This is a genomic window from Mesorhizobium xinjiangense, from assembly GCF_009749525.1.
Lineage (GTDB): Bacteria > Pseudomonadota > Alphaproteobacteria > Rhizobiales > Rhizobiaceae > Mangrovimarina > Mangrovimarina xinjiangensis.
In genome coordinates, this window is sequence record NZ_WOAC01000008.1 from 57,672 (window position 1) to 113,495 (window position 55,824).

Consider the following 55,824-nt stretch of genomic DNA (forward strand, 5'->3'; position numbering starts at 1 on the left):
CGCCGCCCGCCGCGCCAGGCGAATCTTGCCCGCTGCCGCCAAATAGCCATTCCATGCCCCTAGATCAGCTTGCCGCTTCACGGTATCGGTTCGCCGATCCAACCCTTTGATTTGACGCACTTCCGGACGGAGAACCGGTTCTCGATTCTCCTGGATTGCTCTAAAGCCCAATTCGTGCCGCCTGCACGAGACTTTAGCAATCAGTAAACCTGTTCGGTTAATGGAGGGTTGAACGGATGGCGCGGGCGGCGCAGCGATGTGGGTGGACAGCGTAACGGGCAGAGGATAGACGGGCGCATGCACGCGAAACCATTGATGAAGGCGTTCGATCGGGCGGCTGCGGTCGCTTCGGCGGTCCGTACGGTCGGCACCGAGCAGGCCGGCCTGACAGCTCTCGCCGCGGCCCTGGACAACGGGCTGTCCGAGCCGTTCGCACGCGCGGTCGAAACGATCTCGCACATTTCGGGGCGCGTCATCGTCACGGGCGTCGGCAAGAGCGGCCATATCGGCTCGAAGATGGCCGCGACTTTCGCGTCCACCGGTACGCCGGCCTTTTTCGTCCATCCGGCCGAGGCCAATCATGGTGATCTCGGCATGATCGCCAAGGACGACGCGATCATCGCCATGTCATGGTCCGGGGAAACGCAGGAACTCAAGGGGATCGTCGCCTATTCGCGCCGCTTCGCCATTCCGCTGATCGCAATCACTTCGGGCGAAGCGTCCGCCCTGGCGCGGGCCTCCGATATCGTCATCGTCCTGCCGCGCGTGGCCGAGGCGTGCCCGCATGGGCTCGCGCCGACCACCTCGACGCTGATGCAGCTTGTCATCGGCGATGCCCTGGCCATCGCGCTTCTGGAAGCGCGCGGTTTCACGGCAGAACATTTCCGCACCTTCCATCCCGGCGGACAGCTCGGCGCCAAGCTCACCAAGCTGGGCGAGATCATGCACACCGGCGAACGGCTTCCGCTCGTTCCGTCGGGAAGCCGCATGGGCGACGCCATCATCGAGATTTCGCGCAAGGGTTTTGGTTGCGTCGGCGTCATCGGCGAGGAGGGTGCCCTCAAGGGCATCATTACCGACGGCGATCTCAGGCGGCATATCGACGCCGATCTCCTGGCCATGCCGGTCGACGACGTCATGACGTGCGCGCCCAAGACGGCGTCACCCGACACGCTGGTAGCCTCGGCGCTGCAGATCATCAACGCCTCCTCGATCACAACGCTGATGGTGGTCGATAAGGGCCGCCCGGTCGGCATCGTCCATATGCACGACCTGTTGCGCATCGGCGCGGCCTGATCACCGTCACACCCAGCCGGAAAGTTCCCGGCGCACCATTGCCTCGATGACGGCCATGCCCTCTTCGCTGTCGTTGAGGCAGGGAATATGGGTGAAGTTCTCGCCGCCATGCTCGCGGAAGATCTCACTTGCTTCGCCGGCGATCTCCTCGAGCGTTTCCAGACAGTCGGCGACGAAGCCCGGATTGAGGATTGCGATCGACTTCACCCCTTCGCGGGCCAGCCGCTCCACTGTCTTGTCGGTATAGGGCTGCAGCCATTCTTCCGGCCCGAAGCGCGACTGGAAGCAGGTCATGAGCCTGTTCTCGTCCCAGCCGAGGCGCTGGCGCAGCAGGCGCGACGTTTCAAGGCACTGGTCATGATAAGGGTCGCCGCGGCGCGAATAGCTCTGCGGTATGCCGTGATAGGAGGCGATGACGACATCCGGCTCGACGTCGAGCGTGGCCAGACGCGTCTCGATCGAGCGGGCGAGCGCCTCGATATAGGCCGGTTCGTCATGATAGCTTGGAACAGTGCGCGAGGCAGGCATGGCGCGCATTGCCATCAGCGCCTCGAAGAACTTGTCGTTCACGGTCGCTGTCGTGGTGGCGGAATATTGCGGGTAGAGCGGGAACATGACGACGCGCTCGCACCCCTCGGCGACCATGCGCTGAAGCACCGTCTCCATCGACGGATTGCCGTAGCGCATCGCCCAGTCGACCATGACGGCAGGCTCATTGGCGAGTGAGGCGGCCAGTTTCTCGGCCTGGGAGCGGGTATAGGTGCGCAGCGGCGATTCATTGCGCTCCTTGTTCCAGATCTTGGCATAGGCGGCGCCGGACTTCTTCGGCCGCGTGCTAAGCACGATGCCCTGGAGGATCGGGTACCACAGGGCACGCGGCCATTCGATGACGCGCCGATCGGAGAGGAACTCGCTCAGATAGCGGCGCATCGGCCAGTAGTCGGTGCCTTCGGGCGTGCCCAGATTGACCAGCAGCACGCCGACCTTTCGTGGCTTGACCGGAGAACGGTCCGCGGGAAGCGGCCCGCGCTCTTTTGCCCCTTTCCGGGCGAGTGTCGGTTCGAGTGTCATCTTTGCCCTGATCCCTGCTGCGCCAGATCAATATGCTGGAGCATGTACCTTTCGCTCAAACGATTCCGTTTGAGCGGGACATGCTCTAAAGCCGCACGGTGCCGTTTCAAGCGAGAGCTATCCTATTCGCACTGCCGGAAAAGCAAAAACCCGCCCTGCGGCGCAAGGCGGGTCGATTGGTCGCAATTCCCGGGGGCGGGAAGGGGCCGGCCTCAGTTGGCCGGCGGTACGGTCAGCGTTGCGCCGATCGGCAGAGCCTCGGCCCGGTAGTCCGGATTGGCTTCCTCGAGCGTCTTCCACATGAAGGGATCGCCGTAGAACTTCTCGGCCAGTTTCCAGTAATTGTCTCCGGCCATGATGGTGTAGGCGTCTTGTGCCATGGCGTCCTCGGCCGGCTCTGCCGCCGCCACGGTCGGCTCGACATCGACGCTCGGCGGCTCGCTCGTCAGCGTCGACGACATGGCAGGAAGGTCGGGCATTGCGACCGCGCCGTCCGTTGCCGCGGCTTCGGATTGCGCGGCGGCCGCGTCGTCGCCGGACGCCTCTTCCTCCGCCGGCATGGGGACCGCGCTGATGCGGCCTTCGAGCATCGGCGTATAGGGCCCGGTTTCGGCCAGATAGTCCGCCAGCACCTGCTCCAGCCCAGGCCCGAAGTCATAGGCGTTCTGACCGTTCGACTTGAACAGCGCGTAGCCGTCGCCGCCATTGCGCATGAAGTTGTTGGTGACGACGCCATAGGTCTTTGCCTCGTCGATCGGCGCCCATTCGCCGTTCTCGCGCACCTCGACCGCGGTGATGCGGCCTTCCTCCGGGCCGACCGAGGCGTCGAACGTATAGCGAAGCCCGGCGACCTGCGGGAAGCGCCCGGCGCCTTCCTCGATCCGGCTGACGCCGCCTTCGAGTGAGGCGACGACGTCCTTGCCGGTCAGCTGGAACGTGGCCAGCGTGTTCTGGAACGGCAGGACCGAAAGCACTTCGCCCATCGTCACCTGGCCTTCGTCGATCGACGAGCGCAAGCCGCCGCCATTCTGAACGGCGATCTGGATACCCTGGTCGGCAACGCGGTCGAGCATGGCGTCGGCGACCAGATTGCCCATCTCGCATTCGCGCGCACGGCAGCTTTCGCGGCTGCCGTCGATCGGCGCGGTCGTCTCGCCGATGATCTGGGCCTTCAGATCCTCGATCGGCGCGGCAAGTTCCTTCACGCGCGCCAGAACGGTCTCGTCCGGCGTCACCGAGGCGTCGAGCAGGAGCGGCTCTCCGGCCGCCTCGGTCACCACGCCGGAATCGTCGAAGACCAGCTTGAGATCGCCCAGATATTTGGAATAGGACCCGGCCTGGACGACGGGCACTGCATGGCCGTCGGGATTGTCGACCATGGTCGGGTAGGGGCCTTCGGCGCCTTCCGCCGTGCTCGACAGGAAGGTGTGGGAGTGTCCGCCGACGACAACGTCGACGCCGGGGATCTTGGCGATCGCTTCCAGGTCGCGCGGATAGCCGACATGGGTGAGCGCGATGATCTTGTCGACGCCCTCGGCCTCGACCGCCTCGACGGCCTTGGTGATCGTGGCGACATCCTCTTCGATCATGACGTGCTCGCCGGGCGAGGAAAGCTCGGCCGTGTCGTTGGCAACGGCACCGACAATGCCGATCCGTTCACCGCCGACCTCCAGCACGACATAGGGCTTCACCCGGTCTCCGAGCGCCGAAGCGGCACCCGCCTTCACATTGGCGCTCAGCACGGGAAACTCGGCCGCGTCGAGGAAGGTCGCAAGACCGTCCTCGCCGTCGTCGAACTCGTGGTTGCCGACGGCCATGGCGTCGGTTGCCATCTGGTTGAGGAATTCGGCTTCCGCCGCGCCCTTGTAGGTGGTGTAGAACAGCGATCCCTGAAAATTGTCGCCGGCGTTCAGGAACAGGACGTTCTGCCCCTCCAGCGCGGCGCGGCGCTCGCGCACGGCGCTGACCAGGCGTGCCGCGCCGCCGAAGCACTTGCCTTCCGTCTCGTCCTCGGCGGAGCAGGTCGAATCGTATTTGTTGATCGATTCAATGCGGCTGTGCCAGTCGTTGATGTGAAGAATGTTGAGCGTGTAGTCGGCAAAGGACGTGGCTGTCGAAAGCGCCAGGCCGGATGCCGAGAGTGCCGCAATGGCTGCGAGTTTCTTCATCGTTGTTGTCTCCCATTCAGCGGCGGCACGACCGGCAACCCCTGGCGATCGCGCATGTCGCACGGCTATTTTCTGCATGTTCACACCAAGCCAATCGCCTATGCAAGCGCTTTTGGCACAATGCACAGGTGCTATTTGGAATAGTCGCGTTCGTCGGCCACAACCTTTCCGTCATTGGGCAGAGAGCCGGCTGCGGCCGCTACGATCGTGCCGGCGAGTTTGGTCACTTCGCGCAGCGAGGCGGCGAGCGCGTTCGCGTCGAGCTCGCGCCCGTTTGCCGGCTCGGCATGCAAGGCCATGCGATCGGTATCTCCGGCGCGGCTGACGACCAACCGGGCGCGCGCGACCTCCGGATGCCGGCGAACGATCTCTGCCACCTGCTTGGGGTCGACGAACATGCCCTTGACCTTGGTGCGCTGGTCCGCCCGCCCCATCCAGCCCTGGATGCGCCGGCCCGTGCGGCCGCAGGGCGAGCGCCCCGGCATGATGGCCGACAGGTCGCCGGTGCCGAAGCGAAGCAAGGGATAGGTCGGGTTGAAGGAGGTGACGACGATCTCGCCGACCTCGCCTTCTTCCACCGGGGCGTCGGTGCCCGGTCGCACGATCTCGACGATAAGATCCTCGTTGAGGATCATTCCCGGCAGCGGCGCGCCGTCTTCGCCAGCCGCCTCATAGGCGATGACGCCGAACTCGGCCGTCGCGTAGCACTGGAAGACCGAAATGCCACGCGCCCGGTATTCCTCGCGCAGGGTTGGAAACAGCGCCCCGCCGGAGACCAGCGCCCGGCGGAAGGCGGAAAGATCGTGTCCGGCTTCGGCCGCCTTGTCGAGCATGATCTTGAGGAAATCGGGTGTGCCGCAATAGACGGTGGGCTTGAGCGCGGCGGCCGCCTCCACCTGCATTTCGGTGTTGCCGACGCCGGCGGGAAAGACGGTGCAGCCGAGGGCGCGCGCGCCTTCATCGAGGATGAAACCGCCCGGCGTCAGGTGATAGGCGAAGGCGTTGTGGACGATATCGCCTGGCCGGATGCCGGCGGCGAAGAAGGCGCGGGCGGCGAGGCCGGGATCGGCGCCGGGTCCCTGCGGCTCCCAGACCGGTCCGGGCGAAAGGAACACGCGCCGTCCCGCCAGGGCGGAAACATCGGCAAAGCCGCCGAAGGGCGGCTCCTTGGCCTGGAGCTCCATCAGTTCGGCCTTGCGCAGAACCGGCAGCCGCGCCAGCGCCTGCGGCGAGGCGATGTCACCCGGCGAAACATGCTCGAGCCTGCGCGCCAGACCCGGCACCCGCGCGGCCGCTTCGGAAAGGAATGCAGGCAAGCGCCTGAAAAGCTCAGCCTCGCGCTGCGCCTGATCCCGTGTTTCGAGATCGTCGTAATATTCGCCCATTGCCTGAACTCCTCCCTTTGTGCCCGTTATCGCAGGAGCCTGGCCCAGCGCGCAAGGTTGACCAGCGACATCAGGGCGCCCGCGACATAGGTCAGCGCGGCTGCCCTCAGGACGCTGCGCGCCGCCGGCATGTCGGACGCCTTCAGGTAGCGGCCGTCGTCCAGAATGGGCAGTGCCTTGCCGAAACTGGCGTCGATCTCGACGGGCAGGGTGAGGAGGCTGACGAGCACCCGCACGCCGAGCAGAGCGACGCCGGCGGCGACGATGGCGACAAACGCCATGGGCGTGCGGGCGATGATGGCAAGCACGGGCGCCGCGACGAAGAAGATGCCGGCCAGTCGGTCGCTGGCAAGCGCGATCCTTGCCAGGCTCTGCCTTGCGGCAAGCAGCCTTTCGCCGCGTGCGTGCTGGACAGCGTGGGAGACCTCGTGTGCGGCGATCGCGGCGGCGGAGATCGAACGTCCGTCGTGGTGGGCCGGCAGGAGCCGCACGGCCCGGGCATCGGGGTCGTAGTGATCGCCATTCTGGCTGGTTTCGACCGCGACATGGTCGAGCCCGAAGCGGTCGAGCAGGTGGCGGGCGAGCTCACCGCCGCTGCCCGGAAGATCAGGCCGGTCGCGGCCGTGACGCGCTATCGTGTGGCTCACCCAGAGCTGCGGCAGGATCACCGCAGCCAGGAGCGCCGCAATTCCAAGGACCACCAGCATCGCCCACTCCATGTCGTCGCGAGGGGCAGGCTGCCGGCACGCTGCGCGATCTCTTCAGCGCGCGCGCCGGCGATGTGTCACGATACGCCTTGGCCGCGTACGAGTACAAACTGATTTCCGGCCGCGTTGGTGCAGTTGAGCTGGGTCGGCGTGACCTGCGCGCAGGCGACACGCTGCGTCGTCTGGCGGATGAGCGACTTCATGAGGATGTCGACGGTCTGGGCGTCACGATATTCATAGGTGCCCTCGGACAGCCGGTTGCCGGTGTCGGTGGCCACCGTCTCGAACGTGCCGCCGGGACTGAAACGTGAAAGCGACGTTCCGTCCGTGCTCATCCAGTCACCTTCCACGCCGGAAGGCGCACGTGCGACCGGGCCACCAATCGGGCCGCCGGTCTGACAGCCGGCCAGAATTGCCAAAGCGGCTGCGGCCGTAAATAGACGGGTCATCTTCATCGTGGCGCTCCCTCTCCTCGGTACGCTTGCCATCTACATGCCGGGACACAAAGTCAAAAGCAAGCCGTTGGCCCCCTGTACGAAGGACTTACCGCACCAGGATGTTGCGGAACTGCCACGGGTCCCTCCTGAAGGACCATTGGCGGCCAAAACACATAACGGGTTCGAATAAAGCGGAAACGGTGCGGCGGCCGGTCTGCGGTCGGGCCGGGAATTTATCGGGCCAGCGGGTTCCGGCCGGCCGAAATCGGCGTTATGTAGGCGCTCCGGACCAATCGGCCGGACGCCGGCAAGAACGAAGACGACAGGATACGCACGATGCCGCAATACCGCTCCCGCACGACAACCCATGGCCGCAACATGGCCGGCGCCCGCGGCCTGTGGCGGGCAACGGGCATGAAGGATGGCGATTTCGGCAAGCCGATCATCGCCGTCGTCAACTCCTTTACCCAGTTCGTGCCGGGGCACGTGCATCTGAAGGATCTGGGCCAACTCGTGGCGCGCGAGATCGAGAGCGCGGGCGGGGTGGCCAAGGAATTCAACACGATCGCCGTCGATGACGGCATCGCCATGGGCCATGACGGCATGCTCTATTCGCTGCCCTCGCGCGAGATCATCGCCGACTCGGTGGAGTACATGGTCAATGCGCATTGCGCCGACGCGATGGTGTGCATCTCCAATTGCGACAAGATCACGCCCGGCATGCTGATGGCCGCGCTCAGGCTCAACATCCCGGTCGTCTTCGTGTCCGGCGGTCCGATGGAGGCCGGCAAGGTCACGCTCAAGGGCAAGCAGGTCGCGCTCGACCTGGTCGACGCCATGGTGGCGGCGGCCGACGACAAGGTGTCGGAGGAAGACGTGCAGACCATCGAGCGCTCGGCCTGTCCGACCTGCGGCTCGTGCTCGGGCATGTTCACCGCCAATTCGATGAACTGCCTGACCGAGGCGCTCGGCCTGTCGCTGCCGGGCAACGGCTCGACGCTGGCCACCCATGCCGACCGCAAGCGGTTGTTCGTCGAGGCCGGTCACCTGATCGTCGACCTGGCGCGGCGCTGCTACGAGCAGGACGACGAGACGGCGCTGCCGCGCAACATCGCCGCCAAGGGCGCGTTCGAAAACGCCATGACACTCGACATCGCCATGGGCGGCTCGACCAACACGGTGTTGCACATCCTCGCCGCGGCCAGCGAGGGCGGCATCGATTTCGACATGGACGATATCGACGCCCTGTCGCGCCACGTGCCAGTCCTGTGCAAGGTGGCGCCGGCCAAGTCGGACGTGCACATGGAGGACGTCCATCGCGCCGGCGGCATCATGGCGATCCTCGGCGAGCTTGACCGGGCGGGGCTGATCAAGCGCGAGATGCCGACCGTGCATGCGGCGACGCTTGGCGATGCGATCGATCGCTGGGATATCGCACAGACCGACAGCGCGTCGGTGCGCCGCTTCTATCAGGCCGCACCCGGTGGCGTGCCGACCCAGGTGGCGTTTTCCCAGGAGGCGCGCTGGAACGAGGTCGATCTGGACCGCGAAAACGGTGTGATCCGCTCCGCCGACCACCCGTTTTCGAAGGATGGCGGGCTGGCGGTGCTGAAAGGCAACATCGCGCCCGATGGCTGCGTGGTGAAGACGGCCGGCGTCGACGAATCGATCCTGAAATTCACCGGCCCGGCGGTCGTCTTCGAGAGCCAGGACGCGGCGGTAAAGGGCATTCTCGGCAACGAGGTGAAGGCCGGCGACGTGGTCGTCATCCGCTATGAAGGCCCGAAAGGCGGGCCTGGCATGCAGGAAATGCTTTATCCGACCAGCTATCTGAAGTCGAAGGGGCTCGGCAAGGCCTGCGCGCTGATCACCGACGGGCGCTTTTCGGGCGGCACCTCGGGCCTGTCGATCGGCCATGTCTCGCCGGAGGCCGCCGGCGGCGGGGCGATCGGCCTGGTCAGACCAGGCGACACGATCGAGATCGACATTCCGAACCGCACGATCAATCTCATGGTTGCGGACGAGGAACTCGAGCGCCGCCGCAAAGAGCAGAACGAACTCGGCTGGAAGCCGCAGGAGCCGCGCAAGCGCAACGTGACCAAGGCGCTCAAGGCCTATGCCGCCTTTGCCTCCAGTGCCGACAAGGGCGCGGTGCGGGTGTTGCCGGAGTAGGATTGCGGCTTCGTCAACTGCATTGCCGGCCGCGCCTGCTCGTTCTAACCTGTCTTCCAGGAGGATCGCCATGGACGAGACGACAGGTTGGCGGCACATGAACCTGGCGCCGCGCGACGGGAGCCGTATTCTCGCGACGGTGGGTGCGTCGGAGCAGGGGCCGGCCGAGGTCGATGTGGTTCACTGGGCGCGGGCCGATCAGTTCGGCCCGGAAGGGTGGCGATCGGCCGATTCGCATCCCGGCCAGATCGTCGGCTATGCCGAGCCCGAGTTGAAATGCTGGATGCCGCTGCCGAAGGCCGGCGCCGAGCCGCATCCGAGCCCGTGGGAAGAAGGTCAGGAACTCTTCGGTTCGGGCATCTGAGATCCGGGCTCAGCCCTGCGCCATCGCCTCCAATACCGTGGCGATCCGGTCTCGATCGGCTATCAGACCCTTGTAGTCGAGTTGATCCGTGTCGAGCGCGCGCAGTTGCGCGGCGAAGGACGCGGCCATCCTGGCACGGTCGGGATGCGCTTGCAGCATGCGCATCGGTCGAGATGAATGCGGATGGTGAACAGGATATCGCCGGATGCCGGCAGCCGGCGCAGGGTCTGGCGTTCGACACGGATGAAGGCGCCGGCCGAGGGATCGTCGCAAGCAAAGCGCGCCGGCCGTGCGGCCGCCCTTTCGTTGCGCTGAAACGAGGACATCGGCTTGTGAAGCGCGTCGTCCGCCTGCAATGACCAGTTCATCCGCTCGACCGGCTGCCCGGGCTTGAGATTGTCGAAGATACGGTTGATGAGCAGCGCCGTTCGTGTGCCGCGGCCGAAGCCGGGGACGGGGGTGTGGATGTCCTCGATCGGATGGCCGAACTTTTCCGCCAGGCTCCACGAAGAAGGGAAACACAGCGACGCAGCAGCCAGCCGCCATCCACGCTCGCCGCGGCGCATGAGGACGAGATCTTCCTGGACCAGCCGCGAGGCGGTCTTCAATGGCGGTTCGGCGCTGTCGAGTGCAACATGGCGGTGAGCGCCGATGGTCACGGCTGCGGTGTCGATCGCATGGCTATCGGCATGGTGCGCGGCCAGATGCGAAACAAGCAGTTCAAGCGCTTCCTGCTGGGCATCGCGGGTTTGCGCCTCCTCGGCAAAGACCAGCGCCGGGCGCTCGGCGAAGTGACGCTCCTTCTCGGCGAGATAGGCTTCGAGATGATCGTCGATCTCGATCCAGGTGGCGGGATCGAGCGGTTTCAGCCCGATGGTGAAGGGCTTGGCCGAGCCGTCATAGGGGGTGTGGGCGGGGCTATTCACCCAAGACCTTGCGCCAGTTTCGATGTCCTTCGGTGACAACCATGACGACAACGTCCTCCTTGTGCTCGTCGACCCTGTAGATCGCGACGTAATTGTCGAGGACCATGTATCGATAGGCGCCGATTTCGGGACCAGAAGGGGAAATGTGGCAAGCTTGGCACGGATCCGCGTTTGCAGCCCGTCTACAAATGCCAGCGCTTTCGCTTCATTGTCCTTTGCAATGAATTCGACAATCGAGAGCAGATCATTGGCTGCGTTGTCCGAGAAAACAACCCGGAACGCCATCAGGAGCCTTTTGCCCTAGCCTGTATGATCCGCTCACGGAGGCGATCAAAGAATGCATCGTCGGCGACGGCAAATTCACCGCGCTCGTATTGCTGCTCCGATTCCTCGATGCGTGACAGGATGCGGTCCGCCGCCTCGTTCTCGATCTTCTCGCGCAGCGCCTCGTCGATCGCATCTGCTTCCGATGCATATCGGCCGGAACTGACTTGCCTGGCAACCCAGTCCTTGACGTCTTGCTTGAGCGGGAGGTTCATACCTTCACTCCGTTGTCAGGCCTGAAGAATATCACAAAGGGGTTGGCCATCCAGCCCCGTATCAATCATCCAGCGCTTCCAACTCGTCGATCAGGCCTTCGATCACCGCCAGACCCTTGCCCCAGAATTTCGGATCGGAAGCGTCGAGACCGAAGGGCGCCAGGAGCTCGGAATGGTGCTTGGTGCCGCCGGCGCGCAGCATGTCGAAATATTTCTCCTGAAAGCCATCCTCGGCATTCTGGTAGACCGCGAACAGCGAGTTCACCAGGCAGTCGCCGAAGGCGTAGGCGTAGACATAGAAGGGCGCGTGGATGAAGTGCGGGATATAGGCCCAGAAGGTCTCGTATCCCTCGCGCAGCTTGATGGCCGGGCCGAGGCTTTCGGCCTGTATGTCGAGCCAGAATTCGCCGAGTTGATCGGAGGTCAGCTCGCCGCGGCGGCGCTCGGTGTGCACCTTGCGCTCGAACTCGTAGAAGGCGATCTGGCGCACCACCGTGTTGATCATGTCCTCGACCTTCTGCGCCAGCATGGCCTTGCGCTCGCGGCGCTGCGTTGTCGCGTCGATGAGCGAGCGGAACGTCAGCATCTCGCCGAAGACGGAGGCGGTCTCGGCGAGCGTCAGCGGGGTGGAGGCCATCAGGGCGCCCTGCTGGGCGGCCAACACCTGGTGCACGCCGTGGCCGAGCTCGTGGGCGAGGGTCATGACGTCGCGCGGCTTGCCCATATAGTTCAAGAGAACATAAGGGTGGGCCGAGGGCACGGTCGGGTGGGCGAAGGCGCCGGGTGCCTTGCCGGGTCTGACCGGCGCGTCGATCCACCGTTTGTCGAAGAAGACGCGCGCAATATCGGCCATTTCCGGTGCAAAGCCGCCATAGGCCGACAAGACCGTCTGCTTGGCTTGCTCCCAGCCGATGACCGTCTGCGGCGTTTCGGGCAAGGGCGCGTTGCGGTCCCAATGGTTCATTTTTTCCATGCCCAGCCAGCGCGCCTTCATGGCGTAATAGCGATGCGATAGCCGCGGATAGGCGTCCCTGACGGCGGCCGCCAGCGCATCCACCACCGGGCGCTCGACGCGGTTGGCCAGATGACGGCTGTCGGCAATATCCTCGAAGCCGCGCCAGCGATCGGAAATCTCCTTGTCCTTGGCCAGCGTGTTGGTAATGAGCGTGAAGGTGCGCAGATTGTCCTTGAAGGTTGCCGCCAGGGCTTCCGCCGCCGTCTGACGCTCGTTGCCATCGGCGCTCTGCAGCAGGTTGAGCGTCGGCTCGAGCGTCATCTCCTCGCCGTCGACCTTGAAGCGCAGTGCCGACATCGTCTCGTCGAACAGCCGGTTCCAGGCGCCGCGTCCGGTGACGGACTTTTCGTGGAAAAGCTGCTCGATCCGGTCCTCGAGCTGGAAAGGCTTGTCCTTTCTCAAATCGACGATCCAGGGGCGGTAACGGGCGAAGGCGGGATCGGCGTCGAGCGCCGCGTTGACCGTCTCCTCGTCGATCTTGTTCAGTTCCAGCGCGAAAAAGAGCAGATGCGCGCTGGCATCGGTCATCTTCTCCTGCACGTCGCCATAGAGCTTGGCACGGCGCGGATCGCTGGTGTCGCCGGCATAGACGAGGCTGGCATAGGAGACGATGCGGCCGATCAGCTCCTCCAGCGCCTCATAGGCCTGCATGACAGCGCCCAGCCGGCCGTCTTTGCCGCGCGCGGCCTCAGTGGCGAGCTTGCCTTGCCAAGTCTCCTCGAAGGCGATGGCGTTGGAAAGGGCGCGCGCCAGGTCGCGCTGCAATTCCGGCGCATCCATCGCCGGATAGAGATCGCTGAGGTTCCATTCGGGCAGGTCGCCGAACTGCGATGCCGTGCGTTTCGGTGCCCCACCACCTTCGGGAAGCTGCGCTGCGGCGTGGTGGAATAGGCGTTCGATGCTCATTGAATGTCCCCTGCCAGGCGAAAAGTGTCGATTTCGATGAAAGGTGCAAAGGTTTCGTTCACCGGCTTTCTTGAGCCCCTATTTAGAAGCCCGTGCCATGATGATCCAGACGCGTTTCGCCAATAGATGGGCATTGCGAAGGATTCATGTCGGATCTCATCCTCATCGTCGACGATGATCCAATCCAGCGCCGACTGCTGCAGGCCGCTCTGGCCAGGGGCGGCTACGAGATCCTGTGCGTCGATGGCGGCGAGGCCGCTCTGGCCGCGTTCGAGGGTCCGCGCGGCGGCGACGTCTCGCTTGTCGTGCTCGACCTCGTCATGCCCGACATCGGCGGGCTGAACGTGCTGGAGACGATGCGCGAACGCGGCATTGCCGTGCCGGTGGTCGTGCAGACCTCGCAGGGCGGCATCGACACTGTCGTGGCGGCCATGCGCGCCGGCGCATTCGACTTCGTCGTCAAGCCCGTCTCGCCCGACAAGCTCAACGCCGTGGTGGCGGGTGCCCTCAAGGTCCAGGCCAAGGGCGGTGTGGCCGGGCGCGGCGCACCGGTCCAAGCCGGTAGCCTGACGATCTCGGACCTGCAATCGCGCAGCCCGTCCATGGAACGCGTGATCCGCCTCGCCCAGAAGGCCGCGGCCTCCAACATTCCGATCCTGATCGAGGGCGAGTCGGGCGTCGGCAAGGAGGTCGTCGCGCGGGCCATACAGGGGGCAAGCGGCCGCCGGTCCAAGCCCTTCGTGACGGTCAATTGTGGCGCCATCCCCGACAATCTGGTCGAATCCATCCTGTTCGGGCATGAAAAGGGCGCATTCACCGGTGCCACGGAGAAGCACACGGGCAAATTCGTCGAGGCCGACCGCGGGACCTTGTTTCTCGACGAGATCGGCGACCTGCCGCTCGACGTGCAGGTCAAGCTCCTGCGGGCCGTCCAGGACGGCGAGGTCGATGCCGTCGGCGGGCGCAAGTCGGCCAAGGTGGACATCCGCCTGATCTCGGCCACCCATCGCAACCTCCTGCAGCGGGTCAAGGACGGGGCGTTCCGCGAGGACCTGTTCTACCGGTTGAACGTCTTTCCCGTCTTCGTGCCGCCGCTGCGCGAGCGGCGCGAGGACATTGCCGATCTCGTGGCCCTCTTCATCGAACGCATGGGCAAGGCCGAGACCGGCGGCCGCGTCTCGGGCATTGCCGGAGAGGCGATGGCGCTCCTGAAGGCCTATGACTGGCCCGGCAACATCCGCCAGTTGGAGAACGCCGTCTTCCGCGCCGTCGTGCTGTGCGAAGGTTCGACGCTGACGAGCGAGGAGTTTCCGCAGATCCGCGCCCAGGTGGGGGCGGTCGATACGGCGGAGGAGCCCGATCTTACCCTGGCCGATCGGCGCCATGACGCGCCGCGCGTCGTCGCGTCCGCGCCTCCGCTGGCCCAGGAAGATATCGACGATCTGCCGCGTGAGGATTGCATCGATGCGCTCGACGCCAAGGGCCATGTGCGCTCGTTGGCCGAAGTCGAACTGGAGATGGTGCAATACGCCATCAGGCGTTATCGCGGCCAGATGAGCGAGGTTGCGCGACGCCTTGGCATCGGACGTTCCACCCTCTACCGCAAGCTCAAGGAGCACGGGATCGATCCGGATTCGGGACGTGAATTCGGACTTGTCCAATAGAGCATGTCCCGCTCAAACGAAATCGTTTGAGCGAAAGGTACATGCTCCAACAATATTGATCTGGCGCGCATATCTTTTGCTTCAAACGTATCCGTTTGAAGCGAACGCGCGCTAGCCGCGGTTTTCCGCCAAGCATCGCGCGACGTTTCGCAACCATTTGTTTACCAGAACTCCAGCCGGTCAGGTCGGCCGGGTTTTTGCCATGCTGTCACCGCATTTCGGTTTCACTAAGCGGTGGTTAACCATTAGGAACGATATTAGAGGCGTTTCGGAGAGCGTCTTTCGATCTTTCCGGGGACACGGCTAAAACCAACAAGGCCTTTTGGGTTTGCGCAATAACGTCCTTCCTATTGACGCATCGTTCTCGCGCCCTGCCGGGCGGCGGACTTTGCCTGTTCTTCTCATTGTTGCCGCTCTTCTGGCCCTTTTCGGCGCGGGCGAGGCGAGGGCCGAGACGCGCACGCTGAAGCTCTACTTCGTCCATACGAAGGAGCGGGCCGAAATCACCTACAAGCGTAACGGCCGCTACATCAAGGGCGGCCTGGACCAGCTCAATCGCTTCCTGCGCGACTGGCGGCGCAACGAGCCGACCAGGATGGATCCGCATCTGATGGATATCTTGTGGGAGGCTTATCGCGCCAGCGGTTCGCGTGACTATATCCACGTGATCTCCGCCTATCGTTCCCCGACCACCAACGCCATGTTGCGCAAACGCTCCAGCGGCGTGGCCAAGACGAGCCAGCACATGCTGGGCAAGGCGATCGATTTCTACATTCCCGACGTCAAGCTGAGCAAGCTGCGCGCGATCGGGCTGAAAATGCAGGGCGGCGGCGTCGGCTACTATCCGCGCTCCGGCTCGCCCTTCGTGCACATGGATGTCGGCAATGTGCGCCATTGGCCGCGCATGTCGCGCCGTGAACTCGCCGCCGTATTCCCGAATGGCAAGACCCTGCACGTGCCGACGGACGGCAAGCCGCTGCCCGGCTATGACCAGGCGCTTGCCGCCTACAAGGCGCGCCAGCGCAGCGGCGCCACGGTTCAGCTTGCCAGCGCGGCCCGCTCGCGGCCCGGAGGATTTCTCTCGGCACTGTTTGGCGGCGGGGCCGACGAGGAGGAAGACAGCAACGTAACGGTGGCTTCGGCCGCCAGCCGCGATGCAGGCAGTGCCTCGGCGTCCGCCTCCAGACCGGCGCAGCGCCAAACGCCCGCACAAGCACAACAGCCGCAGCAGGCCGAACGGGCGCCCGCGCCGCCGCAAGCGCCCGCGGCCGCTCCGGAGGCGCCCGCGGCCGAAACGCCGGAAACCATTCTTGCATCTCTGCCTGCCGATGCCGTGCCGTTGCCGCTTGCCGCGCCGCGCGTGCAAGCGACGCAGGAAGAAGTGGACCAGATCGTGACGGCTTTTGCGGCGCCGGCAGGCGAGACCGTCGAGGTCCCGTTGCCGATCCGGCGTCCCGAGGCGCGTGAGCTGCCGGTCGATCCGACGCTGGCCGTCGCCGCCCAGCGCGCCGAAGAGCGCCCGGTTGCGGTGCCGATTCCGAACGACAATGCGCGGCCTGATGAGGCGAGCGACGGCGCTGCCGCGCAGTCGCCCGTCGAACTGGCTGCACTTGCTCCCGTGCCGGGTCTGCGTCCCGGCACTGCGGTCGAGGCCGCTTCCTTGATACCGTCGCAACTCCGAGACCCGGTCGCAGAAGGACCGCGGGCCGCGGACGGCGCGGACAGCGACACCGACAAGGGTTCGCGGGTGGCTCTGGCGCCGGTCGCACGCTCCAAGCCCGGACCCGGCTCGGCGCTCGATACAGGTGTGCAAACGACCGCGAAGGCGGCTCGTCCACGGGCGGCAGACGGCAAGCCCGACCCGAAACCGGTTGTCATACCTGTCGAAAGGATCGCCGCGCGCTGGGCGATGGAGGCGGCCAGCCGGTCGATCCGCTCCGTTGCCGCATCGCCGACGCCTTCTCTCGCCTACAACGCCATCCGCACAGCGCCGAAGCAGGTTTATACGACTGGCTTCCGCAAGGATAAGGCCGACATCGACCCGGCCCGTTTCAGCGGCAACGCCGTCACCTTCATGTCGGTGGCCAGATTTACCGAAAACTGAGGCGCTCCGCCGAACTATGCCGCATTGCGCGCGGGGAGGCCGGGGCGGTGGTTGGACCGGCTGTTCGCCAGTTAGAACATTGAGCGATAGGCACATGTTCCAGCATATTGATCCGAAAGCTACTTCTTGCCGAGTTGCGATGCCTTGCGTGCCAGCGCCTCGATCTCGTCCCACTTGCCGTCATTGACGAGTTCGTCGGGCGCAACCCACGAACCGCCGATGCAGATGACGTTTGGCAGCGAAAGATAGGCACCGGCATTGGCGGCGGAAATGCCGCCCGTGGGGCAGAAGCGCACATCCGCGAGCGGCGAGGAGAGCGCCTTCAGGAAGGCGGCGCCGCCGGCCTGCTCGGCCGGGAAGAACTTCAACAGCTTGTAGCCTTCCTCCATCGCCGCCATGATCTCGCTGGGCGTGACCGCGCCGGGCAGCAGCGGCACCTCATAGGAACGCGCCGCGTCGAGAAGCTCTTGCGTCATGCCGGGACTGACGATGAAGCGGGAGCCCGACTTGACGGCCTCCTCATATTGTCGCGCGCGCAGCACGGTGCCGGCCCCGACGATCGCTTCGGGCACTTCGCTGGCGGCAATTCGGATGGCATCGATTGCCTCGTCGGTCCTGAGCGTGATCTCGATTGCGGGCAGGCCGCCGCGCGCCAGCGCTGTCGCAAGCGGCACGATATTGGCGGCACGCTCGATCTTCAGCACCGGGATCACCGGCTGCCCCGTCATTATGGGGGTGAGCTTGTCGGCTTTTTGCGACATGACGGTCCGAACCTCGCATTGCGGCTGATGTGAAACCTTCCGACAGATACAGAAGCCTGACCGGACGAACAAGCCGGGGTGTGTGCGGCGATCGCTCCTCAGATGACACCGAGCGCGGCGCGCAGCGCATAGGCGATCCGTTTCAGCCATCCCCGCCGGTCTTGTTTCGGGCTCGCGGTGCCGGGCAGTCGTGCCGTTGCCAGGCCGGCGGACCGATAGCGGGCGTAGGCGTTGGCGAGCCGGGTGTCGTAGCGGTGGCGGCGGTAGAGCGGCCCGTTATAGCCGCGGGCAAAGGTGGGCCAGTCGCGCTCCTTGAGCGGGCGCGTCAGCCCGGCCTTTTCGACATAGCGCAGCATGAGCCGGATCTGGCCGGCCACCCCGGCACGGGCTTCGGCGACGAGATCGTCGACGTTGCCATAGCCGAGCCATGCCCAATGCGCGCCCATGACCTGGCCGAGACCCCAGGACACCGATTCGCAGGCCGCCTTGTGATCGATCGCCGCCGCCCGGCGGAAGAGCGCCCAGCGTGCGCTCTGTGAGCGCGGATTGGCGATTTTGCCCGGCGTCGGCGATGCCAGCCCCGCCGCGCGCGCCTGTTCGCGCCTGTTGCCGGACAGACGCCGGTCGAAATAGTGGCCCTCGAAACGGATGAGGGGTTCGTCGCGCCCGTCGATCCGGGCAAAGGCCCGGCCGCCGCTTTCGACGTCGATCACGGCCAGCAGCGCGGCCGGGTCTATGCCGGCCGGGTCGGCCAGATCGATTGCAGCCTGGATGATGTCATTGTCGAGCATGGTGCCTCCTCGCGTCTGCCGGCCGATTGTCGAAGCCGCGATGCGGGCGGGGAAATGATTATGCTGCAAAGGTATCTGGAGGCCGCGGCCTGCATGCCGCAAGATCAGGGAATGAAACGTCAATCGGCCTCGGTCTTGATTGTGCCGCACGGAGCCGGTAGGCGCTTTCGCCATGAAAACATCCACGTCCGCCGGCGGATACAAGGTTGCCGCGCTTTACCGTTTCTGCCGGTTGGAGGCGTTTGGCGAGCTGCGCGAACCGCTTGCTGCGTTCTGCCGCGCGCGCGGCATATGCGGCACGCTGCTCCTGGCGCATGAGGGTATCAACGGCACGGTGGCTGGAACCGACGAGGCGATCGACGCCCTTGTCGACCATTTACGCGCCATTCCCGGTCTCGATGGCATGGAGATCAAGTTCAGCCGGGCCGCCGGGATGCCGTTCAACCGCATGAAGGTCAGGCTCAAGCGCGAGATCGTCACCATGGGCGTCGGCGATCTCGACCCGGTGCAAGATGCCGGCACCTATGTCGAGCCGGCGGAATGGAACGCGCTGGTCGATGATCCCGACACCGTCGTCATCGACACGCGCAACGATTATGAGGTGACGCTCGGAACGTTTCGCGGTGCGGTCAATCCCGACACGTCGAGCTTTCGCGACTTCCCGGCCTGGGCCGAGGCCCAGCGCGAGGCGCTGGCCGCCCGCCGGGTGGCCATGTTCTGCACCGGCGGCATCCGCTGCGAGAAGGCAACCGCCTATATGCGGTCCATCGGCATCGAGGCGGTCTATCACCTCAAGGGCGGCATACTGAAATATCTGGAGGAGGTGCCGACAGCCGACAGTCGCTGGCAGGGCGAGTGTTTCGTGTTCGACGAGCGGGTCTCGATTATCCACGGTCTTGAGGAAGGCGAGGCGGAACTCTGCCGGGCCTGCCGCCATCCGCTGACTGGCGGGGACCGCGCCTCGCCGCATTATGTGGCCGGCATTTCGTGCCCGCATTGCCACGAGAGCCGGACGGCGGAGGATCGCGCGCGCTATGCCGAACGCCAGCGCCAGGTGGAACTGGCCGAAAGGCGCGGTTCGTCGCGGCATATCGGCCGGCCGGCCGCTCCATCGGAAAACGAGGGCGCCTGAGCATCGTTGCCCTGAACGTCGATGAGCGTCATTGTATTGTCTTGTTTCGGCCCCTAGCTAACCTTGCAGGCGGCAATCGATGCCGCTCTCATTGCGACCAGGGCGAGACCCTCGCCACCGGCCTGGTAAGGTAACCCGCGGAGGAATTCATGCTTGATCCCAAGAAACTGCTCGACGACCTGCTTGGCTCCACAATTCCGGGGACCGGTTCCACGGTGCGCGAGAAGGCCGGCCAGGCGACGCAACTGGCCAAGGACAATCCGCTTGCATCGGGCGCGCTCGTCGCGGTGCTTCTGGGAACCGGGGCCGGACGCAAGCTCACGGGTTCGGCGTTGAAGGTCGGCGGTCTCGCGGCGGTGGCGGGGCTCGCCTACAAAGCCTACCAGAATTACCAGGCCGGCAAGCAGCCTGACACCAGCGAGGCGGCGAAACCCGAATTGCCGGCTCCGCCGTCGGGCACTGGCTTCGACCCCGCGGCCGCCCCGCAGGGCGAGGCCGAATTCGCGCTGACGCTGGTGCGTGCCATGATCGCGGCGGCGCGGGCCGACGGGCATATCGACGAGGCCGAACGCGGCAATATCGCCGAGCGGCTGAAGCTCGCCGGGATTGGCGAAGAGGCCGAGGCCTTTCTGGCCGATGAATTGAAGAAGCCGGTCGACATCGACGCGCTGGTGGATGCGGCGCGCACGGAAGAACAGCGTGTCGAGCTCTACACGGCCTCGCGCCTGACGATCGACCCGCAGACCCGCGCCGAACGCGGCTATCTCGATCTCCTGGCCGGCCGGCTCAGGCTTCCCGATGCGTTGATCGACCATATCGAAGCCACCGTCAGCGAAGCCAAGGAGACCTCCGAGCCTGCCGCTGCGCCGGCGAATTCGCCTTGGTGAGCGCGCTGCGGACCTGGGCGGGGAGGCATCCGGCGTACCGGGGGCGTTAAGAATCCGTTAACCTTCGGGGCGCATGATTCGACCTGTCGGATCGGCTTTTTCCTCCTCCCAAGCACGGTCCAATCGGGCGGTCGCAAATGACCGCCCTTTTCTTCGAAACAAATCTTGAGAAAATTGAATCCTGAAATTGTGCGCGCACGGCAATGTCACGCCCTTGCGCCGATAGCTTCCATCTGCAAATTGCGACAGATGCAAAGCGCGTGTGCGCTGTTGAGGAGGGACGACATTGAGCACGGGAAAAGTCGCCATTGTCACCGGTGCCGGAACGGGGATCGGTAAAGCCTGCGCCACGGCGCTCTTGAAGAACGGCTGGAACACGGTCTTTACCGGACGCCGGGTGAACGTGCTCGAGGATGCGATCGCCTCGGCCGGCGAGACGCAGGCACGCGCCGTCGCGATCGGCTGCGACATATCCAGGGCCGATGAGGTCGACGCCTTGTTCGACAAGGCGGTCGCCGAGTTCGGCAGGGTGGACCTGCTCTTCAACAATGCCGGCATGGGCTACAAGTCGACGCTGATCGACGAGATACCCGTCGAGGTCTGGCAGGATGTGGTGGGTGCCAACCTGACCGGCTCCTTCCTGTGCGCCCGGGCCGCGTTCCGGCAGATGCGCCGCCAGGACCCGATGGGCGGGCGCATCATCAACAATGGCTCCATCTCGGCCTATGCGCCCCGGCCCGGATCCGTGCCCTACACGACGACCAAGCATGCCATCAGCGGACTGACGCGCACGCTGGTGCTCGACGGGCGGCCTTTCGACATCGCCTGCGGGCAGATCGACATCGGCAACGCGCTCACCGAGATGGCCGCGCCGATGACCAGGGGCGTGCCGCAGGCCAACGGCGAGATTGCCGTGGAGGATGTCATGGATGTCGGCCATGTCGCCGATGCGGTGCTGCACATGGCCGGCCTGCCGCTCGAGGCCAATGTGCTTTTCATGACCGTCATGGCGACCAAGATGCCCTTTGTCGGCCGCGGATAACGCGCTTGCTGCGGCCGAACCCTATCTCCGGAATGAACCGACGCCCCGGCAGGGCCGCCGCCGGCCTTGCTCCGGACGCCGCGGGTTGGTGTCCTTTTCGCAAGATACGTGCTTTGCTAGATCCATATACCTACGCCCCTTCAGGAGACTGACCGGACGATGGAATCGCTGATTGCCGGCCATGAGGCCATTCTGTCGCTGGTGCTTCTGCTCGTTCTGCTGGCGGCGTTCATCGTCGAGCGCTACCCGCCGGAAGTGACGGCGGTGTGCGGCGCGGCCGCCTTCATCATACTGGGCCTCACCACTCCCGATGACGCGATGAAGGCATTTTCCAATCCCGCACCGATCACCATTGCCGCGATGTTCATCCTGTCCGGTGCGCTGGTGCGCACCGGCGTGCTCGAAAGCATGGCCGACCGGCTGATCTCGCGTGCCTCGGCGCGCCCGGCCATGGGCATTGCCGTGCTTTTGTGCGGCACCGTCGCCGCATCGGCCTTCATGAACAACACGCCGGTCGTCCTGATCCTCATTCCGATCGTCTTCCGGCTCGCCCGTTCGATCGACGTTGCCGCCACGCGGCTGCTCATTCCCATATCCTATGCCGCCATTCTCGGCGGCACCTGCACGCTCATCGGAACCTCCACCAACATCCTTGTCGACGGCGTGGCGCGGCGCGCCGGGCTCGAACCGTTCTCGATCTTCGAGATCACCCCCGTCGGCATCGTGGTGGCGTTGACGGGCACGGTCGTCATGCTGGTGCTCGGCCGCTTCCTCCTGCCCGACCGGCGAACTGAAGGCGAAGCCGCGCTGACCGGCGAAAGCGAGTTCCTGTCGGAGATCACCATACGCGCGGACGGCAAGTACACGCAGCAGAAGATCGGCGCGATCGCCGATTTCAAGCGCTCGGGCCTGCGCATCCTCGGCCTGCGCCGCGGCGGCGAGATCGTTCGCGAGGGTATCGCCGAAAAGACGATGAAGCGCGGCGATTCGCTCATCATCGTCGGCACGACATCGGAAATCCTGACGCTCAACGAAAAGGCCGGCCTGCGCGTCGGCCTGCGCCGCAGCCAGGACCGCTCCGGCGAGACCGTGGCGGTGGAAGCGGTCGTCGCGCCGCATCGCGGCACGGCTGGTGAACGCATCATCGACCTGTCGCTCGGCCGACGCTACGGCGTGCGCATTCTCGGCGCCCACAGGCACCGCCACATTCCGGGCTCCGATCTCGAAAGCGTCAAGCTCAGGCCGGCGGACAAGCTTCTTCTGGAAGGCCCGCCCGACAATTTCGACGCGCTGACGGAAGATGCGGACCTTGTTTCGGTGACGCGTCCGAGCGGCCGGCCCTACAGGCGCGGCAAGGCGCCGATCGCGATGGCGGCGCTTGCCGCCGTGGTCGGTCTCGCCGCCTTCAACGTCATGGATATCGGCATACTGGCCATGCTCGCGGTGGCCGCGATCCTCCTGCTGCGCTGCATCGACAGCGAGGAGGCGTGGAGCTCGATCGACGGGTCGATCCTCGTCCTGATCTTTTCGATGCTCATCATCGGTGCCGGGCTGGAACGATCCGGCGGCGTCGAACTGATCGTCAACTCGCTTACGCCCTATCTCGCAACGATGCCGCCATTGGTCACCCTGGTGGCGATTTACATCATTTCCTCGGTGCTGACGGAAACGGTGACCAACAATGCGGTGGCCGTGATCGTGGCGCCGATCGCCATCGGCCTGGCCCATCAGATGGGGATCGACCCCAGGCCCTTCGTGATTGCCGTGATGATCGGCGCCAGCGCCAGTTTTGCCACTCCGATCGGCTATCAGACCAACACGCTGGTCTATGGTGCGGGCAACTACCGCTTTTCCGATTTCCTGCGTGTCGGCATCTTCATGAATATCGCGATCGGGATCGCCAGCTGCGCGGCGATCTATTTTCTTTACGACCTCTGACTGTTCGACAGGAAGTCGCCGATCCGTTCGATGGCGCGCAGGATGTTCTCCTCCGAATTGGCGTAGGACACGCGCACATAGCCCTCGCCGAGCACGCCGAAATCGGGACCGCCGATGAGCGCCACGCCGGCCTCTTCGAGCAGCGCGTTGGCGAGCGTCTTGGCCGGCCAGCCGATCGCCGAAATGTTGGGAAAGGCGTAGAAGGCGCCCTTCGGCGTGACGCAGGACACGCCCGGCAGGCTGTTCAGCCCTTCGACAACGATCCGGCGTCGCCGGTCGAAGGCGTGCATCATCTTCTCCACATCGTCCTGCGGCCCGTCGATGGCCGCGATTCCGGCAAACTGGCTGGGCGCGTTGACGCAGGACCAGCAATTGACCGCCAGCTTGCGGACCTTGTCGTAAAGGCCGTCGGGCCAGATCGACCAGCCCATGCGCCAGCCGGTCATCGCCCATGTCTTCGACCAGCCATTGAGCACGATCAGCCGGTCCCTGATCTCGGGAAACTTCAGCAGCGAGCAGTGCTCCTCGCCGTCATAGGTCATGACGTCGTAGATCTCGTCGGACATGACGGCCACGTGCGGATGGCGCTCCAGTCCGCTGACCAGCTTTTCGATCTCCGCGCGCGGCGTGACGCCGCCCGTCGGGTTGGCCGGCGAATTGAGGATCAACAGCCGGGTTTGCGGCGTGATCAGAGACAGCGTCTCCTCGGCCGAGAAGGCAAAGCCGTTTGCCTCGCGGATCGGCACGGGAACCGGTTTCGCGCCGGTGAACTCGATCATCGAACGGTAGATGGGAAATCCCGGATCGGGATAGAGGATTTCGGCGCCCGGCTCGCCGAACATCAGAATCGCGGCGAACATGGTCGGCTTGCCGCCGGGCAGGATCATGATGTTTTCGGGCGAGACCTCGACGCCGGTGAGCGCCAGCGTGCGCCGCGCCACCGCTTCGCGTGTCGCCAGGAGGCCGGTCGCCGGCGTGTAGCCGTGATGGCCGTCGCGCAGCGCCTTCACCGCGGCTTCGACGATATGGTCGGGCGTGCTGAAATCGGGCTGACCGATTCCGAGATTGACGATGTCGCGCCCCTCGGCCGCAAGTGCCGTTGCCCGGGCCAGCACGGCAAAGGCGTTTTCCTCGCCGATACGGTCGAAGGCGGGAATGGTCTGGAGCATGGTCAGGTCCCCTGAGGCAGTGCGGCAGTGATGTCGGTGTGGGTGAAATCGTTGCCCTTGTAGAGCAGCGGCACGTCCAGGTGCTTGGCGAAGGCATAGCTCAAGCAGTCGCCGAAATTGAGCCGGGCCGGGTGCCCGGAGCCACGGCCGAAGCGCTCGGCCGCCTCGGCGGCAATCCAGCCGACTTCTTCGGTCAATGGCAGGATCGTCGCCTCGTATTCCTCCATAAAGTCCGTCATCCAACGTTTGAGGCCGCTGCCGAAGCGCTGCAGCATGCAGAACTCCACGACGCAGGATGGTGGTACGATCCGGTAAGACGAGGCGCCCAAGCGCACGGCAAGTGCATCGGCCTCCGGTTCGCGAAAACGAATGGCGACGATCGCCGACGTGTCGATGACGCAAGCGCTGGAGAGGGCAGCCATGTCAGAAGATATTGTCCATCTCGTCCTGCAGGTCCCGCCATGTCAATTTGGCATCGCGGGGGGGAACATCCTGCATCAGCCGCTCCAGCTTCTCCAGCGACTCCTGCTTGGAGAAAGTCCGGCCCCTGAGATGCTCCACGGCACGCGCAATGACCGCGCTTGGACCTTCACCTGTATGGCGTCCAATCTCGCGAATCGTGTTTTCAACGCGCTGGTTGCGTATGGTGATGGCCATCGGAGGCTTCCTTGTATGCAGCTATCGAAGCATATATTGCTATGCAGCTAGCATGCAAGGATCGCCCGATGCCGCAACAGGATATCTCCGCCTGGACACCCCGCCCGCGTCCGCAACGCGCGCCGATGGAGGGGCGCCATGTGCGGCTCGAGCCGCTCGATGCCGCGCGTCACGGCGACGCGCTTTATGAGGTCTCTGCCGTTTCCGATGCGCAGCAGCGCTTCCGCTGGCTGGGCGAATATCCGCCAGAAAGCCGCCAGGCTTTCACGCCGTGGCTGAAAAGGGCCGAGGCGAGTGAGGATCCCCTGTTCTTCGTCGTCATCGACAAGGCGAGCGGCCGGATCGCCGGGCGGCAGACCTTCATGCGCATCGATGAGGCCAATGGCGTCATCGAGATCGGAAACATCTATTGGGGGCCGGACCTGGCGCGCACCGCCGGCGCCACAGAAGCGCTCTATCTGTTCGCACGTCACGCTTTCGACGACCTCGGCTATCGGCGCTTCGAGTGGAAATGCAATGACCGCAACGGCCCTTCCAAGCGTGCGGCCGAGCGCTTCGGCTTCGTCCACGAGGGCGTCTTTCGCCAGCATATGATCGTCAAGGGCGAAAATCGCGACACGGCATGGTATTCGATCATCGACAGTGAATGGCCGGGCGTGAGAACGGCGCTCGAGGCCTGGCTCGATCCGGCCAATTTCGATGCCGAAGGGCGGCAGGTCCGGCGTCTGGAAGATATCCGCGCGGCGACCACCGCGTGAAGCGGGAGATGTGATGGGCCACGATCACGCGCATGGCGGCGATGCGGGCAACAAGCGGCGCATCCTGATCGCAGCGCTGCTCACCGGCGGCTTCATGGTGGCCGAGGTCGTGGGCGGCCTCGTCACCGGCTCGCTGGCGCTTCTGGCCGATGCCGGCCACATGCTGACGGATTCGGTCGCGCTCGGCTTTGCCTGGTACGCGTTCCATCTGGCCGAACGCAGCGCGACCGACCGGCTCACCTATGGCTATGACCGCGTCAAGACGCTGGTCGCCTATACCAACGGGCTCGCCGTCTTCGTCATAGGCCTGTGGATCGTCTACGAGGCATGGGAGCGCTTTCACGATCCGGTGACGGTGCTTGGCGGGCCGATGCTGGCGGTGGCCCTGGTCGGTTTTGGCGTCAACATCGCGGCCTTTTTCGTGCTGCATGGCGGCGACCGGGAAAACCTCAACATGCGCGGCGCCGTGCTGCACGTGCTGGGCGATCTCCTCGGCTCGGTCGCCGCGCTCGCCGCCGCCGCCGTCATTATCGTGACCGGCTGGTATCCGATCGATCCGATCCTGTCGGTGCTGGTTGCACTGCTCTTGTTCAAGAGCGCGTGGTCGCTCACGCGCGACGCCGCGCATGTGCTGCTGGAAGGCGTGCCGCAGCATCTCGACCGTGACCGCATCGCCCGGGATCTGGCGGACAATGTGGCCGGGGTCGAGGAAATCCACCACATGCATGTCTGGTCTCTCGACGGCTCGCGCAACATGGCGACCCTGCATGCGCGTCTCGCAGATGGGACGGATGGTCACGTTGCGGTTGCGGCCGTCAAGCGGCGGCTTGCATCACGGCACGGTATCGCGCATGCAACCGTGGAGCCCGAACAGGGGCGCTGCGCCGACGAACACGATCAGCAATGAGGAGGCAACGAATTCCATGGCCGGCAGACTGAAAGGCAAGGTCGCTGTCGTTACGGCGGCGGGGCAGGGGATCGGCCGGGCAATCGCGGAGGCCTTCGTCGCCGAGGGGGCGACGGTGCACGCTTCCGACATTGCCCGCGACAAGCTCGACGGGCTGAAGCGGGCGAAGAAGGCGAAGCTCGACGTCATGTCGACGCGTGCCGTGGAACGCTATGCCGAAAAGGTCGGGCCGGTCGACATCCTGGTCAATGTCGCCGGCTTCGTGCATCACGGCACGGTGCTCGACTGCTCGGAAAAGGACTGGGACTTTTCCTTCGATCTCAACGTCAAATCCATGCACCGCATGATCGGCGCCTTTCTGCCCGGCATGCTGGCGCGGGCGGAGGAAAACGGTTCCTCCGGCTCGATCGTCAACCTGTCGTCGGGCGCCTCGTCGCTGAAGGGGGCGCCGAACCGCTATGCCTACGGCGCGACGAAGGCCGCCGTTATCGGGCTGACCAAGGCGGTGGCGGTCGATTTCATCCGCCAGGGCATCCGCTGCAATGCCATCTGCCCCGGCACGGTGCGCTCGCCCTCCTGGGAGGCGCGGGTGGACGAACTCGGCAAGTCGGTGGGCGGCACGGACAAGGCGCTCGAGATGTTCGTCTCGCGCCAGCCGATGGGCCGGGTCGGAGAGCCGACCGAGATTGCCGCCCTGGCGGTCTATCTGGCAGCCGACGAATCGGCGTTCACTACGGGCACGGCAATACCGGTCGACGGGGGGTGGACCATCTGATGGATCCCAAGACGCGCAACACCGCGATTGCGGCAGCCATCATCCTGCTCGGCTTCGGTCTCGTCGCCTTCTACATGCCGTCGATCATGCTGACGCTCGGCGAGCGCTCGCCGCTTGCGGCCGGCGCCGTGGCCGTTGTTTTCGTCGCCGCCTTCTTCCTTGTGTTCTGGCTGCGCGCCCGCAATCAGAAGGATAAATGACCGTGCGTCCCGATGGGCGCGTGTGACGAAGGCTCCGAGCCGGCTCAGGCGTTGAGGCTCGCCAGCAACAGCGTCAGCCCCAGCACGAAGACCAAGGCGGCGCCGGCGATCTCAATGGTCGAATGGACACGGTTGCCTGCCCGACCGTCGCCGGCGATCGCCACGGCCCAGTTCTTGGCCGTGACGGCCAGCGTGGCCAGCACGGAGACGGTGATGGCGGTGCCGACCGCCATGGCGAAGACCGAGACGATGCCGCCGAGCCACAATCCGTTGAGAAAGGCGAAGGTGAGCACGATCAGCGCGCCGGAGCAAGGCCGCAGGCCGACCGCCGCGACGGCCGACCACGCCGTCTTCCATGAGAAGCGGTCGCCGCCAAGCGCGGCCGGATCAGGTGCATGGGAATGGCCGCAGGTGGCGCAGACCTCTCCAGGACCGTGATGGTCGTGTCCGTGATCGTGGTCGTGGTGATGATGCGCATGGTCGTGATCGTGATGCGCGTGATCATGGGCCAGGGCGGCCGAAAGGTTTTGCGCGGGCGGGCCGAAGACCATGGCGCGCAAACCCGGTGCTGATTTTCGCCATAAGAGCCAGGCGCCGAAGAGCGTGATCAGGGCGTAGCTTGCAACCTCCATGGACCATGTGGCCGCCGTCATCGACACCGCGGTGCCGCGCAGGAAGAGGAAGGCCGCGCCGATCAGCAGGACGGCGCTCAGGCCCTGCAGCATGGCTGAGACGAAGGACAGCATGACGCCGCGGCGCAGCGCCACCTCGTTGGCCAGCATATAGGAGGAGATCACCGCCTTGCCGTGGCCCGGTCCGGCGGCATGGAAGATGCCATAGGCAAATGAGAGACCGACCAGGATCCATACGCCCGACCCGTCTTCGCGCATCGCCTTCAGCGCCCCGGTGAGGCTGCGGTAGAAGGCCTGCTGCTGGGTGTTCACCCAGTTGAGGATGCCGGCAAACAGGCCCGTCTGCGGCAGCATCGCCTCATTGGCGCCGATGCCGAGCGAGCTTTGCGCATGCGCCAGGCCGGCGAAATGCGTCGCCGCATAGACGACGACCAGAAGCGCGAAGGTGATTCGGATCAACGTCTTCGACATGGCTCAACCCTCAGCCGAGCATTTGAGTTCAAGGCGCGTGGCGAAGAGCTTGCTCAGATCGTTGCCGCCGGGATCGTTGAAGAACGCTTCGGTCAGGGAGGTCTGGTTCTGCGCGATCGCCTCGTCGGGATCAGGGCGGATAACCTCGCGCGTGCAGCCCTGCGGCATGCCTTTGACAGCCATGTTCTCGTCCTCGATGAAATCGATGGCGGTGTAGAAGGTCGGGTCGTAGACGCCGAAATCCACCGTTCCGGCAATCTTCATCGGCTTCTTCGGCTGTGATTCGAACAGGATGATGAGCTGATTGTCCTCGAAATTGGCGATCAGCCGCTCCGGCGCCTCCATCTCCACCGGCTTGCCGTTCTCCGTCACCAATTGGAAATAGTCGAACTCGGCAAGCGATGCGTGGACCACGTTGGCAACTTCATCCAGTTCCGCCTGGTCGAGCTGCAGGTCGCTGTTGGCGTCGAACTCGACAAGCACCGTGCTCGAAAAGAGGTCATCGAAGCGCCACAGGTGACGCAGCGACTGCAGATTGCCCTGGGAGCCGACCACGACGTCGAGCCGCGCTTCCGCGAAGACGTGCGGATGGACCATCGCCGGCGTTGCATGAAACAGGACGGCTGCTGCGGCTAGGGCAAACGCTGCTGGTCGCGGGATTGGGGGCATGACGTCCCTGAGGCGGATTTCATGAGTGCACTGCAGCACCATTACCATAAAGCCGGCGAAAATGGGACGTGATGCACAGAGGTTTTCATCGGCTGCCGTTCTGCTTGAACCATTGCACCAGGAAGTCGACGAAGACCCGCACCTTGGCCGGCAGATAGCGCCGGTGCGGATAGACGGCGAAGATGCCGCCGCCGGTCAGCATGCGGTCGTCGAGCACGGTCTTGAGGCGTCCGGAGGCGAGCTCGGGGGCGGCGATGAAATCGGGCAGGATCGAATAGCCGAGGCCGGAAAGGGCGGCGGCGCGCGCCGTCAGGGGGCTGTTCACCTCTATGGGGCCGCTCACCGAAACGGTGATGGCCTCCCCGTCGTCGCCCCTGAAGGGCCAGTTCGACAGCCACCGCCCATTGGTATCGATGATGCAGGGCATGGTGGCGAGATCCAGCGGGCTTTTCGGCGCGCCGGTGCGTTCGATCAGGTCCGGCGAGGCGCAGACCTGAACCGTGAAAGGCGACAGGCGCCTGGCGATGAGCGAGGAGTTCTCCAGCCGCGAGATACGGATGGCGAGGTCGAATCCCTCTTCCACGAGATCGACGAACCGGTCGTCCAGGCTGATATCGAGCACGATGTCGGGATGGGCCTTGGCGAAGTCGATCAGCGACTGGCCGATCGGCGCGTCGGCAAAGGTGCGCGGCGCGGAGAGCTTGATGCGTCCGCGCACGTCGCCCGATGATTCGCGCACCGTTTCGGCCAGGCTGTCGATCTCGCGGATGATCTCGGTGGCGCGCTTGTAATAGGTGTGGCCGGCCTCGGTCAGCGAGAACTGCCGGGTCGTGCGGTTGAGCAGCAGCGCGCCCAGATCGTCTTCCAGCTCGCGCACATATTTGGACAGAAGCGCCTTGGAGCGGCCGATCTTGCGTGCCGCGGCGGAGAAACCTTCCGCCTCGACCACATCGATGAATGCCCGCATCCGCGTCAGAGTGTCCACGGCCTAATCCTTCGCCGCCTTGAGGACCTGCCGGGCGAGCGCGATCAACGCCCTGTCGCTGTTGGGCGGGCCGAGCAGCGATATGCCGAATGGCGCATCATCGACGCTGCCCAGCGGGATGGTGATCTGCGGGCATCCCAAAAGACCGGCGATCGACGTCAGGGTCAGGGCGCGGGTTCGAAAGGATTCCAGTTCGCCCAGGCTGGACGATTTCAGTGGCGCGGCGGAAGGCTGCGAAGGCATGACGAGCACCATGTCGCCGCCGAAGCTTGCCAGAAATTCCTCTTGGAACTGAAGATTGCGTGCGCGGGCGCGTTCGGCTGCTTCCGACGACAGGCTGCGCGCATATTGAAAGCGTTCCTTGACGCCAGGGACGAGGTCCCGATCCTGCCCGCTCAGAAAGGTGCCATGAGCCTGCCAGGCCTCATAGCCCTGTATCGCCTTGAAGTTTTCGAAAAGCTCGCCGGGCGATCCCGGGAAGGCGAGATTGGGAGCCGGCCGGTCGAACACGGTCAGGACCGGGTCGAGCATGGCTGCATAGGCGGCGCGCTCGGCGTCGCCGGAAAGAAGCGCCTCGAGCTCGCGGATGCGCACCGGCCGGCTCAGCGGCGTCTCGTGGCGGTCCTCGCCCAGGAGCAATTCGCCGACCGTGGCATAGAGGTCGATGTCGCGCGCGAACCAGCCGAACGTGTCGAAACTTGGCGCGAGCGGCATGGTGTGGTCGAGCGCGATGCGGCCGGACGTCGTTCTCAACCCGATCAGGCCGCAAAAGGCGGCCGGCGCGCGGATGGAGCCGTTGGTGTCAGTGCCGGTGGCGATGTCGACGATCCCGCCGGCCACGGCGGCCGCCGAGCCCGACGAGGAGCCGCCGGAAACCCGCTCCGGCGCGCGCGAATTGACCGGCGGCGGGAAATGGGCGTTCATGCCGATCATCGAATAGGCGAATTCGTCGGTCTGCGTCTTGCCGATGAAACGCGCACCCGCATCGAGCAGCGTCCGGGTGGCCGCGTTCGTCGTTCGAGCCGGTTCGGACACGGCGAGCTTGGCCGGATTGCCGCAGCCGGTCGGATATCCCGCGATATCGAAGATGTCCTTGACGCCGAGCGTCAGGCCGGCGAGCGGCCCGCCATCGGCGTGCGGAACCGGAACGTCTGGATAGTCGAGGAACGCGTTGAGCGGGTCGCGCGTGGTGAGATCGGATCTGGCAGCCATGTCTATTTGTGGTCGAACATGCATGGCGATGGCAAGCGCTTCGATGCACGGCGGGATCATTTCCTGCGGCGAATGCTCTTAGATTGGACGGAGGCTTAGACGGATTACTGGGCGAACTGCCAATCGAGCCGGGTAAAGCGGCGCTTCACGTTGCCGGGGCCGAGGATCGATTCGAGAATGGCATTGAGGACGTCCAGAGAGCCGTCGAGCGTGAGATGGCGCGGGTCGGCGCCCTCATCGCCCGGCAGGATCGTCAGGTCCGGCCGCACGCCCAGCGCTTCGGCACGGGCGACCGCAGCTACCGCATATTGGCGCAACGCCAACAGTCGCAGCATCGGCAGCTTGTTGCCGTTCGTGTCGAGATCGGAGGCGGCATTGTATGCGTCGTCGTCCTGGAAGCGCGATTCGCGCTCGGCGATGATGCCCAGCACCCGCGACCACAGCGTCGGCCAGTTGGCCGGGTAATTGTTGTGAAAGCGGTCACGTGCCGCCGCCCTGTCGCCGAGGCACCAGATATAGGCGCGCTCGACGAGCGGCGCGCTGCGCCGCGCTCGCCGGTTCACACGGCCTTCGCCGGCGCGCACCAGGGACGGCACGATGCGGTGCATGAAACGCTTTTCCTCGATCATCGGCGAGACGAGATGCAGGCTGCTGATGACGGGGTCGTGGCTGCCTGCTTCACGCAAGGGACCGTTCAGGAATTCGGCGATGAAACGCGCGCCGAGATCGTGCGCGACCATGTGATAGGACATGCTGGCGCTGCGGTGGCGTCCCTCCAAAATGCCGAAGAGCTCGTCCATGACACGGATGCCGTTGGCGTTGGTGGCCATCATGCCGCCCGGTCGCGGGTCCGTCTTGGCGTCCGCGCTCGGCTCGATCAGATAGAAGAAGCGGCGGACGGAGCGCTCCAGTTCGCGGTACAGGCGGCCCGGAATCCCGGTTGCCTCGATCTCGATCAGGCTCGAGATCAGTGCTTCGCGCTGGTGGCCGGCCGGCCGCGTGCGCGCCATGACGCGATCGACGACGGCACCGACCTGGCGGCGCAGCTCATCGAAGAATTCCGGCTCCCAGAGCAGAAACAGCGGATAGATGCCGTTTTCGCGGTAGACCGGGCTGAAGGCGCGGACCATGCGCGCGGCATCCATCGCATCGCGCCCTGCGGCCAGCACCTGGATGAGGACGTGATGATATTTGTAGTCCTTCCTGGCAAGGCTGCCGGGCCCGCCCGTCGTGCGCTCAGGTGGCGCGAAACGCTCGCCCGTCTCCTCGTATTTCGCATCCGAATGGCGCTGACGGATGATCTTGAGCGTTTCCGTCAATGTCTGCGGATCGTGGTGAAAGGCGCCGTGGCGTTGCAGCCTGCCGTCGACGATCGGCAGCAGGTGGCCCAGCACGTCGCGGCGCGACGGTTCGGACCGGCGGGTCAATTCGACCTCCGACGATGCAATCGCCGATATGCCTTGCAGCCCGACCGAGAAGCGATGGATGTCGGGAAAAGGTGCGGCCAGCGTGAACGCCCAGGCATCGGCGACATTGCGCGACCAGTCCTCATAGGTCCAAACGGCAAGCCCGTCCTGCCCCCAGCCGCGGCCCCAGGAATTCTGGACGATGAAGCCGTCCTCGACATAGCCGACGATGACGAAGGCATGGAACCGGTTCGTCGTCTCGCTCGGCCGATGGGGCGCGTCGAAGGGGATCGCGCCGTCGTTGCCGGGCGCGGCCCAGCCGTCATGGATATTCGCGGTCACCACCAGGACGCGGCCCTCGCAGACCGCGCTGTGCATGTCGGCAAGCTGCGGCCGTACCCTGTAATAGGTGCCAAGCAGCACCTTGCGCGCGTCCTCGGTGACGGCCGCGTTGGTGTACCAGCGCCATTCGCGATCCCTGTCCTTGCGCACTTCCACGCTCTGCTGCTCAAGCAGTTCGCCGGCAGTTTCGACCGAGCAGACACCATTGTGCTGAAAGCCCTTCAGCGCACCGCGCAGCGACGACCCGCTATAACCTTCACCGTCCCACTCGTCGTGCAGTTGGGCGTTGCCGTAGAGCATGATGTCGCTGGCATAGGGTGTTTCGAGCCGCGCCAGGCCGGGCTCGGAACGCTCCCCGGTGCGGCCGGCCTTGCGGTCGATCACCAGCAGATGGTCGATCGCTGCGGCCACCGCGTGGCCGGTGCAGGAGGGCCGATGCCCCTGGTCGCGCACGCGGGTGGGCGTCCACCACGCATCGGCGTCCAGACGTGGGTCCACCACTGCCTTTACCGCAACCAGGCCGGGGCTGTAGATCAGGTCGCGCGCGTCGGGAATGTCGACTTGCGCGTCGATGATACGTCTGTCGAGCCCGCTCATGCCGCCTCACGCCTCATGCGATGCCCGTCATACGAATCGGTCATGCGATGATCGGGCGGCGCGGTCATGCGGTCAAACGATGTCATCGGACGAGCGGATCAGTTCGCGCCGCATGGCGGGCAGGGCGCCCATCGTCTCGGCGAAGGCTTCGCCGATCTCGGCCTCGCCAAACGTGTCGGCGGCGCGCACGGCCGGCGAGAAATCGAGCCCGGTGAGGCGCTCCAGGTCGGCGACGCCGAGCTGATAGGTCTCGAAGCCCTGTCCGAATATCGCTTCCAGATCCGGTTCGCCGAACATGTCCCATTGCCACAGGACGAAGGCCTGGGCCTGCAGGGTGCGGCGGTCGCGGCGGGTGCGGCCGACCGATGCGATCACCTTCCAGAAGCCGAGTGGGATGCCGACCTCCTCGAGGCCGGAACGTTTCGAGCGCGGATCGGCGGAACCGAATACGGGCCCGGCGAAGACGGAGATCCTGGCGTCGCGTTCTTCCGTCTTGGTGAGCACGTGGTTTTCCAGGTCGAGCCATATCCTCTGGTTGAGATTTCTGTGCTGCGGCGCGGCGTTCGTATAGTGGAACGTGTCCGCTTCGGCCTGTGCGGCCTCTTCGCGCGTGCCCCAGACCGGATCGAGCCGGCGCACCAGATGGCCGCGGTCGAAATCGTTGTGGCGGTAAAGCGCGTTGTCGACCTGGGCGTCCTCGGGAATGCGCGGGTCGGTCTTCCAATGGTCGCGGCGGCGCGGATTGTGCCAGAGCTGCGTGCCGTCGATGTTGACGGCGGTGAAGAAGGCGAGGCGCCGGGCGGCGTTCATGGCGAGCGAGAAATGCGTGTATCTGAGCTCGGTGCCGCCGTCGGCCAGCCTGGCCGCCTGGCGCATCTGCAGCGGGTTGAGATGCGGCAGGGGCACATGGTTCGACACGCCTTCGCCGAGGAAGCCTGCGTCGTATCCGGCGCGGCCGGCCAGCGTCTCGGTGGTTTCGGTGTCGTCGGCAGGGACGGGGGGCACGTCGCTTGGTCGGGCCACCGGCACTGAATGGCGCGCGGCGATGTCGCGGATCGTGCGCGCATTGACGGCGTGGTTGCGGTCGCCCTGCAACCCGCCGAAATGCAGGCCGACGGCGTGGCCCGACGCGACGTCGATGACGGCCGAGCCGGAATTGCCGCCCAGCGTGGTGCAGTTGTGGGTGAAGGTCAGCGGTGTCGCCGCGGTATCCATGACCGAGCCGGGCGCGAAGCGCTTCTTGTCGTAGATGTCGTCGAAAATGCGCGACATGTCGCCGGCGTCGTTGCGTGGATCGCGGGCCGGATAGCCGATGACGCCGATATAGCCGGTTTGCGGCGGCCGCTCCGACAAGGGGATCGGCGTCAGGCCGAGAGCCGCCGCCTTGCGCGGGTCGAGACGCAGCAGCGCCATGTCGGCGCCGCCGGGCGCCTCGACATGGATGATCTCGCTGATCGCGGCGACGAGTTCGCGCGTGTTCTCATGTTCCTCGAAGAAATCGATGTCGGCCGCAACGCCGGGGCGGAAACGTGCGAAGTCGCTCGCCGGGTCGGCGAAAATGCGCGCCACATGGCGGTTGGTCACGACGACATCCTCGTCGAGAACCCAGCCCGTGCCGATCCAGTTGAACTGCGGATGGCCAGTCAGCTCGATGCGGCCGACATTGGCGATCGCGCCCCTGATTGCCGCCCGGTGCGGATCGATACGCCGGCGCCAGGTGGCAAGCTTCGGCTCCTCGTAATCGCCATTGCGCACGAGCAGCGAGGGATAGCCTTCGCGGAAGATGATCGCCTCGGCCAGATCGGGATGGAATATGTCGGCCCTGCCGGAGCGGATGCGCTCGACGGCTTCGTCGATCGGTTGTCCGCCGGCCGCGGCCGCTGTCATCGCATAGGGGCTTTCGGCCTGCGCATGCGCCGCAATTTCCAGGAGAAGTCCGCCCTGGCGGAGTTCCTCCAGGACTTCGAGGTCCTGGAGACGGGACTGCATGACGGTGTTCATTACACTCTCCATGCCACGGATGCCGATGTGCCCCTGTCGCGTCGATCCTACAGCAAATGGCGGCTGGCCATAAGTGATGAAGATTACACATGGAATGGCCGTCCGGAGCGCTGTGGACGGGCGAGCGAAAAATGTGGCGCCGGACGCGACAAAACGCTTGCGCAGACCCCGTCCATCGCTTATATGCGCCGCTGCCCAAAGTCGCACGTGCCTGTGGGTGTCCGCCGGACCTCTGTTATGGAGAGGCAACCGGCAAGGTACCTGGAACTAACCCCTCCAGTCGGTCTGACGGCCACCCGTCAAATCGAGGACATCTTGAAGCAACGACGGTGCGGGCCTTTCTGGTGTCTGCCGGTCGTCCAAAGACCGGGGTTACTGCAGAGGCACACCTTCATTGCCGACAGTGCGGAACGGGTCTCCCAATCCAAAGCTGAGGCAGACAAAGCGAGCTTACGCCGCAAGGCGTGCGCTCAACGTCGCGTGATGCGTATTCGATGGGGCCGGGTCTTCACCGGCTGGTTTCCGTTGAATGCGGTCGCGCCTTTGTCCACCGCGTCTTGTCCGGCCGCCGCCGGCAATGCGCCGCTTTCAGGAACGCGCTTCGACACGAGCGCGACAATGGAGAGAACCGATGGCCACGCAGCGCATCCTCGACTTCCTCGCCAACCGACGTCCCAACGGACCCTGCCTCGTCGTCGATCTCGACGTCGTGCGCGAAAACTACCAGGCCTTCGAAAAGGCGCTGCCCGATTCGCGCATCTTCTATGCGGTGAAGGCCAATCCGGCGCCCGAGATCCTTCGGCTCCTGGCCTCGCTCGGCTCGAGCTTCGACACGGCGTCGGTGGCCGAGATCGAAATGGCGCTCGATGCGGGTGCGACCGCCGAGCGCGTCTCCTTCGGCAACACGATCAAGAAGGAGCGCGACGTCGCCCGCGCCTACGACCTCGGCATCCGGCTGTTCGCCGTCGACTGCATCGAGGAAGTCGAAAAGATCGCCCGCGCCGCTCCCGGATCGCGTGTCTTCTGCCGCGTGCTGACCGATGGCGAGGGCGCGGAATGGCCGCTGTCGCGCAAGTTCGGCTGCGTGCCGGCGATGGCCGTCGATGTGCTGCGCCATGCTCAGGCGCTCGGCCTCGACGCCTATGGCGTGTCCTTCCATGTCGGCTCGCAACAGACCGACCTGTCGGCCTGGGACCGGGCGCTCGCCGATGCCTCGCGCGTCTTCGCCGCGCTGGCCGAGGAGGGCATCACTCTGCGCATGGTCAATATGGGCGGCGGCTTTCCAACCCGCTACTTGAGGGACGTGCCGGCCGCGCAGGCCTACGGCCAGGCGATCTTCTCGGCGCTCAGGGCGCATTTCGGCAACCGCATTCCCGAGACGATCGTCGAACCGGGCCGCGGCATGGTCGGCAATGCCGGCGTCATCAAGTCGGAAGTCGTGCTGATCTCGAAGAAGTCCGACAACGATAATGTGCGCTGGGTCTATCTCGACATCGGCAAGTTCGGCGGCCTGGCCGAAACGATGGACGAGGCGATCCGCTATCCGATCGTCACGCCGCATGACGGCGGGGCCACGGAGCCGTGCGTGCTGGCCGGGCCGACCTGCGATTCCGCTGACGTGCTGTACGAGAAGACGCCCTATCCGCTGCCCTTGTCGCTGACCATCGGCGACGAGGTGCTGATCGAGGGTACGGGCGCCTATACCACGACCTACGCCTCGGTCGCCTTCAACGGCTTCGAACCGCTGCGATCCTACGTGATCTGAGGCGGTCTCGCCTCGGATCGCGCCGCTGCGGACGTTTTGACGCGCGGGCGCACAGAAAGGCGGCCTGAAACCGGGCGCGGCAGTCCGCGCCCGGTGTCGGCTACAGCACCTGGCTGAGCGCCATGGCAACCGACATGTCGCCGTCGATCTTCATCTTGCCCTGCATGAAGGCGGCGGTCGGGTCGAGATCCCCGGACACCAGCGATTCGAAATCGTCCTGCGACATGGAGATGGTGCAGTCCGCCTCTCCATCGTTCGTGGAGACTGTGGCGCCGTCGACGAGGATGACGGCGTCACCCAGGACGAACTTCACCGATTTGTCGAAGCCGCTGTCGGCCACACGTTCGCCGATCTTGGCGGCGATTTCATCAACAGTCATGATTATCTCTCCTCGTGCGATTTCTGCATGGCCGATATGACCGGGGATTGCCCGCGGGCCATGCGTAGAGTGAAACTGGGCGCGCCGTTTCCGCTCCCGCAGGACGCGCATCGGCTGCATAGCAATTGATTGACGTTTACGTCAACGTTGTTCAATGAGCGGCCGGCATCGTGAACCGGCTTGAACCTGCGGCGATATTGTTATACTCAATAACAGTATTCTAGGGAGGAAGCCTGATGCCAATGGTGGATCTGTCCGGCGTGCGGCCCGTGCGGATGGGCGATCTCGACGTGGAGATCGTTTCCGGCCGGGACGGTTCGCTCTATCTGCGTCCGCGCGCCGGGCTCGGCCATTTTCCGCGCTCCATCACCGATTGCCTCAAGAATTGGGCCCGGACGGCTCCCGAGCGCGTGTTCCTTGCCGATCGTGGTCCAGACGGTGCCTGGCGGCAACTGACCTATGCAGACGCCTGGGTGAAGGCGCAGTCGCTCGGCCAGTATTTCCTGGAACTCGGACTTTCGGCGGAAAAGCCGGTCGTCATTCTGTCCGGCAACAGTATCGAACACGGTCTCGTCGCGCTCGGAGCGATGATGGCCGGCATTCCCTATGCGCCGGTCTCGCCGGCCTATTCTCTGGTGTCGAAGGACTATGCCAAGCTCCGGCATATCATCGAGTTGCTGACGCCGGGCCTCGTCTTCGCGGCCGATGGCGTGCCCTTCGCGCCGGCGATCGACAGCGTCGTCGGCGACGACGTCAGGGTGGTCGTGGCGCGCAACGCACCGGAGGGGCGCAGGACGGATCTCTTCGGCGAGGTCCTGGCGACCGCACCGGGACAGGCGCTCGACGACGCCGAGGCGGCGCTGACGCCCGATACGGTCGCCAAGTTCCTCTTCACCTCCGGCTCGACGGGCATGCCCAAGGCGGTCATCAACACGCAGCGCATGCTTTCGTGCAACCAGGCGATGATCGCCTCGGCGCTCGCCTTCCTGCGCGATGAGCCGCCGGTCATGGTCGACTGGCTGCCCTGGAACCACACCGCCGGGGGCAACCACAATTTCGGCATCGCGCTTTTCAATGGCGGCACGCTCTATATCGATGACGGCGCGCCCACGCCGGCCGGCATCGAAAAGACCGTGCGCAACCTGTCGGAGGTGGCGCCGACCCTCTATTTCAACGTGCCGAAGGGCTACGAGATGCTTACCGAGCATCTCAAGGCGAACGAGGCGCTGCGCGAACGCTTCTTCTCGAAGGTGCAGATCCTCCAATATGCCGGGGCGAGCCTGGCCGATCACGTCTGGGAGGCGCTGGAAAGCCTGGCCATCGCCAGTGTCGGCCGCAAGGTGATGATCATCACCGGCTACGGTTCGACGGAGACGGCGCCATTTGCCTCGACCACGACATGGCCGGTCAACCGGCCGGGCGAGGTCGGCCTGCCGGCGCCGGGCGTGGAGTTCAAGCTGGTGCCGAACGCCGACAAGCTGGAACTGAGGCTCAAGGGACCGTCGGTGACGCCGGGATACTGGCGCCAGGCCGACAAGACCGCCGAGGCCTTCGACGAGGAGGGCTTTTACTGCATCGGCGATGCGCTCAAATTCGTCGATCCCGAGGAGCCCTCGAAGGGCCTGTTGTTCGACGGCCGCGTATCGGAAGACTTCAAGCTGGCCACCGGTACCTGGGTCAATATGGCGGGCGTGCGCGTCGGCCTGATCGGCGCCTGCGCGCCCTATCTGCGCGACGCCGTGCTGACGGGGCTCGACCGCAATCACATCGGCGCGCTCATGTTCATCGACTACGACGCCGTGCGCCTGCTCTCGCCGGACCTCACCTCGGCCAGCGAAGCCGAGGTCGCCGACCATCCGGTGGTGCGCACACTGTTCCAGGAGCGTCTCGACGGGCTGGCCGCGCGCTCGACCGGCAGTTCCAACCTCGTCGCGCGCGCCATTATTCTGGACAGTCCGCCAGCCATCGACGCGCATGAAGTGACCGACAAGGGCTCGATCAACCAGCGCGCCGTCATGCGCGCTCGCGCGCCGTTGGTCGAAGATCTCTACAGGGATCCTCCGCCTTCCCATGTCCTCGTTGCCGCCAGAAAGGCCTGACATCATGACCATAGACGAACGCGGTCTGCGCTACACATTCGATGACGCCTGGCTGGTCGACGGCATGCGCACGCCGTTCGTCGATTATACCGGCGCGCTCGCCCAGGTTTCGCCGATCGACCTCGGCATCAAGGCGGCGCGCGCGGCCATCGATAAAGCCGGCGTCGATCCCGCCGATATCGGCACGACGATTGCCGGATCGATGGCCCAGGCCTCCTTCGACGCTTATATGACGCCGCGCCATATCGGCATCTATGCCGGCGTGCCGGTGGCCCGCCCGGCCCATCTCGTGCAGCGCATCTGCGGCACCGGCATCGAGGCCGTCCTGCAGGCGGCCGACATGGTCGAGCAGGAGCGGGTGGATCTCGCGCTGTGCGTCGGCACCGAATCGATGAGCCGCAATCCCGTCGCCGCCTACACCCATCGCAGCGGCTTCAGGATGGGCCAGGTCGAGTTCAAGGATTTCCTCTGGGAAGCGCTGCTCGACCCGGCGGTTTCCTGCACCATGGGCGACACGGCGGAAAACCTGGCCAGGGATTACGGCATCAGCCGCGAAGAGGTGGACCGCTATGCGGCGCGTTCCTTCAGCCGGGCGCTGGCCGCCCAGGAGAACGGCTTTCTGGGCGGCGAGATCGTGCCTGTTGTCAGCGAGGCCTTTGCGGTCGAGGGCTTCAACGATCGCGGCATCCGCCTGCCGCGCAAGGTCGAGGCGGTGGAGAAAGACAGCCATGTCCGGCCGTCGCCCTACGAGGTGCTGGCAAAGATCCGGCCGGCCTTCGGCGGCGTGCAGACGGGCGGCAATTCCTCCGCCGTGGTCGACGGCGCCGCCGCCTCGCTGGTCGCCTCCAAGGCCCGCGCCCATCGGCAAGGACGTGCGCCGCTCGCCCGCATCCTGGCCGGCGCGTCTGTCGGCGTGCCGCCGCATATCATGGGCATCGGCCCTGCACCGGCGATCCGCGCCGTGCTCGACGAGACCGGCCTGTCGCTCGACGACATCGACCGTATCGAGATCAACGAGGCGTTCGGGGCGCAGATCCTCGCCTGCATCCGCGAACTCGGGCTCGACGAGGACAAAATGAACGTCAATGGCGGCGCGATCGCCCTTGGCCATCCGCTTGGCGCGACCGGCGTGCGCATAACCACCACACTGGCGCGCGAGCTGCAGCGCGCCGGCCTGCGCTACGGCATCGCCTCGGCCTGCATCGGCGGCGGGCAGGGCATCGCCGTGCTTATCGAAAACCCGCAGGCAGCGTGAGGACGAACGAGATGCTGGTCAATCGCCGCGAAGTCGAGATCGAATGGGGAGATTGCGACGCCGCCGGCATCGTCTTCTACCCGCGCTACTTCGCCATATTCGACGCCTCGACCGCCTATCTGTTCGAAAAGGCGCTGGGGATGAAGAAGATCGCGTGGGCGAAGAAATACGGCATCGTCGGCATCCCGATGGTCGATACGGGCGCGAAGTTCATCGTGCCGTCGCGCTACGGTGACGTGATCGCCATCGAAAGCCGCGTCACCGGATTCGGCCGCTCGAGCTTTGATGTCGAGCACCGGGTTTTCAAGGATGATGCACTGGCTATCGAGGCCAGGGAGAAACGTGTCTGGGCCGAACCGCACCCCGACGAGCCGGGCCGCATTCGCGGCGCGGCGTTGCCGGTCGAGGTCGTCGAGGCGTTGAAAGGGCAATAATCTCGAGCCGTCCGCCTGCGGCTTCGATCAGTCCTCGTCGCTGTCGAGCAACCGGTCGAGAAGCGTAATGAGCCGGTCGCGCTCCTCGGCTCCGCCGAGACGGGCGATCAGCCGGTCCTCATGGCCTTGCCAGACGGCGCTCATCTTCTTGACGAAGCGCGCCCCTTCCGCGGTCAGATGCAGCGAATGCGAGCGGCGGTCGCCGTCGGCCTTGCGGCGCTCGGCCAGGCCGCGCTTCTCCAGCCCGTCCATCAGCGCGACGAAATTGGCGCGCTTGATGCCGAGCATGCCGGCGATCTCCGACTGCTTCAGCCCGGGTTGCGTGGCGATGATTGCCAGCACGGAAAACTCGGCCGGCCGCAGCTTGAGCTGCGAGAAGGATTCGATGAAATCCTGAAAGACCATGAGCTGCGCACGGCGCAACTTGTAGCCGATGATATCCCCGAGCGCCGGCACGCCGGCGTCCTTGGCGGCGCCTGTCTTGGGCCCCGTAATCGGCTTCGATTTTTCTCCGGCCTGCGTATTCATCTGACCTCAATCGCTGTTTCGGCTTGGGGAGATGCGGTTCCCATCCAGATCTGCCACCTTCCCGCGCCAATCAAGATAGAGGTGGTTTCTCGCATATCAAACCATTCCCTACTGAAACAATTCATAACGGGGGATATGGCGAGCGCAATGGGCAATGGAAAGCAAAGCCATCGCACCCCGGCGATTCGAAAGCTGCTCCCATGCCGCCACCTCCTGGCCGGATGCGACCTGTTGGAGTGGCATATCGCCCTCGCTTGTGCCGCTCGAGAATGTTATGTTACAAAACAATATGACGTTTGACAATCGCAGCGTATGGAGCTGCCGGGGAGTTGGTTCATGAGTTCGCTCGACACGGTTAGCGATGGCGGAAATCGGCAAGGGGAGGTGCTTAGCGTCCGCCTTGACGGCGCCGTAGCGGTACTGGCGTTCAACCGCCCCGACAAGCGCAACGCCGTCAACGAAGCGCTGCTCGGCGAGTTGCGAGCCTTCTTCGCCAATCCGCCGAAAGAGGCCCGCGTTGTCGTGCTCTACGGCGAAGGGGGACATTTTTCGGCCGGGCTCGATCTTTCCGAGCAGGTGGTGCGCGAGCCTTCGCAGGTGCTGTACCATTCGCGCGGCTGGCATCAGGTGATGGAGGCCATCCAGTTCGGCGGCCTGCCGGTCGTCTCGGTGCTCAACGGCGCGGTCATGGGCGGCGGGCTGGAAATCGCGGCGGCGACCCATGTGCGTGTCGCCGAACCGACGGCGCGCTTTCAGTTGCCGGAAGGCAAGCGCGGCATATTCGTCGGCGGCGGGGCGACCGTTCGCGTCGGCCGCATCATCGGCGCCGACCGGATGACGGAAATGATGCTGACGGGCCGCATCTACGACGCCGAGCAAGGTGCTGCGCTGGGGCTGGCGCATTATCTCGTCGAGGAGGGCAAAGGCCTCGATAAGGCGATGGAACTGGCGCGTGAAATCGCGACCAACGCGCCACTGGTCAACTATCTGGTCATTCAGGCGATTTCGCGCATCGACGACATGGCGCGTTCGGACGGCTTGTTCACCGAAAGCCTGAGCGCGGCATTGTCGCAGTCCGGCGGCGATGCGCAGGAGGGCCTCAAGGCGTTTCTGGAAAAGCGCAAGCCGCGTTTCGGCTAGCGCGCGTTCGCTTCAAACGGAAATGTTTGAAGCAAAGATATGCGCGCCAGATCAATATGTTGGAGCATGTGCCTTTCCGGTGGCGAGGTTCGCTCGATGTGCTTCGAACAACTCAGCCCTGCCGGCCGGCCCTGTCCCTGATCTCCTGCTTCGACAGATAGTCGATCTGCTCGACCAGGACCTGGTGGATGAGTTCGCCGCCGACCCGCTCATTGATGCTCGCGCGCACCCCTTCCCGGAATGCATCGAGATCGAGTGCGTCGTAGCGCGAGAAATCGATTTGCGGATTGGAATAGATGTAGCTGTAGACCTGGTCGACAAGGACGCTGTCGAGCGGCAGCTGCATCTTGCTCTTCAAGACGGGATCGGTGGCATAGACGAGCTTGGTCAGAAAGTAGCCCTGTACCTTGCCGTCGCGGATGACCGGCACCGACATGATGCCGGTGCGCATGAAATCCGAATGCGCGGCTTCTTCGCCCGCCGTGCCGTCCTGGCCGCTTCCCGTTGCCGAATAGGCAAAGTAGAGCGTGCCGAGCGCGGCAGCCAGGATCCACAGAGCTGCGGCGACGAAGCGGATCATGTCGAACCGGTCCGTCCGAACGAATCGCTCGAATAGGTGCCGTCGGCATCGGCCCGCGCGATTGCGTCGCGCAGCAGCGCGGCGACCTCGCCGACGGCACTGAGGTGAGCCTTGATCGCCGCTTCGTTGCTGGCCAGTTTGGCGCGCAGGCGCGTGATTTCCTCGCGGTGCTGCTCGATCTGTGCGGGCGAGCGCGCGTTTTTCAGCGCCTTGTTGAGCTCGTAGAGATGGCGGCTCTTGCGGGCGTTGGAGGCGCGGATGTCGAATTTGGCGTCGGTGCGGATCGAGGCCGTCTCGGTGTCGATGGTTTCCTCGATGCGCGCGATGATGGCGCCGAGCCCCGGTGTCGGCGCCTGTCTGGCGCCGGCAGGCGCCTCGGGGCCGAATTGAGGCTGCGGGTCGGCGGGAACGAGGTTGCGTTCATTCATGGTGTTTTTCCTTTTTGGCGCCTAGCCCTTATCGGGCCTTATCGGATGCCGTGGCTGCTCCGTCGGTCACGGCGCTGATGGCGCTTCGTTGCAATTCTTCGACAAGCGCGCTCGACAGCCGCGCCTGTTGGTCCGCTCTTTCCCGGGCTGCAGGATCTCCGTTGATCCCGGTGACCGGAATGCGCTGATCGCCGGCGACGTAATGGTCGGAAAGCACGCGATCGGCGATGCCGATGCCGCCGCGTTGCGCCATCGTGCCGGCAAGCTTCTCGGCCAGCAGCGATTTCCACATCTCGCCGGCCGTGCCCTGGCCGTAGACCTCTTGGGCCTCGGAGGGCAGCATGGATTGCACGAAGCTTTGCAGAACCATCGCTTCGAATTTGACGAAGCTTTCAGGTGTTGCGGCCGCGCTGCTGTTGCCGCCGCCGATGGTCGAGCGAAGATCGTCCAGATTGCTCAGGAATGCGCCTGGATCGCCCGCGGCGGCGCCAAGGGCGCTGAGGCGTGCCCGCGCGGTCTCGAGTGCCTGCGGTTCTGCGGCTCTGGCGACGTCGAGAACGATGTCACTGGGGGGAGATATCGCCACTGTTTCGCATCCTGCTTATGTCTCTGACACTCATTTGTCGCAGACCGAGCTTGCCGCAAGCTTGCCCGCAACCGCTTAGCTTACGTCGCGTCATGTGCCTCTCATCGCTGCTTATGGGAAGGAAGCGCGCGCTCGACCGTTTCACCGGTCTCGCGTTCGCCGGCCTGGCGGTCGGCATGGCGTCGGGCCGAGCGATAGGCCCGTTCGGCAATATCGGTGCGCGCATTTTCGGCCGCCAGACGGGCGGCCGCTTCGCGGGTCTCGGTCTCTGCCTGGTCGGCGCGGGCCAGCGCGCCGGCGATGCGCTTTTCGTAGATGTCGGGAAATATGTCGCGCAGCGATCCCGGCGCTTCCTTGCGTGCCATCGCGTCCTCGGCTTCGTGCCGGGCCGCCGCCGCCTTCTTCACCAGCTCCGCATGACGCATTTCGTGGAAGGCCTTGATCTTGTTTTGCACCGCGATCAGCCGGATGAGCCGCTTTTGCCGTTCGTCCATGCGTCAGCGTCCAATGGTGATCGGCACGAAGCCGTCGGCAAACAGGCGCAGCATTCCGCCGAGGCCGAAATAGACAAGGACCAGACCGCCGGCCAGCACGAAGGGCAGCGAGACGAAGTAGATCGGGATCTGCGGCGTCAGCTTGTTGAGGAAGCCGACGATGAGATTGACGATGATGCCGTAGGCGATGAACGGGCTGCCGAGCTGGATCATGACCAGGAAGGACTCCGACAAGGTGTCGGTCACGTCGGTCAGTGCCGAGCGGGGATTGAACAACAGGTTCGGCGGCGCGATGCGATAGGACGCCACGAGCGCCTTGATGATCTCGTGATGGAAATTGCCGATGAACAGCAGCAGCAAGGCGCCGAAGGTGATCAGATTGGTCAGCGGCGGCTGGGCGTCCGCCTCCTCGATCGACGGCGTGACGAGAGCACCATAGCCCATCATCATGGCCATGGCCGCGCCGACGAATTGCAGCGCAAGGATATAGATGCGCGCCATCAGGCCGATCAGGGCGCCGGTCGCAACCTCGGACAGGACAAGACCGGCCAGCACCGCCGGCTGACTGTCGGCGATCGGCAGCAGGCTGTCCCACAGATGCATCAGGAGGGCGAAGCTGGCGGCGACGGCGACGAACAGGCGGATCTGTACCGGCACGCGCACACTCGACAAGCCGGGCATGACCATGAAGCAGGAGCCGATGCGACAGAAGGCCAAAAAGGCCGCGACGACGAGCGCGTCGACGTCGAACGTCAAGAAAGCGCTCCCAGCACGCGGATCTCGACACCCTTGGCGATCTCGACATGGCTGAGCACCGGAAGGGTCGGGAAGAGCCGCTCGACGATCATACGCACATAGGGTCGCGCCTCGGGGGCGGTGACGAGCGCAAAGCGGTTGCCGGCGTCGAAATGCTCGCGGATGACCTTGGAAGCCTGCTGGCCGAATTCCTCGAGCAGGCGCGGATCGATGTCGAATTCGCGGACCTCGCCCTTCTGGTCGCGTTTCAGCGACTGGTGGAAGACGAGATCCCAGCGGTTGCCGAGGCGCAGCACCTGCAACACGCCGGATTCCGACAGATCGCCGCAGATCTGCTGAGCCATGCGGATGCGCACATGCTCGACGATCTGCTCCGTGCGCCGCACATGCGGCGCGATCTCGGCGATCGCCTCGATGATGATGTGGAGGTTGCGGATCGAGACGCGCTCGGCGAGCAGCAGCTTCAGCACCGCCTGCAGGCCCGGATAGGTGATGTGGGAGGTGCAGATCTCGTCCGTCAGCTTGCGATATTCGGGATCGAGCCTTTCGACCAGCGCCTTCATGTCCTTGTAGGAGAGGAGTTGCGGCAGGTTGTTGCGGACAACCTCGCTGAGATGGGTCAGCAGAACCGACATGTTGTCGGCAAAAGCATAATTGCTGCGCCTGAGATCCTCGATGAAGGTCTCCGGCACCGACACGGCCCGCATGCCGAAGGCCGGCTCGCGCACCTCCTCGCAGGGAAGGTCCGGCGCTTCCCTGTTGCCCAGCGGAACCAGAAGCTCGCCGACGCGCAGCTGGTGCTCGGCCACCGTCGTGCCGTGGACCTTGATCTGGTAGCTTTTGGAAGGCGTCGAAAAGTCGTCGGTCAGGCGCACTTCCGGCACGACGAAGCCGTATTCGAGCGCGAACTTCTTGCGCATCTTGCCCATGCGATAGGCGAGTTCCTGGTGCGAGGCGAGGAGCTTCGTCGAAAGCTGCTTGCCGATCAGCAGTTCGATCTCGGGCGTCTTGAGCGTTGCCTTGATCGAATTCTTGTCCTCCTCGACCTTGGCATTTTCCTCGCGCTTGACGGCTTCGGCCGCCTCGGCCTCGCGCTTTCTGCGCCGCAGCGGGATCACATAGGCGACGGCGGACATTGCAAGGGCCAGGACCAGGAAGGGCAATATCGGCAGGCCGGGCATGAGCGCCAGGACGAGAAGGAGAAGCGCGGCGACATAGAGCGCGCGCGGATAGGCCGAAAGCTGTCCGAGCACGGCCTCGTCGGCCGAGCCGCGCGTGCCGCCTTTCGACACCAGGAGACCGGCTGCCAGCGAGATGATGAGGGCCGGGATCTGGGAGACCAGCCCGTCGCCGACCGACAGCTTGACGAACACGTCGGCGGCCGTGCCGATATCCATGCCGTGGCGGCCGTAGCCGATCGCGATGCCGCCGACGATGTTGACGGCCGTGATGATGAGACCGGCAATGGCATCGCCGCGAACGAACTTCGAGGCACCGTCCATCGAACCGAAAAAGGAGCTCTCCTCCTCCAGTTCGCGGCGCCGGTGCTGCGCTTCCTTGTCGTCGATCATTCCGGCCGACAGATCGGCGTCGATCGACATCTGCTTTCCCGGAATGGCGTCGAGCGTGAAGCGTGCGCCTACTTCGGCAATGCGCGTCGAGCCCTTGGTGATGACGATGAAATTGACGATGATCAGGATCAGGAAGACGATCAGCCCGATGACGAAATCGCCGCTCATGACCAGGTTCGAAAAGCCGCCGATGACATAGCCGGCGGCATTGGTCCCCTCGTTGCCATGCGCGAGGATCACGCGCGTCGTGGCGATGTTGAGCGCCAGGCGCAGCATGGTGGCGATCAGGAGGATTGTGGGAAAGGACGTGAAATCGAGCGGCCGCTGGATCCACAACGCCACCATCAGGATGAGGACCGACATGGCGATCGAAACCGCCAGGCCCATGTCGATCATGAAGGACGGGATCGGCAGGAAGAGCACGGACAGGATGGCCACCACGCCGACCGCGAAAAGCACGTCGCGGCCGTGCCGGGGGCCCGATACCGCGGATACGGAGGCTGCCGTTCCTGTCACTGCCATCGTCTGCTGCTGCCCTTCATCGAATCCAGGCCGGCAGCCTATGACCTCAAGCTTGCGCGAGGGTGAGACGGTGGCTCAGAACCCGGTTTCGATGCGTTCGAAAACGACGCTCGACAGCAACGATATCTGTGCGCCGACGAACGGGCCGGAGAGCGCGACCGCCAGGAGGATGGCGATGATCTTCGGCACGAAGGTCAGGGTGATTTCCTGCACCTGGGTCAGGGCCTGGACCAGCGCGATGGAGACGCCGACGAGCATGGCGGTCACGACAGCCGGACCGGAAGCCATCAGCACGGTCCAGATGGCGAACTGCATCAGTTCGAGCGCGTCGGCCTCGTTCATCGCGTGGTCGTCTAGCTGATCGTGACGCCGGCGCCGACGACAAGCTCGGTGCCGTCTTGCAGGACCGCCATGACGCCGTCGGAATAGATCTGGACTTTGGCGATTTCGCCCGACACCTCGCCGTCGGCACTGGTGATGGTCCGGCCGATCAGCGCGCCGGCCTGATCGAGAAACGAGGTCGTCAGAAGTTCGTCCAGCTTGGTGTTGGTCTGGATCGTCTGCTCGACCTGGGAGAAGGTGGCGAGTTGGGCGATGTAGTCCTTGGAATCCATCGGCGCGGTCGGATCCTGGTTCTCCATCTGGGTGACGAGAAGCTTCAGGAAGGTCTCGTAATCGACGGCGTTGGCCGCCGAGGAACCCGACTGGGCGGACGCCGTCGTGGCCGAGGAAACGGGCGGAATGCTCATGATGCTGTTGCCTCCAATGCCTGGTGGGTGGAACCGCCGGCCGCGCGGCCGCGCTTGCCGAGGATCTCGTCCTCAATGGCGAACAGGCCGCGGATCATCTTGAGCGCTTCATAGACTTGGTCTTCCGCCACCAGGCGGTCGACCTGCTTCAGCGTGCCGAGGATCTGCTCGTTGCTGAAATTGGCCAACAGCAGCGAGAGCGATTTGCGGAACATGTCGCGCGCCTGCGATGCATCGCCCGGGCTCATCAGGATGACCTGGACGATGAAGTAGAGCTGGCGCAGCGGCGTCGTGGCCTGCTCGGCCTGCAGAACGTGGTTTTCGAGCAGGAACTGGACGTCGTTCAGGAACTCGATCGACGTCTTGCGGTCGACGCGCACCACGGCGCCGTTGATGTATATCTTCTCGTTGGCCTTCAACGAAATCTTGAGCGAGCTCTTCGGACTTTTCATTGAATGCCGTCCCGGATGATCTGCGAGATCTCGATCAGACCGTCGAAGTTCTCCGACGTGCCCTGCCGCACCGCTTCGGCCTCGCGCAAGAGCCACAGCCCGATCGAAATGAGGTTGGCCCGCAATTCGTTGGGCAGTTCGTTCTCGGCGCTGCCCAGGTCGTCGAGGAATGTCGTCCATACGCGATTGAGGAAATGGACGGCTTCCACCGCCTGCATGGAGCCGGTGCCGGCCTGGCGTGCGGCAACCAGGAGATCGATCGAGCGCGTCAGAAGCTGGCGTTCGCGGTCCCTGGCGTCGGCGACCGAATCGGTCTGGATGTCTGCATAGGAAAACTGGTACATGCGGCTTTCGCTTCTGCTAGAGGTAACGCAGCAGGCTCAACTGATTGAGGCGCGCAGTCAGGGTGTAGGCGGTTTCGATCTGCGCCCGCAGCTCCTCGACCCGTGTCGCGGCCTCGTATGGATCGACCCCTTCCATCTCCAGCAATGTTTCGGAGAACAGATCGACCTGCATGGTCAGCCGTTCGCTGGCCTGGGTGACGCGCTGTTCGACGAAGCCGACGCGCCCTTGCGTGGTTGCGATATCGCCCAGCGCCTCACCGACCAGCGAGGTGGCGAATTCGGCAATCTGGCGCAACGCATCCTCGCTGAGTTCCGAATTGAAGAGGTCGGCAACGACCGTCGCTGCCATGGCGATTTTCTGGATGCCTTCCTCATTGGCGCTGACCGACGTTTCGGTGGTCTCGCCGAGCGTGATGCGGCTGGTGATGCCCTGATCGGTGGCGTTCGACCAGTTGTCCTGCCACTGCGTGCCGGTGAATTCCGCCGCCGCCGGACCTTCAAGGAAGGCCTGGATCTCGGCGGCGGTCAGGTTTCCGGCGGCGGCATCGGTCTGGGCGAAGCCGAACTCGGCCTGGAAAGCGGCGTCGAAATCGGCCTTGCTGTCCGAACCGGCGGAATAGTCGTTGAGCGGTTTGATGTCGGTGTTGACGCCGGCGAAGATATACTCGCCGTTGAAGCTGGTGTTGATGATGCCGGTCAGCGTGTCCAGCATCAACTGCCCGGCCTGCTGTGCCGTTTCCTTTTCCGCGCCGCCCGATGCCGCAACCGCCACGGCGGAAAGAAATGATTCGCCGGCCGCCCTGATGTCGGACAACGCTTCCTGGCTTGCCGAAAGCCTGGACGAAACCAGTGCGTTGGTGTCGATGATGCCCTTGAGGCGATCGACGTCGCGGTGCAGCGAGATCGAGTTGCCGGTGCGTGCGCCGAGCGCCAGGCCGGTGTCGGCGACCTTTCCGGTCGTCGCCTCGGTCTGGCCTTTGACCAGCTGCGACTGCATGCGCATGAGCGAATAGCGCAGCGCCTGATTGATCGCGTTGGATGAAACGTAAGAGACCTTCATCTGCCTAGCCCGCCATTTCGAGAAGAATCGCCATCATCTCGTCGATGGTGCTGATGAGACGCGCCGATGCCTCGTAGGAATGCTCGAGTTCGAGCATCAGCGCCATCTGATCGTCGACATTGACCCCGGTCGAGTTCGACAGCGTTTCGCTCACTCGCGACAGGAGAGCGCCCGACGTCAGCCCCGAGTTCGAGGTCGTCTGACGGAGCGCCTCGACCCAGCTGATCGTGTTGGTGGCGAATTCGCCGAGGTTCGAATTGGTGTTGACGCCCGTCGAGGGGTCGAAATTCATGCTGGCGTCGAGATTGTCGCCGTAGGCAACGAGCAGGCCGGTGAAGGCGGCATGATTGTCCGGATTTGCGTCGTACGAATTGCCGTCGCGCAGCTTGACGGGATCGCCGCCGGCATCGGGATCAAAGTCTGCGTTGATTTCGATCTTGCCGGCCAGGCCCGGAGTGAGCGATCCCACGGTGGCTGGCGGGGGAGTCCAGGTGAAAAGGCCAGGCGTCCCCGCCTCATCAAAGGCAGTGATGAGGCCGCGTGCGATCTCGTCGAGCTGCGTCTGCATGGTGACGGCGACGTTGTCGCGCAGTTCGACCATGGCCGCCAGCTTGCCGGTGCCGGTGGTGACCGGCACACCGTCGATGTAGACGGCATTGCCTTCGACACCGGCGGAGTAGAAGGCGGTCGGCTCGAAGGCGATGTTGCGCGGCGATGTCTCGTAGAGCGTGACGCCGTCGCCGGTCGTAACGACCATGTCGTTGTTGGCCCGGGTCTGAGTGGAGACCGGGATGTATTGCGAGATTTCCTTCAAGATGGCGTCGCGCTTGTCGAGCGCGTCGGTGGCGTCCTCGCCGATCGCAGTCGCCTTGACCACCGCCGTGTTGGCCGCGTCGAATTCGGCCAGGAGCGAATTGAGATCATCGACCGACCGCGAGATTTCGAGATCGAGTTCGGCCCGGTAGGACTGGATCTGGCTGGTGCCGCCGTTCAGCGTCTGGACGAGCTGGCGTGCCGAGTTCACCACGCCGTCAGCCAGGCTGGCGGAGGAGGGCGAGGCGGCATAGAGCTGCAGCGATTCCTGCAGGGCACCGAGGCCGGTCGCCGGAGAGGTGCCGTTCGCCTCGCCATTGACGGCCAGCGCCAAAGTGTCGAGGCCGGCAAACATGGTTTGCTGGCCTTCCCAGTCGGAATTGGCGTTGAGATACTGCCGCAGCAGGGAATCGTTGGCGGCGCGCCGGATGTCGGCGACCCGTATTCCCGACTGATCGCTGATCAGCACGGCCGAGCGCCGCGTATAGTCGGCGTTGTCGGCATTGGTGACGTTCTGCGTGACGACGCTGGTGCGACGAGACGTTGCCAGCAACGCCGACTGTGCAATGCTGAGTGCTGAGCTTAGCGACATTCCAGAATTCCCCGCCCCAACGACATGTCAGTTACCTCTTCAAGTTGACCAGCACGTCCAACAGCTCCGAGCCGGTCTGGAACACCTTCGAGTTGGCGGTGTAGTTGCGCTGCGATTCGATCATGGCCGTCAGCTCTTCGCCGATATCGACATTGGAGGCTTCGAGCGCGCCGGACGTGACCTTGCCGAAGTCGCCTTCCTCGGGGAAGCCGAGATTGATTTCGCCCGACAGGGCGCTCTGCGAAAAGACGTTTCCGGAGAGAACGTTGAGCTGATCGGGACTGGTCACGTTGGCGAGCGGGATGCGGTAGAGTGCTGCCAGCGTGCCGTTGTCGTACTGGGCGTAAAGCGTTCCGTCGGCGGCGATCTCGTAGCCCGACACCGCGCTCGCCGCATTGCCGTTGACATCGGCCGTGCCAGGCGTGAATTCGGTCGCGAGCTGGGTCATCTCCGACATGTCCAGCTCGAGCGCGGCGCCGCCGGGAACGTTGAGATTGATCGTGCCGCCACCCGACAACTGACCGTTGGTCGGATCGAAGGTCAATATGTCCGTGGCAAGGGCTGCGGAACTATAGGGGAATCCGGTGCCGGCGGTGCCGTCGGCCTGATTGTAGACCGCCACTTCCCAGGTGTTGTCGGCCGTCTTGGTGAAATAGATATCCATCAGCACCTCGCCGCCGAGATTGTCGTAGGCGACCATCGACGTCTTGTTGGTGTAGGTGGAACCCGCCACGTTGTCTGATGGCAGAGAACCTGCGGCAACGATGTCGGCATCGGCCGGCAGGTTGGCCGAATAGACCCCTTCGGTGCTCGGCGTGGCGGTCATCGCAAGATCGGCGATCCTGACCGCCTCGAGGCCGGCAAAGCTGTTGGCGGCCGTGCTCGGCGTGCCGTTGGCGTAGCTGTAGCCCTGGAGGTAGAAGCCGGCCGCATTGACCAGCCGGCCCTCGTCGTCGAGCACGAAGGAGCCGGCGCGCGTCAGGAAGGTCTGGCCGGATGCGTCCTGGACGGTGAAGAACCCTTCGCCGCTGATCGCCAGGTCGGTTGCCGACGTGGTGTACTGGATGTTGCCCTGCTGGGAGATCGAGGTGCGGACCGTGGTCGCGACCCCGCCCGAGGAATAGCTGCCGGAACCGGCCTGCGGCACGACGAGGGTCGAGAATTCGACCGAGGATCGCTTGTACCCGGTGGTGCCCGAATTGGCGATGTTGTCGGCCACGGTGCCCAGCCGGTTCGACTGGCCCTGCATGCCCGACACGCCGGTGCGCATCATTCCATATAGGCTCACTGCAACCTCTCCTCGAATTTAGTGCGGCTGCGCCGGACCGGTGCATCGCTTCATGGAAACGATGCGCCGATCGAACGCGTTGTTTTTCGCAATTCCGGACGGAGAACCGGTGTCTCTCCTGGAGTTACTCTCTTGAGTCTAACGGGACTGACTTGCGCGAAACTGGCTACTGAGACTGTTGGCGTGCTTGTCGGCGCATCGGCGCGCCGGAATGGTGGGCGGCGGCGCGCGGCGCCGTCATCAGATGCTCAGCCGGTAGCCGAGGAAGCGCTTGGAATCGATCGGGTCGACACCGAGTTTCTGACGCAGCTTCTTGCGCAGCTTGCTGACGTGGCTCTCGATGACGTTCTCTTCCACCTCTTCGTCGAAAATGCCGTAAATGGCGTTGAAGAGCTGGGATTTGGTGACCCGGCGTCCGCTGTTGCTGGCCAGATATTCGAGGATCCGGCGCTCGCGGCGCGGCAGGGGGAAGGGCGTGTCGTCGATCTCGGGGTCGCGGCCGTTCATGAAGACGCGCAGCCGGCCGATCTCGGTGGCGCCGGACTGGTCCTGGGCCGCCCGGCGCCTGATGGCCGCGATGCGGGCGAGAATCTCGCGGATGTGTACCGGCTTGCGAATGACGTCGTCGACACCCGATTCAAACAGTTTCAACGTGTGCTCGAGCGAATGCTGTTCGCTGAGCGCAATGACCGGGGCTGCCGTGCGTTCGCGGATCATGCGGGCGGAGACGGAGTGGCTTTCGCACTCGCCGATGAGAAAGGCGCCGACCGACTGCAGGTCCTCATCGGCTGCGCTGGAGACCCACTCGCCAAATTCGATCGAGGCGAAACCGGCGCTCGGGACTCCTTCGCGTCCGAAAAGGGATGAATAGCCATCCTTCACGCGCTCGCGCTCGTCAACAATTACGATCATTGGTTGCCCCCGAATCAGTTCTGTTGTCCGCCGGGTACAGGCCTACCCGTTGCCGGGAATCGCCGGCAACTGTTATTTCTTGTATGTAATTATTTGTGATTTATTAACCATACCGCCACTGCTTACCCACAGCTCTTCCACAGAACGGGCGGCTCAAGCGCGCGGGTCGGCGCAGCCGAATCTATGCAACTAGGAATGGCAGAACCGCCGCGCCTTTTCAGTCCAGCTGCCGAAGCCGGTCGCAACCATATTGGTGATGACCCTGCACACATAGCGCTTCTGCGCCGGGTCGTTGTCGGGGCCGGCGTGGTAGCGCGCCACGGCCATCGACCAGCTGCCATGATCCTTTCTCAATTCGCGCAGAAACCGCGCGGCATAGTCGACATTGCGCCGTGGGTCGAGCATGTCGCCAACGCTTCGGAAATGCGCTGCGTGGTAGTGGTGATTGATCTGCATGCAGCCGAGGTCGATCAACTTCACGCCATCGCGGCGCGCCTTGTTGAAGATGCGGATCGCGGCCTGCTTGTCGGGCGCGAAGACGGCCTTGCCGGCAATGTTGAGCGCGTAAGGCTGCAGGCTTCCCTTGCGTCCAGTCTCTGTCAGACCCACTGCATATAGTATGCCAGGCGGTATGTCATAGCGTTGGGACGCGCGCAGGATCTGCGCCTCGCAGGCGCTCGCGGCGGCGGCGGGCGAGGGGTCAGATATAGAGATCGCCAGCAGAAGACCTGCCAGCAGCGCCTTGTTCGTCACGTGCCGCGTCCTTGCCTGCATGGGGAGCGTTTTGTCCTTGGCCGTGGCCGTCGCCCTGCGCCTGGCCGCCCGGCTGCCGGTCAAAACCGCGCGGCTGGCCGGCCGCGCCGTCGTTGGCCCGCGCGCCGGCGCTGTCGCCGCCCGTCGTCCCGGTCGTCGCCTGATGGTGGATCCGTACGTCGTCGACCTGGAAGCCGAGAGACTTGAGCGCCGAGACTATGCTGTCCTTGTCGGCCGA

54 protein-coding genes and 1 pseudogene (1 of these 55 cut by a window edge) are annotated in these 55,824 nt (G+C 64.6%); 18 read left to right on the plus strand and 37 right to left on the minus strand.

All coding sequences use genetic code 11. From position 1 onward, the window contains the following. Nucleotides 1–297: 297 nt before the first annotated feature. Nucleotides 298–1,296, plus strand: coding sequence for a KpsF/GutQ family sugar-phosphate isomerase (locus GM909_RS10465; protein WP_157016336.1), 999 nt, complete (start codon nucleotides 298–300; stop codon nucleotides 1,294–1,296). Between the two features lie 6 nt (nucleotides 1,297–1,302). On the opposite strand, the gene hemH is transcribed toward GM909_RS10465, so the two are convergent. The 5 genes from hemH to GM909_RS10490 form a co-directional block, all read right to left on the minus strand. After that, nucleotides 1,303–2,367: a ferrochelatase gene (hemH, locus tag GM909_RS10470; RefSeq protein ID WP_157016337.1), complete on the minus strand. Its 1,065-nt coding sequence runs from the start codon at nucleotides 2,365–2,367 to the stop codon at nucleotides 1,303–1,305. Nucleotides 2,368–2,579: 212 nt separating this feature from the next. Then, complete coding sequence (locus GM909_RS10475; protein ID WP_157016338.1) at nucleotides 2,580–4,535, minus strand: 5'-nucleotidase C-terminal domain-containing protein; 1,956 nt, start codon at nucleotides 4,533–4,535, stop codon at nucleotides 2,580–2,582. Between the two features lie 131 nt (nucleotides 4,536–4,666). Next, on the minus strand, nucleotides 4,667–5,920 hold the full coding sequence (locus tag GM909_RS10480; RefSeq protein WP_157016339.1) for a phenylacetate--CoA ligase family protein: 1,254 nt from the start codon (nucleotides 5,918–5,920) through the stop codon (nucleotides 4,667–4,669). 26 nt (nucleotides 5,921–5,946) lie between these two features. Further along, nucleotides 5,947–6,627, minus strand: coding sequence for a zinc metallopeptidase (locus tag GM909_RS10485; RefSeq protein ID WP_157016340.1), 681 nt, complete (start codon nucleotides 6,625–6,627; stop codon nucleotides 5,947–5,949). A gap of 77 nt (nucleotides 6,628–6,704) precedes the next feature. Beyond that, a complete protein-coding gene (locus GM909_RS10490) occupies nucleotides 6,705–7,082 on the minus strand; it encodes a hypothetical protein (RefSeq protein WP_157016341.1) in 378 nt (125 codons plus the stop codon). Nucleotides 7,083–7,400: 318 nt separating this feature from the next. Here GM909_RS10490 and ilvD point away from each other — a divergent pair, with 318 nt between their 5' ends. Beyond that, entirely contained in the window at nucleotides 7,401–9,236 is a 1,836-nt protein-coding gene (ilvD, locus tag GM909_RS10495; RefSeq protein ID WP_157016342.1) for a dihydroxy-acid dehydratase, read from the plus strand. Nucleotides 9,237–9,306: 70 nt separating this feature from the next. After that, entirely contained in the window at nucleotides 9,307–9,600 is a 294-nt protein-coding gene (locus GM909_RS10500) for a hypothetical protein (protein WP_157016343.1), read from the plus strand. A 9-nt stretch (nucleotides 9,601–9,609) separates the two neighbouring features. Here the strand turns inward: GM909_RS10500 and GM909_RS10505 are convergent. The 3 genes and pseudogenes from GM909_RS10505 to GM909_RS10515 form a co-directional block, all read right to left on the minus strand. After that, nucleotides 9,610–10,526, minus strand: a pseudogene (locus GM909_RS10505) (heme-dependent oxidative N-demethylase family protein). A 284-nt stretch (nucleotides 10,527–10,810) separates the two neighbouring features. Continuing rightward, nucleotides 10,811–11,065, minus strand: a complete 255-nt coding sequence (locus GM909_RS10510; RefSeq protein WP_157016344.1) for a ribbon-helix-helix domain-containing protein — start codon at nucleotides 11,063–11,065, stop codon at nucleotides 10,811–10,813. A 61-nt stretch (nucleotides 11,066–11,126) separates the two neighbouring features. Continuing rightward, nucleotides 11,127–12,986, minus strand: coding sequence for a M3 family oligoendopeptidase (locus GM909_RS10515; RefSeq protein ID WP_157016345.1), 1,860 nt, complete (start codon nucleotides 12,984–12,986; stop codon nucleotides 11,127–11,129). Nucleotides 12,987–13,132: 146 nt separating this feature from the next. Between GM909_RS10515 and GM909_RS10520 the strand changes: the two genes are divergently transcribed. Then, complete coding sequence (locus tag GM909_RS10520) at nucleotides 13,133–14,650, plus strand: sigma-54-dependent transcriptional regulator (RefSeq protein WP_157016346.1); 1,518 nt, start codon at nucleotides 13,133–13,135, stop codon at nucleotides 14,648–14,650. Between the two features lie 388 nt (nucleotides 14,651–15,038). Further along, the gene (locus tag GM909_RS10525; RefSeq protein WP_235911815.1) at nucleotides 15,039–16,754 is read left to right on the plus strand and encodes a DUF882 domain-containing protein; all 1,716 of its coding nucleotides are present in this window, start codon (nucleotides 15,039–15,041) and stop codon (nucleotides 16,752–16,754) included. A 119-nt stretch (nucleotides 16,755–16,873) separates the two neighbouring features. Here GM909_RS10525 and GM909_RS10530 read toward each other — a convergent pair whose 3' ends face one another. Both GM909_RS10530 and GM909_RS10535 read right to left on the minus strand, forming a co-directional pair. Beyond that, on the minus strand, nucleotides 16,874–17,515 hold the full coding sequence (locus GM909_RS10530) for a 2-dehydro-3-deoxy-phosphogluconate aldolase (RefSeq protein WP_157016347.1): 642 nt from the start codon (nucleotides 17,513–17,515) through the stop codon (nucleotides 16,874–16,876). Between the two features lie 98 nt (nucleotides 17,516–17,613). Further along, nucleotides 17,614–18,306 carry an N-acetylmuramidase family protein gene (locus GM909_RS10535; protein WP_157016348.1) on the minus strand — a complete coding sequence of 231 codons (693 nt, stop codon included), beginning with the start codon at nucleotides 18,304–18,306 and terminating at the stop codon, nucleotides 17,614–17,616. A 172-nt stretch (nucleotides 18,307–18,478) separates the two neighbouring features. Between GM909_RS10535 and trhO the strand changes: the two genes are divergently transcribed. The 4 genes from trhO to GM909_RS10555 all read left to right on the plus strand — a co-directional run bounded on the left by trhO (nucleotide 18,479) and on the right by GM909_RS10555 (nucleotide 23,305). Beyond that, nucleotides 18,479–19,438, plus strand: a complete 960-nt coding sequence (trhO, locus tag GM909_RS10540; protein ID WP_157016349.1) for an oxygen-dependent tRNA uridine(34) hydroxylase TrhO — start codon at nucleotides 18,479–18,481, stop codon at nucleotides 19,436–19,438. Nucleotides 19,439–19,587: 149 nt separating this feature from the next. Then, the gene (locus tag GM909_RS10545; protein ID WP_157016350.1) at nucleotides 19,588–20,325 is read left to right on the plus strand and encodes a tellurite resistance TerB family protein; all 738 of its coding nucleotides are present in this window, start codon (nucleotides 19,588–19,590) and stop codon (nucleotides 20,323–20,325) included. Between the two features lie 286 nt (nucleotides 20,326–20,611). Continuing rightward, nucleotides 20,612–21,367 (plus strand): SDR family oxidoreductase, encoded by a 756-nt coding sequence (locus GM909_RS10550; protein ID WP_157016351.1) that lies wholly within the window; start codon nucleotides 20,612–20,614, stop codon nucleotides 21,365–21,367. Between the two features lie 159 nt (nucleotides 21,368–21,526). Further along, nucleotides 21,527–23,305 (plus strand): SLC13 family permease, encoded by a 1,779-nt coding sequence (locus tag GM909_RS10555; protein ID WP_157016352.1) that lies wholly within the window; start codon nucleotides 21,527–21,529, stop codon nucleotides 23,303–23,305. Here GM909_RS10555 and GM909_RS10560 read toward each other — a convergent pair. From GM909_RS10560 to GM909_RS10570, 3 genes are read right to left on the minus strand one after another with little or no spacing between them, the layout of a single operon-like run. Continuing rightward, complete coding sequence (locus GM909_RS10560; RefSeq protein WP_157016353.1) at nucleotides 23,293–24,474, minus strand: pyridoxal phosphate-dependent aminotransferase; 1,182 nt, start codon at nucleotides 24,472–24,474, stop codon at nucleotides 23,293–23,295. The two genes, GM909_RS10555 and GM909_RS10560, sit on opposite strands and share 13 nt — an antisense overlap. Before the next feature lie 2 nt (nucleotides 24,475–24,476). After that, nucleotides 24,477–24,896, minus strand: a complete 420-nt coding sequence (locus GM909_RS10565; protein ID WP_157016354.1) for a type II toxin-antitoxin system VapC family toxin — start codon at nucleotides 24,894–24,896, stop codon at nucleotides 24,477–24,479. A 1-nt stretch (nucleotide 24,897) separates the two neighbouring features. Beyond that, entirely contained in the window at nucleotides 24,898–25,131 is a 234-nt protein-coding gene (locus GM909_RS10570; RefSeq protein ID WP_157016355.1) for a type II toxin-antitoxin system VapB family antitoxin, read from the minus strand. A 68-nt stretch (nucleotides 25,132–25,199) separates the two neighbouring features. Between GM909_RS10570 and GM909_RS10575 the strand changes: the two genes are divergently transcribed. Genes GM909_RS10575 through GM909_RS10590 form a run of 4 tightly spaced genes read left to right on the plus strand, consistent with a single transcriptional unit; the run spans nucleotide 25,200 to nucleotide 27,771 of the window. Further along, on the plus strand, nucleotides 25,200–25,889 hold the full coding sequence (locus GM909_RS10575) for a GNAT family N-acetyltransferase (RefSeq protein ID WP_157016356.1): 690 nt from the start codon (nucleotides 25,200–25,202) through the stop codon (nucleotides 25,887–25,889). Nucleotides 25,890–25,902: 13 nt separating this feature from the next. Continuing rightward, nucleotides 25,903–26,796, plus strand: coding sequence for a cation diffusion facilitator family transporter (locus GM909_RS10580; RefSeq protein ID WP_157016357.1), 894 nt, complete (start codon nucleotides 25,903–25,905; stop codon nucleotides 26,794–26,796). Nucleotides 26,797–26,812: 16 nt separating this feature from the next. Next, nucleotides 26,813–27,571 carry an SDR family oxidoreductase gene (locus tag GM909_RS10585; protein ID WP_157016358.1) on the plus strand — a complete coding sequence of 253 codons (759 nt, stop codon included), beginning with the start codon at nucleotides 26,813–26,815 and terminating at the stop codon, nucleotides 27,569–27,571. Next, nucleotides 27,571–27,771 carry a hypothetical protein gene (locus tag GM909_RS10590; protein WP_157016359.1) on the plus strand — a complete coding sequence of 67 codons (201 nt, stop codon included), beginning with the start codon at nucleotides 27,571–27,573 and terminating at the stop codon, nucleotides 27,769–27,771. The genes GM909_RS10585 and GM909_RS10590 overlap by 1 nt, the downstream gene beginning before the upstream one ends. Before the next feature lie 44 nt (nucleotides 27,772–27,815). On the opposite strand, the gene GM909_RS10595 is transcribed toward GM909_RS10590, so the two are convergent. The 6 genes from GM909_RS10595 to GM909_RS10620 form a co-directional block, all read right to left on the minus strand. Further along, nucleotides 27,816–28,874, minus strand: a complete 1,059-nt coding sequence (locus GM909_RS10595) for a nickel/cobalt transporter (protein ID WP_157016360.1) — start codon at nucleotides 28,872–28,874, stop codon at nucleotides 27,816–27,818. A 3-nt stretch (nucleotides 28,875–28,877) separates the two neighbouring features. Next, nucleotides 28,878–29,543: a DUF1007 family protein gene (locus GM909_RS10600; RefSeq protein WP_157016361.1), complete on the minus strand. Its 666-nt coding sequence runs from the start codon at nucleotides 29,541–29,543 to the stop codon at nucleotides 28,878–28,880. A gap of 85 nt (nucleotides 29,544–29,628) precedes the next feature. Further along, on the minus strand, nucleotides 29,629–30,528 hold the full coding sequence (locus GM909_RS10605) for a LysR family transcriptional regulator (protein ID WP_157016362.1): 900 nt from the start codon (nucleotides 30,526–30,528) through the stop codon (nucleotides 29,629–29,631). Nucleotides 30,529–30,531: 3 nt separating this feature from the next. Next, nucleotides 30,532–31,740 (minus strand): amidase, encoded by a 1,209-nt coding sequence (locus GM909_RS10610; protein ID WP_157016363.1) that lies wholly within the window; start codon nucleotides 31,738–31,740, stop codon nucleotides 30,532–30,534. Nucleotides 31,741–31,844: 104 nt separating this feature from the next. Next, on the minus strand, nucleotides 31,845–34,085 hold the full coding sequence (locus GM909_RS10615) for a C1 family peptidase (protein WP_157016364.1): 2,241 nt from the start codon (nucleotides 34,083–34,085) through the stop codon (nucleotides 31,845–31,847). Nucleotides 34,086–34,157: 72 nt separating this feature from the next. After that, on the minus strand, nucleotides 34,158–36,086 hold the full coding sequence (locus GM909_RS10620) for a DNA/RNA non-specific endonuclease (RefSeq protein WP_198174206.1): 1,929 nt from the start codon (nucleotides 36,084–36,086) through the stop codon (nucleotides 34,158–34,160). Between the two features lie 631 nt (nucleotides 36,087–36,717). Here GM909_RS10620 and odc2 point away from each other — a divergent pair. Continuing rightward, nucleotides 36,718–37,851 (plus strand): ornithine/lysine decarboxylase, encoded by a 1,134-nt coding sequence (gene odc2, locus GM909_RS10625; protein ID WP_157016366.1) that lies wholly within the window; start codon nucleotides 36,718–36,720, stop codon nucleotides 37,849–37,851. 100 nt (nucleotides 37,852–37,951) lie between these two features. Here the strand turns inward: odc2 and GM909_RS10630 are convergent, their stop codons facing one another. Then, complete coding sequence (locus tag GM909_RS10630; protein WP_157016367.1) at nucleotides 37,952–38,230, minus strand: SCP2 sterol-binding domain-containing protein; 279 nt, start codon at nucleotides 38,228–38,230, stop codon at nucleotides 37,952–37,954. 236 nt (nucleotides 38,231–38,466) lie between these two features. Here GM909_RS10630 and GM909_RS10635 point away from each other — a divergent pair, with 236 nt between their 5' ends. From GM909_RS10635 to GM909_RS10645, 3 genes are read left to right on the plus strand one after another with little or no spacing between them, the layout of a single operon-like run. Then, on the plus strand, nucleotides 38,467–40,329 hold the full coding sequence (locus GM909_RS10635) for a feruloyl-CoA synthase (RefSeq protein ID WP_235911819.1): 1,863 nt from the start codon (nucleotides 38,467–38,469) through the stop codon (nucleotides 40,327–40,329). 4 nt (nucleotides 40,330–40,333) lie between these two features. After that, the gene (locus GM909_RS10640; protein ID WP_157016368.1) at nucleotides 40,334–41,584 is read left to right on the plus strand and encodes a thiolase family protein; all 1,251 of its coding nucleotides are present in this window, start codon (nucleotides 40,334–40,336) and stop codon (nucleotides 41,582–41,584) included. Nucleotides 41,585–41,595: 11 nt separating this feature from the next. Then, nucleotides 41,596–42,018, plus strand: a complete 423-nt coding sequence (locus GM909_RS10645; RefSeq protein WP_157016369.1) for an acyl-CoA thioesterase — start codon at nucleotides 41,596–41,598, stop codon at nucleotides 42,016–42,018. A gap of 27 nt (nucleotides 42,019–42,045) precedes the next feature. Here GM909_RS10645 and GM909_RS10650 read toward each other — a convergent pair whose 3' ends face one another. Continuing rightward, nucleotides 42,046–42,546, minus strand: a complete 501-nt coding sequence (locus GM909_RS10650; protein ID WP_157016370.1) for a MarR family winged helix-turn-helix transcriptional regulator — start codon at nucleotides 42,544–42,546, stop codon at nucleotides 42,046–42,048. 336 nt (nucleotides 42,547–42,882) lie between these two features. On the opposite strand from GM909_RS10650, the gene GM909_RS10655 reads away from it, so the two are divergent. After that, entirely contained in the window at nucleotides 42,883–43,686 is an 804-nt protein-coding gene (locus tag GM909_RS10655) for a crotonase/enoyl-CoA hydratase family protein (protein ID WP_157016371.1), read from the plus strand. Nucleotides 43,687–43,798: 112 nt separating this feature from the next. On the opposite strand, the gene GM909_RS10660 is transcribed toward GM909_RS10655, so the two are convergent. The 16 genes from GM909_RS10660 to GM909_RS10735 form a co-directional block, all read right to left on the minus strand. Continuing rightward, nucleotides 43,799–44,266, minus strand: coding sequence for a hypothetical protein (locus GM909_RS10660; RefSeq protein WP_157016372.1), 468 nt, complete (start codon nucleotides 44,264–44,266; stop codon nucleotides 43,799–43,801). Next, nucleotides 44,263–44,694, minus strand: a complete 432-nt coding sequence (locus GM909_RS10665; RefSeq protein WP_235911821.1) for a hypothetical protein — start codon at nucleotides 44,692–44,694, stop codon at nucleotides 44,263–44,265. Before GM909_RS10665 ends, GM909_RS10660 begins: the two co-directional genes overlap by 4 nt. 28 nt (nucleotides 44,695–44,722) lie before the next feature. Then, nucleotides 44,723–45,280, minus strand: coding sequence for a rod-binding protein (locus GM909_RS10670; protein ID WP_157016373.1), 558 nt, complete (start codon nucleotides 45,278–45,280; stop codon nucleotides 44,723–44,725). Between the two features lie 101 nt (nucleotides 45,281–45,381). Continuing rightward, nucleotides 45,382–45,774 carry a hypothetical protein gene (locus GM909_RS10675; protein WP_157016374.1) on the minus strand — a complete coding sequence of 131 codons (393 nt, stop codon included), beginning with the start codon at nucleotides 45,772–45,774 and terminating at the stop codon, nucleotides 45,382–45,384. 3 nt (nucleotides 45,775–45,777) lie between these two features. Continuing rightward, nucleotides 45,778–46,530 (minus strand): flagellar biosynthetic protein FliR, encoded by a 753-nt coding sequence (gene fliR, locus GM909_RS10680; protein WP_157016375.1) that lies wholly within the window; start codon nucleotides 46,528–46,530, stop codon nucleotides 45,778–45,780. Beyond that, entirely contained in the window at nucleotides 46,527–48,623 is a 2,097-nt protein-coding gene (gene flhA / locus GM909_RS10685) for a flagellar biosynthesis protein FlhA (protein WP_157016376.1), read from the minus strand. The genes fliR and flhA overlap by 4 nt, the downstream gene beginning before the upstream one ends. A gap of 75 nt (nucleotides 48,624–48,698) precedes the next feature. Next, nucleotides 48,699–48,965 carry a flagellar biosynthesis protein FliQ gene (gene fliQ / locus GM909_RS10690; RefSeq protein ID WP_157016377.1) on the minus strand — a complete coding sequence of 89 codons (267 nt, stop codon included), beginning with the start codon at nucleotides 48,963–48,965 and terminating at the stop codon, nucleotides 48,699–48,701. A gap of 11 nt (nucleotides 48,966–48,976) precedes the next feature. After that, nucleotides 48,977–49,372, minus strand: a complete 396-nt coding sequence (flgD, locus tag GM909_RS10695) for a flagellar hook assembly protein FlgD (RefSeq protein WP_157016378.1) — start codon at nucleotides 49,370–49,372, stop codon at nucleotides 48,977–48,979. Further along, nucleotides 49,369–49,824 (minus strand): flagellar biosynthesis repressor FlbT, encoded by a 456-nt coding sequence (gene flbT / locus GM909_RS10700; protein WP_157016379.1) that lies wholly within the window; start codon nucleotides 49,822–49,824, stop codon nucleotides 49,369–49,371. Before flbT ends, flgD begins: the two co-directional genes overlap by 4 nt. Beyond that, entirely contained in the window at nucleotides 49,821–50,168 is a 348-nt protein-coding gene (gene flaF / locus GM909_RS10705) for a flagellar biosynthesis regulator FlaF (protein WP_157016380.1), read from the minus strand. The genes flbT and flaF overlap by 4 nt, the downstream gene beginning before the upstream one ends. Nucleotides 50,169–50,184: 16 nt before the next feature. Continuing rightward, nucleotides 50,185–51,228 carry a flagellar hook-associated family protein gene (locus GM909_RS10710; RefSeq protein ID WP_157016381.1) on the minus strand — a complete coding sequence of 348 codons (1,044 nt, stop codon included), beginning with the start codon at nucleotides 51,226–51,228 and terminating at the stop codon, nucleotides 50,185–50,187. A 4-nt stretch (nucleotides 51,229–51,232) separates the two neighbouring features. Further along, entirely contained in the window at nucleotides 51,233–52,633 is a 1,401-nt protein-coding gene (gene flgK / locus GM909_RS10715; protein ID WP_157016382.1) for a flagellar hook-associated protein FlgK, read from the minus strand. A gap of 31 nt (nucleotides 52,634–52,664) precedes the next feature. Beyond that, the gene (locus tag GM909_RS10720; RefSeq protein WP_157016383.1) at nucleotides 52,665–53,921 is read right to left on the minus strand and encodes a flagellar hook protein FlgE; all 1,257 of its coding nucleotides are present in this window, start codon (nucleotides 53,919–53,921) and stop codon (nucleotides 52,665–52,667) included. 240 nt (nucleotides 53,922–54,161) lie between these two features. After that, nucleotides 54,162–54,833, minus strand: a complete 672-nt coding sequence (locus GM909_RS10725) for a response regulator transcription factor (RefSeq protein ID WP_157016384.1) — start codon at nucleotides 54,831–54,833, stop codon at nucleotides 54,162–54,164. Between the two features lie 189 nt (nucleotides 54,834–55,022). Next, the gene (locus tag GM909_RS10730) at nucleotides 55,023–55,607 is read right to left on the minus strand and encodes a lytic transglycosylase domain-containing protein (RefSeq protein ID WP_157016385.1); all 585 of its coding nucleotides are present in this window, start codon (nucleotides 55,605–55,607) and stop codon (nucleotides 55,023–55,025) included. Then, nucleotides 55,534–55,824: the 3' end of a flagellar hook-length control protein FliK gene (locus GM909_RS10735; RefSeq protein WP_157016386.1), read on the minus strand. Its footprint extends 996 nt past the window's final position; the window shows 291 of its 1,287 coding nt (coding positions 997–1,287); its start codon lies beyond the right edge, outside the window; its stop codon occupies nucleotides 55,534–55,536. Before GM909_RS10735 ends, GM909_RS10730 begins: the two co-directional genes overlap by 74 nt.

Excerpts from the sequence above, each read along its gene's own strand:
- GM909_RS10465 (WP_157016336.1), top strand. The coding sequence starts at position 298 with ATGCACGCGAAACCATTGATGAAGGCGTTCGATCGGGCGGCTGCGGTC.
- hemH (WP_157016337.1), bottom strand. The coding sequence starts at position 2,367 with ATGACACTCGAACCGACACTCGCCCGGAAAGGGGCAAAAGAGCGCGGG.
- GM909_RS10475 (WP_157016338.1), bottom strand. The coding sequence starts at position 4,535 with ATGAAGAAACTCGCAGCCATTGCGGCACTCTCGGCATCCGGCCTGGCG.
- GM909_RS10480 (WP_157016339.1), bottom strand. The coding sequence starts at position 5,920 with ATGGGCGAATATTACGACGATCTCGAAACACGGGATCAGGCGCAGCGC.
- GM909_RS10485 (WP_157016340.1), bottom strand. The coding sequence starts at position 6,627 with ATGCTGGTGGTCCTTGGAATTGCGGCGCTCCTGGCTGCGGTGATCCTG.
- GM909_RS10490 (WP_157016341.1), bottom strand. The coding sequence starts at position 7,082 with ATGAAGATGACCCGTCTATTTACGGCCGCAGCCGCTTTGGCAATTCTG.
- ilvD (WP_157016342.1), top strand. The coding sequence starts at position 7,401 with ATGCCGCAATACCGCTCCCGCACGACAACCCATGGCCGCAACATGGCC.
- GM909_RS10500 (WP_157016343.1), top strand. The coding sequence starts at position 9,307 with ATGGACGAGACGACAGGTTGGCGGCACATGAACCTGGCGCCGCGCGAC.
- GM909_RS10510 (WP_157016344.1), bottom strand. The coding sequence starts at position 11,065 with ATGAACCTCCCGCTCAAGCAAGACGTCAAGGACTGGGTTGCCAGGCAA.
- GM909_RS10515 (WP_157016345.1), bottom strand. The coding sequence starts at position 12,986 with ATGAGCATCGAACGCCTATTCCACCACGCCGCAGCGCAGCTTCCCGAA.
- GM909_RS10520 (WP_157016346.1), top strand. The coding sequence starts at position 13,133 with ATGTCGGATCTCATCCTCATCGTCGACGATGATCCAATCCAGCGCCGA.
- GM909_RS10530 (WP_157016347.1), bottom strand. The coding sequence starts at position 17,515 with ATGTCGCAAAAAGCCGACAAGCTCACCCCCATAATGACGGGGCAGCCG.
- GM909_RS10535 (WP_157016348.1), bottom strand. The coding sequence starts at position 18,306 with ATGCTCGACAATGACATCATCCAGGCTGCAATCGATCTGGCCGACCCG.
- trhO (WP_157016349.1), top strand. The coding sequence starts at position 18,479 with ATGAAAACATCCACGTCCGCCGGCGGATACAAGGTTGCCGCGCTTTAC.
- GM909_RS10545 (WP_157016350.1), top strand. The coding sequence starts at position 19,588 with ATGCTTGATCCCAAGAAACTGCTCGACGACCTGCTTGGCTCCACAATT.
- GM909_RS10555 (WP_157016352.1), top strand. The coding sequence starts at position 21,527 with ATGGAATCGCTGATTGCCGGCCATGAGGCCATTCTGTCGCTGGTGCTT.
- GM909_RS10560 (WP_157016353.1), bottom strand. The coding sequence starts at position 24,474 with ATGCTCCAGACCATTCCCGCCTTCGACCGTATCGGCGAGGAAAACGCC.
- GM909_RS10565 (WP_157016354.1), bottom strand. The coding sequence starts at position 24,896 with ATGGCTGCCCTCTCCAGCGCTTGCGTCATCGACACGTCGGCGATCGTC.
- GM909_RS10570 (WP_157016355.1), bottom strand. The coding sequence starts at position 25,131 with ATGGCCATCACCATACGCAACCAGCGCGTTGAAAACACGATTCGCGAG.
- GM909_RS10575 (WP_157016356.1), top strand. The coding sequence starts at position 25,200 with ATGCCGCAACAGGATATCTCCGCCTGGACACCCCGCCCGCGTCCGCAA.
- GM909_RS10580 (WP_157016357.1), top strand. The coding sequence starts at position 25,903 with ATGGGCCACGATCACGCGCATGGCGGCGATGCGGGCAACAAGCGGCGC.
- GM909_RS10585 (WP_157016358.1), top strand. The coding sequence starts at position 26,813 with ATGGCCGGCAGACTGAAAGGCAAGGTCGCTGTCGTTACGGCGGCGGGG.
- GM909_RS10590 (WP_157016359.1), top strand. The coding sequence starts at position 27,571 with ATGGATCCCAAGACGCGCAACACCGCGATTGCGGCAGCCATCATCCTG.
- GM909_RS10595 (WP_157016360.1), bottom strand. The coding sequence starts at position 28,874 with ATGTCGAAGACGTTGATCCGAATCACCTTCGCGCTTCTGGTCGTCGTC.
- GM909_RS10600 (WP_157016361.1), bottom strand. The coding sequence starts at position 29,543 with ATGCCCCCAATCCCGCGACCAGCAGCGTTTGCCCTAGCCGCAGCAGCC.
- GM909_RS10610 (WP_157016363.1), bottom strand. The coding sequence starts at position 31,740 with ATGGCTGCCAGATCCGATCTCACCACGCGCGACCCGCTCAACGCGTTC.
- GM909_RS10615 (WP_157016364.1), bottom strand. The coding sequence starts at position 34,085 with ATGAGCGGGCTCGACAGACGTATCATCGACGCGCAAGTCGACATTCCC.
- GM909_RS10620 (WP_198174206.1), bottom strand. The coding sequence starts at position 36,086 with ATGAACACCGTCATGCAGTCCCGTCTCCAGGACCTCGAAGTCCTGGAG.
- odc2 (WP_157016366.1), top strand. The coding sequence starts at position 36,718 with ATGGCCACGCAGCGCATCCTCGACTTCCTCGCCAACCGACGTCCCAAC.
- GM909_RS10630 (WP_157016367.1), bottom strand. The coding sequence starts at position 38,230 with ATGACTGTTGATGAAATCGCCGCCAAGATCGGCGAACGTGTGGCCGAC.
- GM909_RS10635 (WP_235911819.1), top strand. The coding sequence starts at position 38,467 with ATGCCAATGGTGGATCTGTCCGGCGTGCGGCCCGTGCGGATGGGCGAT.
- GM909_RS10640 (WP_157016368.1), top strand. The coding sequence starts at position 40,334 with ATGACCATAGACGAACGCGGTCTGCGCTACACATTCGATGACGCCTGG.
- GM909_RS10645 (WP_157016369.1), top strand. The coding sequence starts at position 41,596 with ATGCTGGTCAATCGCCGCGAAGTCGAGATCGAATGGGGAGATTGCGAC.
- GM909_RS10650 (WP_157016370.1), bottom strand. The coding sequence starts at position 42,546 with ATGAATACGCAGGCCGGAGAAAAATCGAAGCCGATTACGGGGCCCAAG.
- GM909_RS10655 (WP_157016371.1), top strand. The coding sequence starts at position 42,883 with ATGAGTTCGCTCGACACGGTTAGCGATGGCGGAAATCGGCAAGGGGAG.
- GM909_RS10660 (WP_157016372.1), bottom strand. The coding sequence starts at position 44,266 with ATGATCCGCTTCGTCGCCGCAGCTCTGTGGATCCTGGCTGCCGCGCTC.
- GM909_RS10665 (WP_235911821.1), bottom strand. The coding sequence starts at position 44,694 with ATGAATGAACGCAACCTCGTTCCCGCCGACCCGCAGCCTCAATTCGGC.
- GM909_RS10675 (WP_157016374.1), bottom strand. The coding sequence starts at position 45,774 with ATGGACGAACGGCAAAAGCGGCTCATCCGGCTGATCGCGGTGCAAAAC.
- flhA (WP_157016376.1), bottom strand. The coding sequence starts at position 48,623 with ATGGCAGTGACAGGAACGGCAGCCTCCGTATCCGCGGTATCGGGCCCC.
- fliQ (WP_157016377.1), bottom strand. The coding sequence starts at position 48,965 with ATGAACGAGGCCGACGCGCTCGAACTGATGCAGTTCGCCATCTGGACC.
- flgD (WP_157016378.1), bottom strand. The coding sequence starts at position 49,372 with ATGAGCATTCCGCCCGTTTCCTCGGCCACGACGGCGTCCGCCCAGTCG.
- flbT (WP_157016379.1), bottom strand. The coding sequence starts at position 49,824 with ATGAAAAGTCCGAAGAGCTCGCTCAAGATTTCGTTGAAGGCCAACGAG.
- flaF (WP_157016380.1), bottom strand. The coding sequence starts at position 50,168 with ATGTACCAGTTTTCCTATGCAGACATCCAGACCGATTCGGTCGCCGAC.
- GM909_RS10710 (WP_157016381.1), bottom strand. The coding sequence starts at position 51,228 with ATGAAGGTCTCTTACGTTTCATCCAACGCGATCAATCAGGCGCTGCGC.
- flgK (WP_157016382.1), bottom strand. The coding sequence starts at position 52,633 with ATGTCGCTAAGCTCAGCACTCAGCATTGCACAGTCGGCGTTGCTGGCA.
- GM909_RS10725 (WP_157016384.1), bottom strand. The coding sequence starts at position 54,833 with ATGATCGTAATTGTTGACGAGCGCGAGCGCGTGAAGGATGGCTATTCA.
- GM909_RS10730 (WP_157016385.1), bottom strand. The coding sequence starts at position 55,607 with ATGCAGGCAAGGACGCGGCACGTGACGAACAAGGCGCTGCTGGCAGGT.